We start from the raw sequence: 55,934 nt of genomic DNA on the forward strand, positions 1-55,934 counted from the left end.
TGTAAGAGATGTATGCAAGGCTGAATTGATCAGTTATCTTGAAACAATTCGTGATACTACAGAATGTGAAGCAACAAAAGTGTATTGTGAAACTGTTATTTATAGGAAGGTAAAAGGGAAATGAAAAAGATCACTAAACTAGGTAAATCCAGCAAATCTAAATTAACAATCGAGTATGAGAAAAAAGTTAAGTGGCTGCTGAAATGGTTATACAGATGAGGTGATATGACTTGAAAATGTTCATTGTGATAATCATCTGTATATTACTTGGAACACTTATGGGATGGTTTGCGACAAAAGAATAGGAGGTGCTGTATGAGAAAATCACCGAAACCTAAAGACATAATCACACCGGAAGTAAGAGATTTATCAGTTGGATTGGTATTTATTGAGTTAGCATTATTGATAACAGCTTTTGTTATTGGAATCTTAGTAGGGAGGATTTAGTTTGCATAAAAAAGAAGACGTGCTTAGATCAGCAAAGCAACAGTTAGATTTACATATTCATATTCTTGTAGAGGAATTGGGAATCAGAAAGGCAGAAGTTGAAATCGAGTTACTGCATCACATGAAGGAAAAATTGTATAAGCAGGAGGAGTTTTAATGAGTAATAATTATACCGTATTTGTAAGTACTTTTGGTATGGTAACATCATATGTAATCTATACCGATCGTGATTTACTGTTAGATTATAAGGATGCACTTCTCAATGAGCGAGGTTTTATTACTTGGGATAAAGGAATTATAAAATTGAAGGATGTAATCGGAATCACTAAAGATAATTAATTCAATATAGATCAGGGAATTTATTTGAATATGGTGAATATGGAGGTGAAATGATGGAAGTAGCTGTAAAATGCGATTTAAGTTTCTTCTACAATTTCAAAAACAAGGTTGCTTTGTTTGTTAACAAATTTGACGCAGGTGTAGACATTTTCATAAATAAGTTGATGTATCCATATGTTGATTTTGATATATCTGATCAACAGAGAGATCAAATATTGATTTTTAAAAACAAAAAGGATTTAGATGAGTTTCAAGTTGAGCTGGATATTATAAAAACCAATGAGGCAATTCAAGGTCAACTTAACATGACTGAAAGACATTTGTTGCTTGGGAAGTATCTAGGGTTTCCTCCAAAAGCGGTTGATTATTTTTCATATGGAAAGCACAGAATTAACGGACACGGTAGCCCAGTTAACATTGGGATTTATTATTACGGACTTGTATTTTCTTCATATCCTGAAACAATTGAAGAAGATATTAAATGGCTTGAGAATACTTACGGAAAACCTTTTGATAGGATGAATAATCTTTTCGAACAATTGAGGTTACATAGAATTTCTATATAAAACTTGTCTTTCATTAAGAATACATAAATTAAAATAGGCATAGGCAATCACACATTTCAATTCATAGCCAACACCACCACAACCATCACACCATATCATGTATTAACAAAAGCCGAAAGGGAGTTATTACATGAATACAAATACAATTAATAAAAATAAACAGATCAAAGTTGATTGCCTTACAAATGTTTGTCACTTTTGCTGGAATGAATCAGTAAAGAAAAACGGTAAACAAATCTGTGAAAATTGTAAAGTGGAGGTTGTGAGTTGGCATGAGGAAATCTAAATACATCTGTGAATATCATGACGAGTTGGGAATTGAGAAATATTATAAGCAGAATTATCTTAAAGAGTTTGATATCTGGGGAGCCAAGTATCCGGTAACACATAAGACATTTGTAAAAAGAATGATTCAAGGGTACCCGGTTGAATATAATGAAGCAGCAGTCAAAGTAGATTCACTTAAGGAGTTTATCAAGGATATAGACAGTTTAATTGATTTAGCGATTGATACGAATGATGAGGATTGGTTCATGGTTTTATCTGCAAAGAGAAATAAATTGATCAATGTCATAAGAAAAGAGGAAACTAAACAACCATTACCACATATACTCTAAGTATTACATTAGGGGAGTGATTGATGTGGGAATCAAAGAAGATATGCAGCAGTGGAAAAAGAGTAATCCGATTAAGTTGTTTAGGAGTCAGAATGGATTATCACAGTCAGATTTAGCTTCATTATTAGGTGTAGCGACATACACTATTCAACGTTGGGAAGAAGGATCGACTAAGCCATCTGGTGATAATGGTCAGAAACTGGAAAAGGTTATAGTTGGATTCAGTGATCAATGGGAAAAGTGGCAGAAAGATAAGCCGAGTTTATAGAGGTTTAGCAGCCTCTTCTACATAGGTGAAATTAATTTGAAAAATAATCAAATACTTGTTGACTTATTATAATAAATAAATTAATATAAGATTATACCAATAAACGAGGTGATCTTATTGAAATGAAGAAGTTAGCAATAGGAGCTAGAGTAAGCTGCAAGTCAGGTATGTATTCAGGTGAGGGAATTGTTCAAGTGATATTCTCAAATGAGATGTATGGTGTTTAGGTCTGGATGGATCAAGGAGATTCAGATGGACATAGGGTTAAGCGATTTAAGTTTAGTGAGGTTACTGTATTGTAGACCCAAATTGCGTAATAAAAGAGAGGTGAGCATTTTGAGAAAACAATCGCAAATGGGCGCAAGCAAGTATGAATTTAATCCTAATAAATTTGATGCGGATGTTGAAAGTAATCGTTTGCGTTATGAAGAAAATCACTCTTTTATAACCACAGAATTAACAAGATTACTTCAAAATAACCCATCTAGGCTAAGAGAAACATTTTCAATCATGCTGGATGTAATGCGTGACCTAAAAAGCAAACATGACTTGTAAAGGTGGTGAAAAAATGTACTCAAGCAGAGGGTTAGAAAACATTAGGAACAGTCTGAAATACTGGAATGTGTCGGATGAACAAAAGCAATGTGTTATTAACTTAATTGAAGAAGTTGAGGTATTGAGAAATGAAAATAACGAGTTGAGCCACTATAAACAAACTTCCGAATTTGTGCTCAATAAAGAAACCATAGAAATCATAAAAGACGAAATGGAAACAAAAGAAGATTAATGAACTATCCGAAAATGTAGTTCAGGAAATGAAATCCTAGTTTTATCGTGAATTTGAGCCTTAGAGCCACAAGGGTTTCAGAGGGGGGAAATCAGTAAAATAGCGTAAAATCCCCTTTTTTGTGACTTTTGATCAAAAATAACAGTTTTCCAGAAAAATAGGCTCTATAAACGTTGATATAATAGGCTTTTGAAAGTAATAATTTTGAATAAAATTGTCCTTTTATTCTGATTTGGAGGTGAAGAGTTGGGCAAGTTAACAGTGGGTGAGACTGCAGAAGTAATTCTATACAATAAGGAAACTGGAGAGAAAATATTTGAAACTACAATAAAGACCTCAAATATGAAAGTTGAGCATGATCCTTTCAAGAATAATAAATAAATAACTTAATAATGAAAAGAGGGAAAGGAAATGAAACTTAAACCGCAGTTTTATAAATTCCTCCTCAAGTGTTTTTTATTGATCCTAGCCTTATTCATAGCATTCAATACGATCCGAGGAGTTACACAACCAGAACAACCTATTCAAATCGTTAAGCAGCACAAACAGATTGCAGATGAGCATTATATAATTAGTGCAGAAATGGTTATGGGGAAGCTAACAAGTCGCAGTCAGTTGGTTAGTATGGAGCAATCAATCAGCAAGACATATATAGATGTTGATGATGGATTCACAGGTACAAGAGAAACAAAACTGTCTGTGGAAGCTACATATAAGTTAGGACTTGAAACAAAGGATATTGAAGTAAAACATATAGATTCAGAGAATGGTATCATCTATCTGAAGTTGCCTAAGCCAACAATGATTAGTTTGGAGATTCCATATGATCAAGTCGAATTTGAGAAAGAATCCGGTTGGCTTAGATTAGCAATGGATGAAGATGAAGAAAAGAAATTCTATAAGGCTGCAGTTAAGAATGTTGAGAATGAGATACTTAAGAATTCTGAGATTATGAGGCAGGCTGATTTACATAATAAAGATGTTGTAGAAGACATATTGAGACTGATACCAAATGTAAAATCGGTGGTATTTGAATAGGAGGTGGAAACTTGAAAGTATTATATTTTAATATCTCTAATGGTAAATGTATTCCTGCATTTACTTGCTTACCAGCGTATAGGGCGACAATTACATTTTCTAAAATACATAAGATCGAAACATGCTTTAACGTATCTAATATAGTACGAAAAGGATACGATTGGTTTCTTGAGGAAGTCAAGGAAGAGAATGATAGTTGGACTAAAAAACATCCTCACTTGATGGAAAGCCTTAAGGAATTGGCTTTAAGACAATCACTTAGACATCCATTTAAGTATTCAAACTTCAATGAAGAGAATCATCGTTTTCCGTTTGTATTAGTTTGGGATCGGAATAGGAAATACGGAGAGGCACACTTTGAATAAATTGATGATTTTAAAGTGAATCAAGGAGAGTGAATCCGGTGGAAGATCAATATTTAAATGCGACTAACTTAGATATTAAAGATGGCGACACAATTATTGTCCACTCTGATAGCATCACACAAGAAAATTTATATAAAATTTACGAAGGACTGAATAAGGACTTTAATAATATAAAGTTAATTAGGCTTAATTCATGCGATAAGATTGAGTCATTATCCGAGTTAGAAATGAATAGATTGGGCTGGTATAGGAATTCACAATAAAGCTGCACTTTTATCTGGACATGGAAAGGGAGAGTGTGTATGGATCATAAAGGTGAGTTAATTGAAGTTTATAATGGTAATAAATCGTTGTCTGTGTGGATGGTAAATGATAGAGTGATTGATACATTCCCCTCCACAAAAATAGCAATGAATGTGTTAGAGAGTGACGGTTGGGAGTACAGGTGGACTTCAGTAGATGGAGAGATTCATCACTTCAACAAATTAAATAAAATAAATTAACATTACCTATTGTAATATATAAAATAACTTGATATAATCATAAATGTAGTAAAGAAAACGTATTTCAAGGAGGTGAGGAAAATGCTACGAGCGAAATACAAAGAGCTTTTACTTCAAGATGTGAGGGAGGCAAATGATCTGAAAGAATTGAAAGCAGTTGTACTTAGATTAATTGATGGAATCCCAACCAATGAGGATACGGTTGAAGCTGTACGAAAATCATTAACAACATCTTCAATGAAATAAAGTTTTTATCGGAATATGAATTACATAAACTAATAATTTAAGAGGATATAAGAGGAGGAAATATTAATATGGCAGAACAAAACGTTTTAAGAGAAGCAGATAACAAGGTAACGGTTGAAGGATTACTATTAGAGGTTCGTCACAGTGAGTGGAGCAGCAAAGAAGGATTCAAGATCGAACTTGATATTGAAGTTGGAGAAAATGAAGTACATACTGTACACGGCATGACTAAATATAAGAAGAAAGATGGTTCAGAAAATGGAATTGCTAAAGGATTCCAAACTGTAATCAATGAATATAAATCAGTTGCTGATGTTGGTCGTGAAGAGGCTGACAAGGTACGAGTTAATCAAGGTCGAATTGACATCAATGAATACTACGGTCAAGACGAAAAACTAAAATCTTTCCCACAAATTAGCACAAACTTCGTTAATCGAGTGCAAGCTGGAGAAGAATATGATCCACGAGCAGAATTCGAAGTTGAAATCATGGTTAAAGCGACTAAACCAGAATTCAACAAGAACAGTGAAGAAACAGATCGTGCTGTGCTTGAAGGCTTTATCCCTGTCTTTGGTGGTAAAGTTATCCCATTCTCTTTTATAGTGGCTGAAGAGGGTGCTGAATACGTTCAAGATAACTACGAAAAAGGATCAACAGTATTTGTTTACGGTAAAATTGTAAACTTTAAAGAGAAAATCGTTAAGAAAACTGAGGCAGCGTTCGGTAAAGATAAAGAAACGATTACATACAATACTGTTCGTGAGTATGTTGTTACAGGCGGAGGAGAGCCATACGAAGAAGAAAATGCAAAAGCGTATGATCCTGAGTTGATTGGTAAAGCCTTAACTGAGCGTGAAACATATTTAGAAGAAATGAAAAATAAGGCTAAGAATAAGGACAACAAGAAAGAAGAGAAAAAAGGTGGATTTGGTGGTAAATCTTCTGGGGAAAAGAAATCAAAAATCAACACTGACAATTTGCCATTTTAATAAAATAAACCAATGTAATTATATAAGTGGAGAGGGTCACTCCTCTCCTAATATAAACAAACAGGGAGGAAATTAATTTATATGTCATTTGATATTTTTAATCCACAAGTTTCTGTAGTAGCTAAAGGTCTAGAAGGCAAGGTAATCACGATTTATGGAAGCAATAACTTAGGTAAAACTAAGCAAGCAACACGAATGAAAAAACCTTTCTATCTTGGATTTGAAAAAGGTATTCGTGCAATCAGTGGTATTCCTTTTTTGCCAATTAATAACTGGAGAGACTTTAAGAAAATCAATAAGCAGCTTACTGATCCTAAAACGTTAGATAAAGCAAAAGAACTTTATCAGACGATTATCTTTGATGAGGTGTATACATCAGCATTATATTGCCAAGATTTCCTTTGTAAAAAGCATGGAGTTGAAACAATTGGTGAGGGTAATGGAGGATTTGGACTTTGGAAAGAGTATGAAACTGAATTCTGGGCTGAAATTGATAAACTTCTAGGTACTGGTTACACACTTGTTTTCATTTCTCATGAAGAGGAAACTAAAGAAGGTAAGCGTATTCCTAAAGGTGATAAACGTTCAATCAAGCCAATTGTTGATAACTCTGATATTGTTGTATTCCTTACTAGCAACGGAGTAGATGATGACAATAATGTGGTTAAGTCTTCAGCATGGTTTGCTGAAACAGAAAACTTCTTCGCAAGATCACGCTTTGATTATATTGATACATATATTCAGGAGTTTACTGCAGAAAATCTTGAAAAAGCTATTGCAGAAGCAATTGAACGACAAGAAAAAGTAGAGGGTGTAGAAGCGGTATCCTATGAGGAACAGAAAGAACGCTTCAAGTCTGAAGAATTGGATTATGATGAACTAATGGATGAAATTAAAGAAATTGGTACTCAATTGGCAGAAGATGAACGATTAGAGGATCTTCAGGAAGTAGTTGAAAAACATCTTGGAGTTGGAAGGAAAGTTACTGACTGCAAGAAGAACCAAGTTCAAGTAATGAGTCTAATCTTAGATGATCTTAAAGACTTACTAAGTGAATAATAAATAACTAGATAAAGGGGAGTATTAATTTACTCTCCTTTTGTTTAAGAGAGGTGGTAATCTTGGCTAGATTAGTTAAGTGTCCTTATTGTGAGGATAAATTAGATAAGGATGAGGCTTATACATATAAAAAGAGGTATTACCATCAGGAGTGCTTTGATACATGGAAATTAGAAACTGAGCACAGGAACAGCCTTATTGAATACATAATGGAACTTTATAGTTTAGATGCTCCTACTGGAATGATGTTAAAGCAGATTAAGGACTTTAAAGAGCAATACAACTATCAATATAAAGGAATGGAATTAACCTTAAAATATTTTCATGAAACTATGGGTAAATCTGTACTTGAGGATAGTGGCATAGGCATTATCCCTTACTACTATGAGAAAGCAAAGAAGCACCATATTATGAAACTCAACGTTGAAAACAGTCTAGAGAATCATGAGGAGAAGGAATGTAAAACCATAGAGGTTCACTCTCCTAAATTTACATACAAGAAGAAAGTAGAGCAGATTGACATTAGCTCATTATAGAGAGGTGAAGAGATGAGTCTGATTGACAAAAGAGCAACACTACAAGTACTGGGTAACATAATGAAAAAACCATCACTTTTAGATGATCATAAGTATAAATTAAGTAAGGAAGATTTTTTTGCTGAAGGAGAATCTTCATTCTATGTAATTATCTTTGCTGCAATAAATAACTTGTTTGAGCAGGGTATTGAAGAAATTGATATTCCGATGATTGATACCTTCTTGAGCAATTATGATGTTCAATACAAAACATTTACTGATAATGATGGTTTGGAATATCTTCAAAATGCAATTGAAATTTCCCACATCAGAAATTTTGATTATAGTTACAATCGACTGAAAAAGTACAGTCTCTTACGAGAATATAAGCGTCATGGTTTTGACATCACTGAGATTTATGATGAGAGTATCATTGACCCTAAAGAAGCAGAGTCAATGATGGGTGAATTTGATCAGTTAACAATTGATAAGATGATTGAGCACTTCGACAAAAAACTAGTTGAAATTGCTAATCAATTCTCCAGCAGTGAAGAGACTAAGACAATCCATGCTTCTTCAAGTGCAAGAGAATTACTGAAAAAGTTTAAACAGTCACCCGATTATGGGATTTCCATGATAGGAAACTTACAAAATACCATTTTCAGGGGAGCAAAACTTAAATCTTTAGGACTAAGATCAGCCCCTTCTAACTTAGGTAAAACTCGTTTAGCATTGGCTGAAGCTGCAGACATGGCTATTGAAGAGATTTTCGATTTACATAAAGGTGAGTGGGTATCAAACAACAATAGTGAAAACGTGCTATTCATTAGTACAGAGATTGAGGGGGATGCCCTTCAAAGTACAATTTTAGCTTACATATCCGGTGTACCTGAAAGAACGATCAAAGACGGAGCTACCACTGAAGAAGAAGATGAGCGATTAGAGTATGCAGTTAAGATTCTTGAGCGAAGTAACTTCTGGATTGAATACATACCTGACTTTGATACTCAGTTAATTGAAAATAAAATTAAACAGCACATCATTGAAAATCAGGCTCAATACATCTACTTTGACTACCTTCATATTTCAATGAGCATCCTAGAGGAAATTGCAAACTCATCCAAGGGAATGAAACTAAGAGAAGATATGGTTCTTTTCATGTTTATGAATCGTTTAGACCAGATGAGAAAACGTTACAATGTTTACATTCAAACAGCCACACAGGTAAATGGAGAGTGGAAGCATATTGAAAACGCAGATTCAACTGTTCTTAGGGGATCAAAAGCAATTGCAGATAAAGCAACAAAAGGGATTATAGCATTAAGTCCATCTCAAAAGGATCTTGAGGCAATTGAACCAATTATGAAAAACATGTTTGGATGCAAAGAGCCAAACATTGTGTATCACATTTATAAAAACCGTGAGACAGAACATAAGGATTGTAAGCTTTGGTTATATGTTGACTTTGATACTATGCGACAAACTGAGCTTTTTCTAACAAAAAATAACTACGAATTAATCAGCATCGAACCAACAGAAATAAAATCTAAGAAACTTGACTTTTAAAGGGGTGAGTCCCCATAAGATACGATAAGGACAAACTCAAAGAGTCATTGACTCTAGAGGATATAAATCTACTACTACATAATTTAGGCAGCAATGAACCAAGAGAAGACAATCAAGGTAATCCAATGTTTCAAACTGTATGTCATGGTGGAGATAGCCACAAGCTCTACTATTATGAGAGGGACAAAGAGTTTCACTGTTATACATCTTGCTCTGAAAACATGGACATTTATGAACTTGTTGAAAGAGTAAAGAAAATTTCATTCTCTCAAGCAGTTCGATATGTGGCTAATACTACAGGTAAGACATTTGGGTTTGGTGCAGTCATTAAAGAGAACAATAGTGAACTAATTAATGACTGGGACTGGATCAATCGACTTAAGAAAAAAGAAAAAAAGATAATTGAGCTTCCAGAATACGATAGTAATGTGCTGGATAGGTTTATTCCTAGCTTACATGAGAGCTGGCTAGATGAGGGTATTTCTATTGAGACTGGAAAGAAATTTGGAATTGGGTATTATTTCAGAGAAGGTCATGAAGCAATAACCATTCCTCATTTTGATATCAATAATCGTTTGGTGGGTATCCGAAGACGGTCATTAATTGAAGAAGATCTCGAAAATGGTAAAAAGTATATGCCTATTACCATTGGAAATAAGAACTACAACCACCAGACGATGTTTAACCTTTTTGGAGTTAATAAAACTCAAGAGTCCATCAAGCGTTTAAAAAAGATATTTTTCTATGAGGGAGAAAAATCAGTATTTAAAACAGAAGACATTTACGGTGAAGATAATTTTAGTTGTGCTGTGTGCTCTTCGCAAATTACTGATTTTCATAGAGATATTGCTATATCGTTAGGCGTGGAAGAAGTGTTTATTGGCTTTGATAAATTTAGGGCTAAAAAGGAACATGAAACTGAAGAAATTTATCAAAAATTGATAGAGAAATACCAAGACAAATTATTGAAATTTGCACGTAAATTTACACCATATTGCCGTACATATATCCTCTGGGACGACTTTGAACTGCTTGACTACAAAGATAGCCCAGTAGACAAAGGTAAATCAATACTTGAGCAATTAATGAAGTGTAAATATGAGATAAAAACAAGTGGGGTGGAGCAATGAAGTACGAATTGATTGGTAAGAATGATTATTTGAATCCAATTGAGACAGTTTTAAGAAATCGAGGGATTGAAGACATTCAATCCTTTTTGTCTACCAGTGAAAAAGATGTGATTCATTGGAGTAAATTAAGGAATATTATAGAGGCTGCAGAATGCTTATTAGAACATATTAAGAAGGGCAGTAAGATATTTGTACAGTGCGATCCAGATGCCGATGGAACGACTTCGAGTGCAGCACTCATAAACTATTTAACTAAAGTATTTCCTGAAATAAATCTACAGTGGAGGATTCATGAAGGAAAGCAACATGGAATTATTGTTAAAGAAGTGCCTAATGATGTAGATTTAGTGTTAATTCCAGATGCAGGATCAAATCAGTATAAAGAACACAAAGAACTAAAAGATAAAGGTATGGACATTATTATATTAGACCACCATGAATGCGAAGAGGAATCTGAGGATGCTATTGTAGTAAATAATCAATTATCACCTGAGTATACAAACAAGGCTTTTTCAGGAGCTGGAGTAGTGTATAAATTTCTGCAAGCTATTGATGATAAAATAGAAATTAAACATGCTGATCATTATTTAGACTTAGTGGCTATTGGTTTGATTGGTGACATGATGGATTTACGATCTCTTGAGACAAGATACTATGTGCAAAAAGGATTAAAGCAAATCAATAATTCATTTCTTAATGCATTGTTTGATAAGCAATCATATTCAACTAAGGGAATAATCAATGTTATCAACTGCCAATTCTATATAGTCCCACTGATCAATGCATGTATTCGAACCGGAAATCTTGAGGAAAAACTTCAGATGATGAGAGCTTTCCTAGAATCAAAAGAGTTAATCTACAATACTCGTAAAAAAGAAAGTGAAGACATTCAAACCGCAACAGCAAGACTATTAACGAATGTGAAAGCAAGACAAGGTAGAATGAGGGATAAAGGTGTTGCAGCCATTGAAGAAAGGATTCAAGAAAAGAACTTATTGGATAATAAAATTCTTATTGTGAATGTATCAGACATTCTTGATAAAAACTTAACTGGTCTTGTGGCTAACAGTCTAACTAGACAGTATAAGCGACCTGCATTGCTTCTAAGGCAGAGAGATGATAAGCCAATATTGAATGGATCAATAAGAGGTTATGATAAAGGAGCAATTAAAAACTTAAAAGAGTTTCTATTAGAAACTGGTAAATTCGACTATGTTGAAGGACATTCTAATGCAGCAGGTTGTCAAATAAGTTTTGATAATATAGTCGAAGTGAATGACATGATCAATGATAAATTAAAAGAAGTTAAAATTGATGTTAATTCATATGAAGTTGACTTTATAGTTCCCGCCAAAAACTTAAAAAGTGGGTTATTAATAGAAATAAATAAACATAGGGATATTTGGGGTTACAAGGTTGAAGAGCCTGTAATTGCAATAAAAGATATTGAAGTGAATAAAGAAGACATACACCTTCTAGGCAGCAAGAAAAACACAATTAAATTTACATACAAAGGTATTGATTATATAAAATTCTTCAGTTCGGAAGAAACATATCAAAAAATAATCAGTGAAGGTGAAAGGTTAGTTATGAATGTTGTCGGAAGGGCAAGTGTTAATGAATATAACGGGGAAATTAAACCGCAAATTCTAGTTGAAGACTTTGTAGTAATTGAGACAAAGAAAAAAGAATTTATCTTTTAAGGGGTGGGGATTGTGGGCGTTAAAACTCACGGTATGACAGGTACAAGAATATATAAAATATGGGATGGTATGAGATATCGTTGCAATAAAGAAACAAGCCACGACTATCGCAATTATGGTGGAAGAGGGATTAGAGTTTGTGATGAGTGGAATAAAGACTTTACTGCATTCTATGATTGGGCAATGAATAACGGTTATAAAGAGAGTTTACAAATAGATCGAATTAATAATGATGGCAATTATGAACCAAACAACTGTAGATGGGCAACAGTGAAAGAACAAGGAAACAATAGAAGAACATGCACCTATCTAACAATAAATAATCAAACAAAAACCATCACTGAATGGGCTGAAGAGAAAAGAATTGACAGAGCAACGCTTTATAATAGATACTCAAATGGAATTGAGGGTGAGGATCTTTTTGCTCCGGTGCTTATCAGTAAGCCAGCAGAGAAACAGGTGGGTTTAGAAGGTCTAACATGGGACAAAGATAAGAAAAAATGGAGACTTAGGCTAAGAGTAAACAAAATACTAAAACATTTTGGCTACTTTGAAGACTTAGATAAAGCAATAGAAAAAAGAAAAGAAAAAGCCAAGGAATTAAATTTACATAAATATCTTTATTTATAATAAATAAACTGATATAATAGAATAAATAAAGATTGGAGGAGATAATCATTGTGTATAATTTCATGTCACAATCACACAGCTAAGGGAAGCAATTTAAGGTTACTTGACTGCACAAATGATGTAAAAGAGTTAATACATACTGCAGCAAAGATTGGCTATAAAGGGTTGGCTATAACTGATCATGAATCTATATCAGCCCACATTGAAGCAATCAAAAAGGCTAAAGATTTAAAGAAAAAAGGTGACATTCCTCAAGATTTCAAGTTGATCTTGGGGAATGAAATATACCTCATTGATTCATTAGAGGAGACTCGTGACAATTACAAGTCTGGCATTACAAAGTTTCCTCATTTTCTTTTAATCAGTAAAGATAAAAAAGGGCATGAGCAACTAAGGTATTTAAGTAGTAAGGCTTGGGAAAATTCCTTCCATACTGGACTTATGGAAAGAACTCCAACTATTAAAGAAACTTTAAAAGAAGTGGTTGTGAACGATCCAAACCACCTTATTGCAACTACTGCTTGTTTAGGTTCAGAAAGCTCAATTCATCTTTTGGCATTGAAGGATGCTGAGTTAGAAAACAATCAAGAATTAATCAATTATCATAAAGGTAAATTAATGGAGTTTATCCAATGGAATATTGATGTTTTTGGCAAAGATAATTTCTTTATTGAGTTGCAACCAGCTTTATCAGAAGAGCAGATATATGTTAATCAAAAACTTATCCCAATTGCAGATTACTTTGGTCTGAAAAGAATAATAAGCACTGACACTCACTACTTAAGACCAGAAGACAGAGTAGTACATAAGGCTTTTCTTAACTCAAAAGAGGGTGAAAGAGAAGTAGATGACTTTTATGAGGCATGTTTCCTTCAAACTGAAGAAGAAATATATGAACGAATGAACTATATAGATAGAGAAATAATTGATGATGCTATTCAAAACACATTGTTAATCGGTGAAATGGTTGAAGATTACACAATTGAACATGATCCTGTCATTCCTAAGATAGAATTACCTGAATTTGAAATTAGACATCTCTTTAAACCTGCTTATGATAAATATGCTTATATTAAGAAAATGGTTGATTCAGATAATGAGCAAGATAGATACATGGTCAAACTGCTTGAAGATGGGTTTGAAGAATATATCCCATTTAATGCCTTAAGTAAAGAAAAATTCCATCAGATACTTGGTCGTATCAACATGGAGTTAGAAGAGCTATGGGAAATCAGCGTTAACTTAAATCAAGCAATGACTTCATATTACATCACTGTTCAAGAAATCATCAACATAATTTGGAGTGATGATGAGTGTGGTGGAAACTCATTAGTTGGAAGTGGTCGTGGATCTGCTGCCGGATTTCTAATTAATTACTTACTAGGTATTACACAAGTAAATCCACTTGAATATGGCATTGAATTACCACATTGGAGACACCTGCATAGATCAAGACCGGACATTCCAGATATAGACGTAGATTCAGAAGGAAGTAAAAGACCTCAAATTATTAAAGCTTTAATTAGTCATTTCGGAAATAATCGAGTCTTGCAGGTTTGCACATTCGGAACTGAGAAAAGCAAATCGGCACTTCAGACAGCTTGTAGGGGATTGGGAATAGATAGTGATATTGCTCTATATTTAAGCGGAATGATACCGTTCGAACGTGGTCAAAACTGGACACTTACTGAATGCTTCTATGGAGATGAAGATGGTGAAAGAAAGCCAATTAAGGAGTTCATCAGAGAGGTTGAAAAATATCCTCACTTAAAAGAAACTGCTTTAAAAATTGAAGGTTTGGTCAACAAAAGAAGTATTCATGCCAGTGGAATAATCATCTTTAATGAAGATTACTATAAATCCAATGCGATGATGAAAGCCCCAAATGGAGATCCTATTACTCAATTTAATCTTGGGGATTGCGAAGCAGTCGGAAATGTTAAGTTTGATTTGTTGACAATTGAAGCTTTAGATAAAATTAGAGCTACCTTAGACATGTTAATAGAACATGATGAAATAAAATGGATTAAGAATTTACGTCAAACCTTTAATACTTATTTACACCCTGACAATATTGAAAAGACAAAATCAGATATCTATAAAATGTTAGGTAGTGGAGAAATTCTTGATTTATTTCAATTCTCTACTGAAATTGGTATGGAAACAACAAAGAAAGTTAAGCCAAGTAATCTATTGGAAACTGCTGCAGCAAACTCTCTTATGCGATTAATGTCTGATGGAGAAGAACAACCTATTGATGTATTTATTAAACATAAGAATGATATCTCGGTCTGGTATAAAGAGATGGGGCAATACGGTTTAAATAATAATGAGATTAAAGTTATGGAAGATCATTTACTAAAATTAAATGGAGTGGCAGATACACAGGAATGTGTTATGCAATTGTCAATGGATAAAAGAATTGCTGGTTTTGATGTTACTCTGGCAAATAAATTAAGAAAGGCAATTGCAAAACCCAAGGGAAAAGGAGCACTAGAAGAGATTCAGGAAAGCTTCTTTAAGCAGGGTAGGGACTTAGGAACTAGAGATGAGCTATTGAACTATGTGTGGAATGTACAGATTAAACGACAACTTGGATACGCATTTAGCGTATTACATACACTTGCTTACTCACTAGTAGCAATTCAAGAGCTTAATCTTAACTATAAATATAATCCTCTTTATTGGCAGACTGCTTGTCTATCAGTCAATGCAGGTAGCAATGAATTGGAAACCATTGAAGAAGATCATAAGAATAAGTCAACAAACTATGGAAAGATTGCTTATGCCATAGGGAACATTCGTCAGAGAGGAATCAAAGTTGACCTACCGGATGTGAATAAAGCTAAGTTTGGCTTCACTCCTGATTTACAAAATAACTCAATTGTTTTTGGCTTAAAGGGGATGAATGGAATAGGTGATGAAGTAGTCCATACAGTTATCTCCAAAAGACCATATGAGTCATTCGATCACTTCATTGATAAGATGTTTACGACTGGGCTAGTGAAGAAAGGACAAATCACACAATTAATAAAAGGTGGATGTTTTGATTCATTCGGAGACAGAAAAGAGATAATGAAGAAGTTTGCAGCACATCTCTTTGAACCTAAGAAACAACTAAACATGCAGAATATGAATATGTTAGTTAATGAAGGTTTAATTCCTGATGAATTTCATCTTTGTGAGAGAATGTTTAAATACAAAGCATACATTTCCAAATCAGTCTATAAAACAATTAAGTCACCTAAAGACAGATGGTTCAAATTAGATGATATTGCTTCGCCATTCTTTAACCAGCATTTTACCGAGAAATGTGTAGAGGATGTTTCTGATCAAGGAGAGCTAATCATCTCTGAGAAGAAATTTAAGAAAGAATATGATGCTCATATGGAAAGACTTAAGGAATGGATGAGCAAAGAAGAAACATTACAATATGTGAATGAGAAATTGTTTGAAAGAGAGTCACAAGCTTTCCTAGATGGGTCACTAAGTAAATGGGAAATGGATTCACTGTCCTTCTACTATCATGATCACGAGTTAGCCCACATGAATAAAGAAAAGTACGATGTATCTATCTTTAGTGAACTACCTGAAGATCCTGAAGTAGTTGATACATATATGTCCAGAGGGATCGAACGTAAAATATTCAAACTTTCCCGTATTGCTGGCACTGTACTAGATAGAGATAAGAATAAACATAAAGTTACGCTGCTTACAACAGATGGAGTTGTAACTGTAAAGTTCTATGGAGGAGCATTCAGTCATTACAATAAGCAATTATCCCGACCTACTAGCAATGGAAAGAAGGAAGTTGTAGAACCTTCTTGGTTTACACGAGGGAATAAACTACTTATCACCGGATTCAGACGAGGTAATCAATTTTCTCCAAGGAAATATAAGAATAGTATTTACCAACACACTGTCGCTTTGATTGAGGATATTGACGATCAAGGAAATCTCACCTTAAAAACAGAACGAGAAGAAATCTGAATAAAAGTGTGATTTCATTCCAAATTATGATTTGAAAACAGGAGTAAATGGAAGTAAAACGGAGAATAAAAGAGATTGAATCGTCACTCATTTACTAAACAATTTATATAAAATAAATTAATAAAAACTATTGACGTAGGTTGCGTCCTTCCATTATAATCAAGTTAAGATATAAATGAAGGGAGGCAACCTACACTACTTTAAAGGGAGGAAGCAAATGAAAAAGATTAAAAAGAAAGTCGCAGGAGTCATTGTAGTCAGCATGTTAGTTGGATCAAATGTTGTTTCACTTGCAGCTTACGACAGACAAATAGATAAAATAAGTGAATATAAACAGGTAAATAAGAATAGAATTAAACAGCTAGAAGAAAACAGTCGTTCATTAAGGGGTGAGGTGTTTGATAAGAATAATCAGATACATAAGCAGGTTGAAGAAATTAATGAATATAAAGTTGATATTCAGGACTTAAAAAAGAAGAATAATGATCTGAAGAAGAAACTAGAAGAAGCCAAGAAGTCTGTTGAATCACGACCCAGTAAGCCTACTCATCAAGTACAGGTGAGTAGGGGGAGTAAAAGTAACCAGAGGTCTTATCAAATGCAGATGACCAGTTACACTGCAAGTTGTGACGGATGTTCGGGGATCACTAGGGCAGGACACAATGCAACTAAGTCGATTTACTCTAATGGTATGAGGGTTATCGCAACAGATCCATCACTAATTCCAATGCACTCAATAGTTAGAGTTGATACAGTGAATGGCTCATTTCAAGCTGTGGCATTAGACACTGGTGGTGCAATCAAAGGAAATATAATCGACTTATTAGTTGGAAATAAGGCTAAGGCAAGAGAAAATGGAAGGCAATATGTGACCGTTACTGTTTTACGAGAAGGTGGACAGTAGACTCAAAAAGCGAAGGAGTGATAATGAATGTACAAGGTGAGACCGAGAAATTACGAATGTAAGAAATGTGGTAGACGCACCTATAAATACTATGAAAAATGTTTAAAGTGTGGCGAAAATAGCACATTAGAGAAACGAAAAGAGGAAATTTAGATACTGCACTATCCGACAAAACAGTGAAGGAGGAAAACAATGCAGGAAATCATGGTTGAACCAAAAGAATACAAATATAAAATTGGTGATCACGTTATCATCAATGAGAAGGTTAAGAAAGACTTACCTAATGATGTAGGTAGGACTGGATACATTGAAGCATATGCAGCAGTCTCGCCTAACTTTGATTATTATGTAGACTTGGGGTTAGAGACTAGAAAAGTAAAAGAATTAGAGATCAATTTAGTTAAAGTTCCTGATACATATAAAGTTGGAGACAAGGTGATCTACTTAATAAATAGTCAATTCTGCAAAGTTGATGAAACTTATGTAGGTAGCAAAGAAGTGAGATTGGTATTTGAAGATGAAACATCAGTAATTACACACATATCAAATATAAGAAAGGTGATTGAGAATGAAGAAGTTAAAGAAGATGCTCAAGTTAATTCACAACCAGAAAATGCTGTTAATCGCTTAGTCGATCTATTACTTACGAAATACAAGAATGAAGATGGTACATACACTTTACCGAGTGACGTTTTACATAAATTAATTGAATATGCTTTAGATGAGGTGAGTCAATGACATTAATTATTCTTGAAGGAAATGAAGCCAATTTCAAGACTACTGTAGCCAATAAGCTTAGTAAGTTAATTAGCTTTCCAGTAGTCAAAGGATCTACTTTTGAACATGCTCAATGCACCAATGAAGAATTATTTGAAAAATTTAAGGAGTTGTCTGAACTTGACAATACTATCCTCGACAGATTTATTTATTCCAATCGAGTTTATGCGACTCTATATAGAGACTTCGCTATTCTCACTGATGATCAAAGAAAAGAAATTGAAGAAAGAATTAAAGGAAAGGCGACTCTAATTTATCTATATGCAGATAATGAGGTAATCAAGCAAAGAATTGAGCAGCGTGGAGATGAATACGTTGAAACTGGAATGGTATCAGCAATTAATAATGAATACATAAAGACAATTCTTGAAGCTAATATTCAAAGGGTATCTTACAATACAGAAGAATGGAATAGTGATGAAATTGTAAGAGACATTGCAAAATGCTTTATCTGATGAAAGGTTGCTTTTATCTTGAATTAAGAAAGGAGAATTAAATGAAATCAACTATATTTATACCAGAGAAAATTAATGTGGGATTTCAAGAAAGAACTGACACCTATACAAAGAAGCTGGCATACGTAATCTACTTTGATGAAAAGGGAAAGCTCAGAAAAGAGGCTTCGTGGAATAGCTGGAGAAACAATAAAATCGACAATGAGATATTCGAAAACGTTCCAACTTCAGGCTTTGTGTTAAATAAGAAGGCAGGAGGCTACAGTACTGGATGGAATCACAGACAAACTTATGTGAGAGTCTATGATCCAAGAGGGTTTGAGTTTGAAATAGATGTCCCTAATCTTTTATATATCCTTGAAAACACAAATTCAATCAAAGGAAAGGGTTTAGAAGGTGAATTTGTTTATGGTTGGGATGGAAAGGAATTAGTACTTATTCCCACAGAATCACCTGACTATATAGAGATTTCAAAGTTTAATGAGAAAGTACACAATCAAGTTAAATTAAAAGGTAAGGATTTAAAATTGGGTGCTACTTATCTAACAAAAGATAATGTGCAATTAGTGTATTTAGGAAGATTTGATGAATGGGATTACGACTACATATATGAGGATGTCAAAAATCATCATTTTGGTGGTTACAGTAGAAAATGGACTGGCAAGACTCAATGGAAGACAAAGAAAAAAGCTTACTTCTTCTCTCGTCTTTCAGACAGTAGTATTACTACAGTTCAATCATTATCTAAGACTATTATTGATGTGATATCAGAGGATTGTGTTGATAATTACGCTGCGTTAATGGATAAATTAGAACACACATCTTCTTATTCACCTGTAGATGATAGTAAAGATGAATACGTTGACTTCACATTTGAAGAATTTAAAGCAAAAGCTGAGAATTCTTGGTGGGATGTAAGGTTTTATATTGATGGTAATGTAGAGAAAAAAGTACATTTTGATAAGAGAAGCGATTACACTCAGGGGATTTATGAAGAAGTAAAAGAGAGTTATGAGGATACTACTGGATGGAGAACAATTACTAGAACTAACACTCATAAGAAATACTTTGACTCACTTGAAGAAGTTTTTAACTTATATAAACCCAAGTATTTAAGAAAGTATCTAGCCAATGGAAAAATCTATAAGGAGGAAAAATAATATGTCAAATATCAATGATCAAAGAATCTTAGAATTAAGGAAACAAATCGCAACTAAGAAAGGAGAGTTAGGGAAGTCACTTAAATTCACACCAGTAACAAACTGCTCTGTTGAACTTGATGGTGAGAGATATAATATTCAAGTATTACAAAAAAATCAGTTAATTGCTTTAATGGTAAAACTAAATGCATATTTGATGTCAGCAAAGGTTCTTGATGTAGCAGATGTTTATGAAATGAGTGGATTCTCTCCATCTGATTGGATCACAGATATCCAATCTAGAGTAGAAATGCTGTCAAGAAAAGATGAAGAAAAGAAGTTGAAAGCAATGGAAGAGAAGTTATCTAAGTTGTTGTCAGATGGCAAGAAGGTCGAACTTGAGATTGATGAGATTGAATCGTTACTCAAAGGTAAATAAAACAACTCTTTCATAGGGAAAGGAGGGTGACATATGACTATTCCAGAGGTTAAAGATGAAGAGATTTTCATTAAAACTAATTCATTGACCAACATGATTAAAGGGAAGAAGTTAAGGAAGAGAATGCTTGATCACAATATTAGGATGGAAATCAAAAAAGTTTCTATTCCAATGTTCTTAGGATTTACTTCAGATAAAGTAGAACTCACTATACATCGACCTGCAGCTACCGATAAGACCCTTGTGAATGAGATTATTCACTTGGTAAGCACTGTAATCATGAGAAGACACGATGTAGGAATGTTCTATAACTATGTAGATACAGAATAAATATTTAAAATAAACTAATCTAAAGGAGAGATAAAATGTTATTTTTAACACTGTTTTTCATCTTTACATATGGGTACTTAGTAGTCAACGGAAAATTATTTCATGAGACATTAATTGAGAATACAAAATTCGAAATTAAAAAGGCAAGCAATCCTGAATTGAAACATCCACCTGAATTAGTAGGTAAACTTATTGTAATTACATTATATATGCTACTATTCATCGTATTAATAATTGTCTACCTAGTAAAAGCAATTAGCATAGACCCATACTTATACCCGACATTGACTATGATTGGTTTGTCATTCATCGGCAGTTTATTCACAAAAAAAGAAGATTTAACAGATGAAAAACAAGCACGTAAGAAGCTAACAAGGGTTGAACAAAAGTATACTCTTAAAGGCACTGTGTCAAATCTAGTCAGATTTACATACTTTGTCTACATGTTCTTAGTATTAGTAGAATTAATTTAATAAGGAGGACTCATATGAGGTCAGTTAAAGAAGAATTTACATCTGTTAGAAAATTAGTGTTACATATGCTTGAGCATTACCCAGAAACACGATCTAATGATAACTTATTATATCTCAAATGTGCCAAATATTTAGGAATGACATCACTTGACGAGATGGCAAACTCTGACTTGAGCATTGTAACGGTTCACAAAGAAAGGCAGAAAATACAGAATAAGATGAAACTCTTTCAGCCAACAGATGAAGTGAAAGCAAATAGGAAGCAGCGAGCTAAAGAAGTAAAAGAATACATGATCAGTTAGGAGGTGAGAATATGTCAGTACAAACAAACTCATTAGACCAATTAGTACATGATCTACTTGAACACAGTTTAATTATAAACGAATATAAGCAGCAAAATAAGATGATTGAAACAGATGAATACATAAAACTATTGGATGGATATTTGGAGTTAGCTAAAACTCATAGAGATCAAATCAATGGAATGCAAGAAATATTTTCTGAGGTTGATAAGTTAGGAGGGAGAAAATGAATATTCTAACTGAGTTGAACAAGATCAATAAAAGTATTGAGCGACTGTATAAATTAGCACCATTTACTGATGAGTACAGTGAAGATTATCAGGCATTAACAGAGAGAAAAGTGAAATTACTACATAGGAAAAATCAGTTGCTGGATAGCTTAGGATAAATAAATTAATGAAACACACATTTTATTCAAAACTTTAAAGATAAAGGGAGATTGATAAGTAATGTTAGACAACTTAATTGGGGCACAGATTCTAACCGTAAGAGAAGATTCGATTGAAGTAAAGTTAAATGACAAAGTTTATATTCTAGAAATTGATTCAGATGGTGGGGATTGCTGTGGATATGCTGACTTCACAACTAATTTACTCTATTCTGAGAATGATATCAGGAATCCAATTATAACCAACGTATCACTTGAAGATGGTGAGAGTGATTATGCGGATTCATCTGTAGTTACTTTTTACGGAGAATCAAAACCTCTTGCAACAATTGAAAGTGAAGCTGGTAGTGGCAGTGGGTGGCATTACGGTGCATTTGTATCATTAAGATGTAGGGCACTGGATATTGATGAAGATTTAGCTTCATGGTAATTAGACAATACATTAAATAAATTAAAATAAGGAAGGTTGATGAAGGATGAAAAAGAAACTTATGGTAACTATCATGGCTGCAGTAACAATTATTATGGCAGGGTGTACATCGGAGGCAGATACCGTATCACATAACTTATCAAAATCTGCAGACTCATTTGATGTTCAAAGGAAAGTAGTATTCTTCAATGGTATTACCGACAACTATCTGTTAACCATCGAAGGATTGTGCTCAATTGATGTGGATGATGCGAAAAAGATTTCTGTAACTTGTAAGGTTGGAGATGATCAATACAAAAAGCATTACCTTGGACTAAGTGATAATGTTAGTTATTTCGTGGAACAGACAGACGCAAAGTATGAAGATGCTTATCATTATAAAGTGTTATTCCGTCCAGAAACAATTGTTCCTGATATTGATCTTCAGACAAGTGGTGAGTAAAGCAAATAGAATATAAGATTAGTTTTATAAAGAAATGGAGGATGAAAAATATGCAAGAAAAGAAGTTAAATATTTTAGGATTTGAAGTTATGAAGTATGAAGAGGGATCTTTCTCAAACGGAAACAACTGGTGCATGTATTATCCGGGTGGCAGATTTAGAGCAAGTAAGTTTAGGTATATTGTTTTAGCAGCAATCAAGAAGAGATTCGGCTTTAAAGAGTGGTATAAATAAAATCAAGAATTCATTTGGAGAGATTACGATGGCAAAAGTATATAAAGTTTCTTTATATGTAACTGACTATAATGAGGAATATCAAAATGGTGAACATTTAAAGGTTAATCTACAGGAAAACCTTGATGATTTATGGGTAGGCACTAGTCACTTAGAGATTCAAGAATCTAAAGAGTTTGAATGGGATGATGAATTACCGATCAATAAAACTAAAGCAAGTAAAGAGGATTTTGAGAACTGTTTTAAATGAAATCTGGGTTGCATAAGGAGGTAATTATTTGAGTGGATTGAGATTAGCCATTTCACCAGTGACCGATAGAGTTTACGCAGGAAAGATGAATAAAGACGGAACGCTTCATCAAAGTAGTAAAACAGATGTTACAAATGACTTTATCGGATCGGTCATTGCTCGATGGAACGGATATCAAGAAACAATAACTGCTGGAGATAAAAAGTATTTAATAAGTGTCAAAGAAATAGACTAAAAATAACATTATAAAGAACAAAATATAAGTTATTTAGCACAAAAAGACTACTATAACGAACAAAATTCGCAATAAAATCGTTCTTTTATTGGAGGTGAAATCATGGAATTCAGGTTTATGAACGGAAGTAAGCTAGAAGCCCTGAAATCATCAACTACCACAAGGGGTAAAAGAGCTAATTTCATAAAGTGGCTAAAACCCTTGAAAATCAAGGAAAATGGTAAATCACGATAAAACCATGTTTTTATTAGAAATAAATTAATTATATTTTTCAAATTTAATATTTACAAAAATGGTTTGAAGTTGGTATAATAGTAGAAAAGGAGATGTTTTAAATGATCAAGGCAATTTTTTCAGAATTCAGTGAGGAATATGGATTGCCAGTCACATTAGGACTGAAAGAATTTGACACTGTTAATATTCAAGAGGCTCATAATAAAGCCAAAACGTATGCTGATATTTTGGAAGAAGTAAGAGGTAAAAGCGTTGAGTATATGTTGGAAAACAAGAACGGCATCATTGTTGCTCTTACCTAGCTGAAATATGCTAGGCTTATAAATATAAATAAATTAATGTAAAGAGGAGTGATTAATATAGGTATTAATGTACTTTCATTATTCGATGGTCAATCATGTGGAGCTGAAGCACTCAAGCGAACCACACATAAAGTAGATAACTATTTTGCAAGTGAGATAGAGGATTCTGCGATTAAGGTTGCATTAAGAAACCATCCTCACATAGATCCAATTGGAGATATAAATAACTTAACAGAGGAAAAATTAAAGAATTGCCCTAAGATAGATTTGATCCTATCGGGCAGCCCGTGCCAGGGCTTCTCAAGAAACGGTAAAGGATTAAACTTTGATGATCCACGAAGTAGTCTATTTTTCAAATTTATAGAGATTGTTAAGTGGGTTAGGGAAAACAATAACCCAGATGTAAAATTCCTGCTCGAAAATGTAGTCATGAAGAAAGAATGGGAAACTGTAATAGATAATTATACAGGGCAAAAAGCAATGTTAATTAATTCAGAATTACTATCTGCTCAGAAAAGACCTCGACTGTATTGGACTAACATTGAAGGGGTAGAGCAGCCACAAGACAAAGGAATTAAGCTCAAAGACATCTTAGAAGAAAATGTTTCGAGTGATTATGACGTTCCAGAGCAAATCTTAAAAAGCAAACCTGTTGAATTTTATGATAAAGATGGCAATCTGCTCTGGAGAAGAGAGCGTTTCATTGAGGTAGTAGGAGATCAAGCAATCGTCAGACAAGCGACTAAATTAGGATATCTAATTGCTGAAGATGGAGATAGTATTAACCTGTCACTTCCAAATTCTAAAACAAGAAGAGGGAGAGTCGGTAAGGGAAAAAGCAATACATTAGATACACAATGCAATCAAGCTGTTTTTATTGATGGAAGAGTAAGATACTTTACATTGACCGAGTTGGAAAGACTGCAGACATTGACTGATGGCTATACTAAAGGAATCAAAGATTCAGCAAGAAAGAAAGCCATTGGTAACGGTTGGACAGTTGATGTAATTGCTCACATATTGTCTTATATGAAATAAATTTACATAAAACTTCAATTTTAACTAGATTGATACATAAATAACTTTATATAATAGCAGCCCTCAGCCAAACGAATGACTATTTGAGGAGATGAAAGGAGTATGAATGTTGATTTCAAGTTTGAGTTAGGTGACGAAGTAAGCACTGAAAATACCGATAAAAAGGGGATTGTTAAAACTAGAAAGTTTGAAGAATCAATAAGAAATGGATCAGTTGTTCCAATGATTAGATACTATGTGGACTTTGGCATTCAAGCATTTAACTGGTTTGACGAAGATAAATTAACATTCGCAAATGATGGTGACATCAAAGTTTCACCTGAAACAGATAAGTTTCTCCTTGAAGGATTACTTAGGAATGAGATTGATCGCCATTTAAGTCACAGAGACTTCGATACTGTATCCAAATTAACTAAACAACTCAATGAATTACATAAAGGGAAGGTGTCTGAATGAACATGTTTAAACCGGATCAATCAACCATCAGTGAGAATAAAAAAGAACGTCTTAATGACTGTGTAGAGAAGTTAGATTCATCCTTTGGTCAACTGCTGGACACATTAGAGAATCACGACTTCGAGCCTGATCAATGGGAGAAAATTGATAAGCTCCTTACTACTTGTGACCTACAAATTGAAGATGTAAAAGAAGAAATAAAATATTCATAAATACGCTTGACTTATTAAGTTAAATAAATTAATATAAAGATACAGACGATGGAGTGATTGGGAGAGGTTACTTCCTCAAATAAAGTGAGGTGAATGTATGGAAGAAATTAAGCAATTGGTTATTGGAAGTTTACTCATGGGAGGGATCATCGGATTCTGCTTAGGGGTTCTAATTATGGGAGTACTATTCACACTTAGTCAGCAAAAATACTATTTACATAGAAAAGGTGATTCATATGAGTAAGGAAATGAAATTGAAAGTAATCGACATTAAGCTTCAGGCATATAGAAAAATTGTTCTTCAACTGGAGAATGAAATGGAAGAATTGTACAAAGAAAAAGATGAAGTAATGGAAGTTGAATAAGGTTATATAATTGCTGTATAATATCACTATACGAACAAGTATTCGGTGGTGATTATCATTCGTGCAAATATTACGGACGAAGAATTGAATATGATCAATGAAAAAATCTATCTTAAGACGGAAATTGAGGTCTTGAATAAAAAACTGATTTCATCTGAAAATATCAACCAAAAACACTTAGAATCAGTCATAAACATGAAGAATAATGAGTTAAAACAGGTAAATTCATTCTTAAACAAGCATCACATTTCAATGGGAGAGATTGAAAAAATTGATGATATGTTTATAAGGGTGTATTACTCAGTCAAAGTTGATGGAGGATTTAAAGAGGGGTTTCAGCAAATTTGGCGAGCTGCTTACCTTTTTAACTTAAAGAAGAGAATGAGTAAATATATAAATGTGAGGTGAAGATATGCTACTTCAATTAGATGAACACTACCGCATAGTAGCCAGTGATAAACTAAACTATTCACTTGAGAAATACGAAGAAACAATTGATTTAAAGTCAAAAGAGCGAACTGGTGAATTTAAGTGGAAGGTATTGGGACATTACGGATTCCAATTGAACCATGCATTAAAGCGATATGCTACTGAGAAGATTCGAGACATAGACAAAGCAACAGCGCATGAGTTAATCGACAGATTAAATGAATTAAGTAGACATATTGATAAAGTGGTAAAGAAAGAGAATATTATCTTCGTTCCTAAAGAGCGTAAGAAAGATGAATGATCGTTTCTGCGAAGTATGCAATGAATACATAAATCCAATGCAGGTACATATTCTTTGTCTGAAGGATGATAAAGAGTCGCATGAACTTGTTGGTCATAAAGAATGTATTGATGAACTAGAGATCAAAGTTAAGTCAATAAAGAATCTTAACAAAAAGAAAGTTAAGGAAATTTTAGAATTAATTTAAAAAACTACTTGTATTATATAAAATAATTTAATATAATCATAGTAATGACTTGGAAGGTGTGAGAACAATGTAGGGCATGGGAAACATCCTCATATCAGTATTTACCAATAAAAACACTAGAATAGGAGAATGAATGTTTATGTATAATCGCAAAAAGAATAATGGCTTTGGATCACGTACTATTTTTAGCAATACTCACGAAGTAAAGTATAACCCTAACAAAAAGTTTGCTGCAACTATGGAAGTTGATGGTGAGACTAAACTACTCACAACTGAAGGTACTGTTCGATCTCAAGTAGTTGCAGAATTCCATGCTATTGCTAAGTCAGTCGGTGCTAAGTTTGACGGTAAGATTTATCCTGTAAACAAATAATAATTTAATATTAAAGGGGATGGGGAAGTGAGTTATTATACTCGTAAAAGGTTTCTCGTTGAGGTTGTCAAGGTAGCTGATTCGGATGGATTCCTCCAGAATGAGGACACAGATTACTATCCAGTCAGTAACGGAGATGTAATACTGAAAGATGGAACAGGGAGATTATTTACGGTAACAGAAGATCATTTTAATGAAAATTACTTAGAAGTTGAGAAAGTGGAGAAGAAACCTTTGAGCAATTTTACTTACGAACAAATGGCTGCAGGATATCAAGCTATGGCTAATTTAGATCAGGAAGAGGATGCTGAATACATACAGAAGTTGAAGAATAACTTAAGTGATAAACCTTGTTAATATAAAATAAACTAATGTGAAAGAGGTAATAGAATGAAACTATACACTAAAACAGTTTGCCCAAAATGTATTGTAGTTAAAGCTCAACTAGAAGAAGAAGGAATTCAGTATGAAGCAGTGAATATTGATACTGATTCATCAGCAAAAGAACTGCTAGTGAACAAAGGCTTCATGGGTGTGCCTATTGCAGAACACGAAGGAGTATTCTACTCAACAGTACCTTCTATTCAGGAATTAATCCAGACACTAAAATGATTGCTTATTCATCAAGGACTGGAAATGTAAAGGACATTGTAAGAAGACTAGGCTTACCTTCTACTGAGATAAGTGAACGGTTGGAAATCAATCGTCCTTTTATTTTATTCACATATACCGATGGACTAGGAAACACTCCCGATACTGTATTAAAATTCATGAAGAGTGAAGGCAACAGTGAAAACATAAGAGGGGTAATTGCATCTGGTAATTTAAACTTTGGTTTATCCTTTTGTAAATGTGCAGATGAAATAAGTAAATTATACAGTGTTCCAATTATTAATAAGATTGATCTAAGAGGCTCTGAGTCTGACTTGGAGGTAATTAGGAATAAATACAGAAAATTAATTGAGGTGATGGATTAAGAATGAAAGAATATTTAAAACTCAACAATGAAGTCCTGAATACATACACGCTTACTGGTGAGGTAGACAGAGAAAAAGATAAAGAAGCAGCGAAGAAATACTTTTTAGATGAAATAAATAAGCAAACAGTGTTCTTTCACAACCTTAAGGAGAAATTGGATTACTTGGTTGAGGAAGATTACTATGAAGAAGACTTCTTAAAATTGTATGATTTCAATTTCATCAAGAAAGTATTCAAAATTGCATATAGTTATAAATTTAGATTTCCATCTTTTATGAGTGCTTTTAAGTTTTATAATAACTATGCACTTAAAACCAGAGATGGGAAGAATATTCTTGAGCGTTACGAGGATCGGATGGCAATCATTGCTCTCTATCTTGCTAACGGAGATAACGATTTAGCATTAAGATCCATTAAACATATGATGGAATCTTACCAAACTGCAACACCAACAACCTTAAACTGTGGTAAAAAGGCTCGTGGAGAATTTGTCTCCTGCTTTAAACTGATGGTCGATGATTCGATGAATAGTATTGCCCATAATATTGGAAACGCTCTGCAGCTATCTAAGTTGGGCGGTGGCGTGGGAATCTCCCTTATTGATTTACGTTGCTCAAGTGACCCGATTAAAGGTGTTGAGAATAGAGCTAGTGGAGTAATGCCTGTTGCAAAATTACTTGAAAACAGCTTCTCCTATGCAAACCAATTAGGGGCTAGAGCTGGAAGTGGTGTGGTATGGTTACATATTTTCCACGGTGATATCATTGACTTCTTATCAGCTAAAAAACCTAACGCAGATGACAAAATTAGATTAGCAACATTGTCTACTGGAATTGTTATTCCTGATATCTTTTTTGAATTAATGAAAGAAGATAAAGATATCTTTTTGTTTAGTCCATACGATATTCAAAAGAAGTATGGAAAACGAATGTCTGAGATTAATATGTCAGAAGTTTACTATGAGCTTTTAGATGATCCCAATGTTAGGAAACTGAAGAAAGTAAATGCACGTAAACTATACACTGAAGTAAAGAAGACTCAAATTGAATCAGGCTACCCATTTGAAATGTATGAGGATAATGTAAACAAAGCAAATCCATTGAATAAAATTGGAAAAGTAAAAATTTCCAATCTTTGCACGGAGGTGCTTCAGCTACAAGAAAACTCAATCATCAATGATTATGATGAGGTTGATCTCATTGGGCAAGACGTATCCTGTAACTTAGGATCATTGAATATTAGTGAGGCAGTAAAATCCAGCAACTTTGAAGAATTAATTAAGACATCTGTTGATCTATTAACTGCTGTTTCAGATATGACTAATATTTCAAATGTACCATCGGTTGCCAGAGGAAACAAGGAAATGCACTCAATCGGATTGGGAGTTATGAATACTCATGGTCACTTGATGGATAATGGAATGAAATACGGTGATAAAGATTCAATTAACTTTGTAGATGTTCTATTTGCAGCTATTAACTATCATTCTCTGAAAGCATCAAATGAAATTGCAAAGAAGAGGAAAGAGACATTTAAAGGTTTTGAAAATACTACATATGCAGATGGATCTTATTTTGATAATTATATTAATACTTCCATTGAACCGGAATCAAATAAGGTGTTAAAAGCATTAGGGAATATTGAGCCAATTACCAATGAACAGTGGCAACAACTGAAAGAGGACGTAGCCAAATATGGTCTATATCATTCCTATAGACTTTGTGTAGCTCCTACGGGCAGTATTTCATACGTGAGATCAGCAACAGCCTCTCTATCCCCAATCACAGAGAGAGTTGAGGTTCGTGATTATGGAGATAGTCGAACAATCTATCCAATGCCATTCTTAACGAAAGAAAATCATCAAGACTACGAGGAAGCATATGAGATGGATATGTTTAAAATGGTTGATTTGTACGCAACTGCACAGAAACATGTTGATCAAGGTCTTTCAATGACATTATATATTACTGATGAGTGGGATACTGAGCGACTAACAAGACTTTATTATTACGCTTGGTTAAAGGGTATAAAAACTACTTATTACGTAAGACAAAGAATGAGGAAATTGGAGGACTGTGTTGGATGCTCAATTTAAAACAATTTGAAGCCGTAAACTGGAATCGACCTACAAGTGACTTAGCAGATGTTTTTTGGAAGCAACAAACTAAACAATATTGGCTAGAAACAGAAGTACCAGTATCAAAAGACTTATTGAAATGGAAATCATTCGAACACCAAGATAAGTATAAAAAAGTATTGGGTGGCTTAACGCTGCTCGATACTATCCAAACAAATATTGGTATGAATGAGATTTCTAAGTTCACAGATGATCTTCAAGAAAAAGCAGTACTGAGTTTATTTGGTGCTATGGAAGCTATTCATGCTCGTAGTTACAGTTATATATTCACAACTTTATGTTCAAATCAGGAAATTGATGAAGTGTTCGAATGGGTAAAAGAAAACGAGTACCTTCAATACAAAGCAAAGAAAATCAGTGAGCAATATAAAGGAATAACTGATAAAGAATCACTATGGAAAGCAATGTTTTCCTCAGTACTATTAGAAAGTTTCTTATTTTATAGTGGATTCTTCTACCCATTGTATTTAGCTGGTCAAGGTATCTTGAAAAATAGTGCTGAAGTAATCAGTTTGATTTTAAGGGATTAATTAGTAGTCCTCCTTTAAAGCAATTTAAAGGTAATAAACCTCTTTAATTGTCTGGGAAGTCCCACTGGGATGATCAGCAGCGAAGTTTTGTGTGTGGTAGCACAAGGAGTGAAATATGGGAGCAAAATCTTATAAAGGTATTTATGTAATACATATTAACGGTAAACCCTATGTCGGTAAGGATTCTAATATTTTTCAATCAAATAGGCTAACTACCCATCTTAACTATCTCAGAAAAGGCACTCATTATAATAATGAGATGCAAACAGACTATGATGAATATGGTGAAAGTTCACTAATCTATTCAATACTTGCTTTTAGCATTGACTATAGCGAAGATGATTTAAGAATACTTGAACAAGAGTATGTGAAAAAGCTTAATTCATTTGAAGATGGGTATAATCAAACCCTTGGGGGAGTAGGGATGCTAGGTTATACATATCCACCGGAGATATTAGAAAAACGAAGTATTGCGTTGACTGGTGAAAACAATCCTGCTTCAAAATTGACAAATGCTGAATTCTTTCAGATAGTTGATCTCTTTAGAAAGGGATACACTAACGATGAAATAGCCGACTTATATAGTGTTCATCCCAGATATGTGTCATTAATTAGGCATAAAAAACGCTTTAAGCGACTTTGGGAAAGCATTAATTATACACCTGAGAAGTCAACTAAGGGGAAAGAGAAAAGAATGATTACATATAACGTTTATTCCGACATAATGACTATGATTGAAAATGGCTGCACAAATGCTGATATTGAAAGAAAGTACTCTCTTTCAGGAGGTACGGGGAGTAGAATTAGGCACGGTAAATTATACAGAGATTACTTTGAAGAATACAATAATGTTAAATAATCTAATACCACACACTTAAAACGTTCAACGACTATCGAAAGCACACTTAAAAGTGGAAGCGAGTAGAGTAGGTTATAAGCGATTGATAACCGAAATGGGAGGCATCTTACAAAGATGAAGATATAGTCTGATCTGCATGGTAACATGTAGCTGACCTTTGAGGTCGGGTAGAAATTAGCGATTTCTGCTGAACATAAATGGAATCATTACATGGGGTTGCAGTAGGGTACTTTGCTCAAAACTTATTCAAACAATTCCCTCAAGAAACTCAAGACAAGTTGAAGGTATGGGGCTATGAGTTCCTATACGATCTTTATCAAAATGAAGTTAAATACACTGAGGAAATTTACAGTGAACTTGGATTGTCTGCAGAAGTTAAAAAATATGTTAGATATAATGCCAACAAAGCATTGATGAATCTGGGACTAGATAAAATGTTTGATGATGAAGTAATTGATCCAATTGTTATGAATGGGATTAGAACAGACAGTGTTACTCATGATTTCTTCAGTCAAAAAGGAAATTCATATACTATTGCAAATGTAAAGGCGATTACTGACGATACATTTAAATTTTAAATTAAATAAACCAATATAAAAGGGAGAGATTACATGTCAAAAATGGACGAAATGATCATTGTAGCACCACGAAAAGAAGTATTAGATAACGAGAAATTAACGTTCCAAGGTATTTTAACTGATGATGCTAAGACTAAAGAAATCGTATCGAATATGGCTCGTACATACTCGGTTATGCGTAGGGGAGATGCTGAAGAGAATCCAAATTATAAGCAGCCTATTCCTTACGTTGCTATCCGTAGAGAGGGTGAGTTATTTACTTATACTCGCTTACAAGGTGGAGGAGAGAAGCGTCTACATAATCAAGTGTCTGCTGGTGTAGGTGGACATCTTAATGATGTTGAAGGCGAAGACTTCTATGGAGTAGTAGCAGATGGATTACAACGTGAATTAGAAGAAGAACTGTTTATCAATAAAGACAAACTATCACTTACAACAATTGGACTGATTAATGATGATGAAAATCCTGTAGGTAAAGTACATCTTGGTATGTTGGTAATTGGTGATTTGCCAGTTGATGAAGAAGTTTCTGTCCGTGAAACTGACCAACTTAAAGGTGAATGGATCAAGATTGATGATTTAAAGAAACCAGACGTGTATGATTCACTTGAGTCTTGGTCACAGTTTGTTGCTGATATTTTGGTAAAATAATAAACCGTAGCAGGAAGGGTGTCAATCACTCTTCCTCTTTACATAAAAGGGAGAGAAACTATGAATAAATCACCGGAAGAATTATTCAATGAGTACGATTACCTATGCAGAAACACTGTATATAAAATGTTTAAGAATCCAGATGCTTTAGCCAACCAAAGAAGAATGCAGAAAGAGGATCTAATCTCAATGGCTAGAGAAGGATTATGGAAAGCTTGTTTAAAGTGGCAGCCTGAAGGTGGAAGGACATTTAAGAATTTTGCAATCCATCACATCCGTTGGGAATTAAGTCAACGATTAGAGAAAGAATCAAGAATATTTAAATTCTCAGGCACAATTAAAACGGATAGAGATTTCAAATTAACTGCACAATTAGCAGTAGATAGTATGGATGCTCAGTTGAAAAATGATGAAGAGTCAAATACATATCATGATGTAATTGGAAATGGCTACAACTTAGAAGACGAAATAATGAATAATGATCTTGTTGAATACATAAAAGATACTGTTTCTCCCGAAGTAATGGATATGATCGTTTTACGTTCAGAAGGAAATACACTTGAAACAATAGCTAATAAGTATGGATTGAGTAGAGAAAGAATTAGGCAGAAAATTAAACAGGTAAGAAAGCATTTGAAGGATATTGATAAATGGGAGGTCGATGCTGTTTGATTAAAGCAGATAAATACTTTTTAGATAATCTAAGAAAAATTAAAGAAGAAGGTGTAACCGATCTTTCAGGAAAAGTTAGACCTAAATATAAAACAGATGGTGCTCCAGCCCATACTAAATACATAACTTTTGTTAATGAAGAGTACGACTTATCTAAAGGTGAGTTTCCTATTTCATCACTAAGACCAGTAGCATTCAAAATGGCAATTGGTGAGATGCTTGCTTTTTATCAGGATCAAACAAATGACTTATCAATCATGAAGGAAAAGTATAAACTTGGTTGGTGGGAAGATTGGGAAGTTGATAACTCTAATACAATCGGTATTAGATATGGTGAAACTATCAGGCGGTATGACCTACTCAATCAACTCCTTGATACATTGAACAATGATATGTTCAGCAGACGTAAAATCATTAACATGTGGCAAGAAAAGGACTTCATTGATGATTCTAAAGGGTTAAAACCTTGTTTCTATATGACTAATTGGGAAGTCAGAGTAATAGATGATGAGGTATATTTAGACCTTCATCTTACTTCTCGCAGCTCAGATTATTCGGTTGCTGGAGTAATTAACCGTACTCAATATGTTGCCTTACAGATGATGATTGCTAAACACTTTGGATTCAAACTGGGTAAATTCAGCGTCTTCACATCTAATCTTCACTATTACTTACGTCACGAGGATCAAGTTGAAGAGTTGTTAAGCCGTAAGCCATCCGGTAAACAACCATATATTAAGTTAAATGTTCCTGAGAAAACAAACTTCTACAATATTAAACTTAGTGATTTTGAGTTAGTTGATTTTGAGTGCGAGTACCCTCAGTTACAATTTGATTTAGGAGTGTGAATATGTCAATTATTCTCGTGGCAGCCATAGACCAGACCTTTGCAATTGGACATAAAGGAAAGTTATTAAGCAAACAATCAGAAGACTTAAAACACTTTAAGAAGCTGACTGAAAACCAATTTATTGTTATGGGGAGAAAAACTTATGAAAGTATCGGAAAGCCTCTTCCCAACCGTCATAATTTAGTCATATCCAGTAAAGCACATAAACTTGATTATGATCCTGAAGTTAGTTTATTTTCATCTGTATCTGAGGTTCTAGCTCATTATAATGACTATGCAGAGAAAAATATAGACCTCTACATAATAGGTGGAGGTACTATCTATGAGCAATTCTTACCGTTTGCTGATGAAATGTATTTAACCATCATTCAATACAAATTTAAGAAAGCTGATACATATTATCCTAAGTTCAATTTTGATGAGTGGAATGATAAATTAATTAAGGTTACCAAGCCCGATCAAAACAACGAATATGAGTGTTACTTTAAGCATTACACTCGTAAACAAGCAAACTAATATTATTTTAAATAAATTAATATTTATTGTTGACTTATATAAAATAAACTGATATTATTGAGTACAAGAGATGGAGAACAAATCCTGATCTTGTACTTATTTTAATTTAGGGGGAGTTATAAATGTGTTTAGCAAGTAAATTTATTAATAAGTTTGAAGATTTAATGCAGGACATTTCTGCAGAACATAAGCGACTAGGTAAAGAAGTTTCTAAATACGACACCTTAGTTTCTGATCATTACCATAAAATTGAGACAGAGAAATTCAACGCATGTGAAGGGTATTATTTAGCTAAACAGTTGCAAGAAACACTCCGGAAGAGAAGGTTAGTTAAAGATGAGTTCACAAAAATTAACTCTATGTATCAAATTATGACTGGGAATATTCAGGGGACATTAGAAAAATCTAAAACAAGTGTAGAAAGAGCAAAAAAGAAGGCAATGAAGTGGCAAAAAGATTGGGGTACATACGATTTAGATGAAATAAGTCATTGATATACTATATGTAGTGTTGAAAGTATGAAGTAAACACAATATATAGTAATAAATTTACAATGAAATCCCTCTTTTATTGAGAGGGGATAATTTAAGCAATTTAAAGGAGGTGATCACTTGCGAAACAACCGTGACATCTATGAAAAATTCTACAACATTAAATTTGAGAATGAAAGACATACATTTTCTGAGACTGAGAGTTATCGAGATAAGAAGTGTTTAGACGTTCGATTCCCATCAGGAGAAAATAAGCCAAGTGAAGTTACAATTAGTTATTTAGTAAAATAAATTAATACATAATGGTGATTAAATGAGAAAGTTAGATGGAGATAAGTTAGTTAGGGATATGGATGCACGGATGAAGAATCTGCTGCAGATGGTTGATAGAGACTTTGGTGGAAATACAAATAAGTTATATGACCAGTATTGGGAATTGAAATATTGGAAGGAGTCTATATTACGTTCAGATTACGATTCTGAGGAGGGTTGATAGTGGTCAGTCACTTACCTTATAAGAACAAACTGATCTATATGCTGCAGACTAAATTAGGGTTAGAATTACAGGAAGATTTACATAAAGATATTGATTATGCGTTACATGATTATGGTAGGGAATGCGTAAAGGTAATTGAGGATGAGAAGTTGTATTGGAGAGATAAAGCGATAGGGGTGTGAGTGGATATTATGGAAAACCAAGTTAAATTAACTGACGATGAATTGTGTACTATTCAAACAGCTTTAGAATTGAATATTAGAGGTGTAGAAAAGTATGCAGAAGTTAATGGATATTCTGCATTAGATTTTCAAACAAAGAGTGCTTACAATGAAATGCAAAAACTTTACAAAAGATTAAATGAAGAATATTTTTAAATTAAAACGAAACAAATGTCCATTTAAAAGGGGAATTTTATTTGGAGAAGGGGTTGGTTAGAAGTGTGGAAAGTTTCTGATTATAAATGCAGAGAAAGAGACAATGGATGTGAGGTACAGATTGAAGAATTTTTTCTTCTTAGTAATACAGAGTCAGCAGAAGTTAAATGGGTAAATGAGTATGAGTTTTTACAACTTAAAAGTTTGGGATTGTTATCGTGAAAGAGGAAGTTATCACACTGTCAATGAGATGGGTGCTCAAGAAAAAGATACCAAGGACAACTTTTTCAGTTAACGTTCAGAAAGAAAGTGACAAAGCTATTTGTGTAAACACGACTCAACTAGAATCATTTTTCTATGCTGGGTGGCTACCTAAAAAGGAACTGATGAAGAGAATTCAAAAATAGATAATTCTAAATGAGGAGTGATCAAATGAAAACAGCATATGACTTGATGGATAGGTTTTATCAATTAGATCAATACTTAGTGGCTTTAAATTCAGCAAAGAGTTCATTAAGTACATATAATGAAGAATTTGGTGAAGGTAATCCAGAAGTGGGAATATTGGATCGACTATCTGTGGAGATATTAGAAGAAAGAGATGAGTTGGAAAAGAAGCTAAAGTCGATTGAAATATGAGGAGGAAACAAATGTACAAAAGTAATAGCGAATCAAACGACTTATTCATAGTCGCTAATGTGGATGAACAAGGTAATGTGATTAACTTTCCAATGGGTGGAGGTAGCAGCACAAAACCTTCTGTAAAAGCTCACATATCTCAAAAAAGTGCTGAAAGATCACGAAAATTCTTTCCTAACTCAAAAGTTGTAAAAGTTACTGGTTTTAAAGTAGTAAATGATTAATAGTAAAAAGTTTGTGAATTTCAAGACACTATAAACGTTGATTTAATAAGATTTCTAAAATTTATTCACAATCTTTTTTACGATGAAATACCAATTTTATTGTAAATAAACTAATGTAAAGGAGTGGTTAGTTGAGTAAGGAACTTAAACTCACACTAAATGAGATTCCTCCCTCTGTAAATCACTATATGGGATATAGAGGAGTCAGGAAAGGTAAAGGTTGCATGGTAATGGCATACACTAAACCTGAATCTAAACAGTTTCAGAAGTCATTTGAGAAGTATGCTAAGGAGCAGGTTAAACTTCAGAATTGGGACATAGAGAACACACGACATATTCATCATTACATGGATTGTATATTCTACTTTGATCGCACTGATAAGGACTCACAGAACTATTTTAAAGTGATGTGTGATGTTCTTAATGGTATAGCTTACATAGATGATAAAACCATTTTAACTCGTACTCATGAACAATACTATGATTCTAACAATCCACGTATTGAAATTGTCATTAGACCAGTTGAGTACAGAGGAATATTTAAATCAGAAATACATATGGATCAGTTTGAAGAAAAGTGCAAGGAATGTAAAAGGTTTAGTAGGAATTGCTCGATACTGAAAAAGGCTAAAGAAGGTCGAATTCAGGAAGAAATTAATGAGGATTATGAATGTGAGAAATTTAATCCGGTTAAGAAATAACACTTTTAATTGTTATAGGACAATCAGCAAGCTACATAGATAATTACTAAAAGGAGATGAATCAGATGGAAGGGACATTCTTTAACCGTAATGAAATTCCAGATACAATGACCCCAACGCATGTTCAAAAGGTATTGGGAATTGGTCGAAGACAGACATATGAAATGGTAGCTAATGATCCACCGTTTCATGTAGTCAAAGTGGGTAAACTTTATAAGATTTCAAAAAGGGCATTCTTTAATTGGTTTGATGGAGAGCAGGATTAATATCTTGCTCTTTTTTATTTGCAGTGATAATATTCAAATATCAGAAGTGACATACTAATAGTCCAGTGGTAGGTTTTTGGTAGGAATCACTCTTGGAACGGTAGGATATTGAAGGATATTAACCTACCACTAAAGATAATACCTTATCAAATACACCTACTAAAAAGCCTATTGAATAGGGCTTTAAAGGACATTAAAGTAAACTTCTGAATAATAATAATCGAATAGGTTTCCTTCGGGGCAGGGTGAAATTCCCTACCGGCGGTGATGAGCAGCATGCTCTCAGTCCGTGACCCGGCTGATCAAGGTCAGACGGTGGATTTGGTGTAATTCCAAAGCCGACAGTGAAAGTCTGGATGGGAGAAGGAACGGCAGTATTTTCTGATTAATTAGTAAAGGGCTCTCAGCAGAAATGGAGTATTCTGAAAATTATCATAAAATACGTTTATTTGTCATGCCAATCTCCCCAAGTAAATTTCGCTTGGGGTTTTTATTTTTATAAAGAGAGGAGGATGAAACGTTGAAACATCATGATTATATGGAACTGGCACTGAATATGGCCAAAGCCACTCAGGGACAAACAGCTCCGAATCCGGCAGTGGGTGCTGTTGTCGTGAACAATGGAGCCATTGTTGGCTTAGGCGCCCATTTAAAAGCAGGAGAAGGACATGCGGAGGTCCATGCCCTTAAAGCAGCTGGTGAAAAGGCGAAAGGAGCAGACATCTATGTCACTCTGGAACCCTGTGCTCACTATGGAAAGACACCGCCTTGTTCACAGCTCATTATTTCAAGTGGAATAAAAAGGGTATTCATTGCAAGCACAGATCCGAATCCATTGGTATCCGGTAAAGGGATAGAACAACTGCGTAACGCCGGAATACAAGTGCATGTTGGAGAGTGTCAGGCTGAAGCTTTGAAACTCAACAAGCATTTCTTTCATTTTATGAAATATAAAACACCATATGTAACGTTAAAAACTGCCGTCACTTTAGACGGTAAAACGGCTGCTCCTTCTGGAGACAGTAAATGGATCACTTCTGAAGAATCAAGGCTCGATGTCCACTATGATCGTCACCGGCATGACGCGATATTAGTTGGAGTCAACACCATTATCCGCGATAACCCGCACCTTACCACCCGTTTGCCCCAAGGTGGAAAAAACCCCATTCGAATTATTTTAGATAATCAATTAAGAACACCGTTAGAATCCAACGTTGTGAAAGATAACGGAAGTAAAACCATCATCATTACAAGTGAATCAGTAAAAGAAGAGGACAAAATTCCTTTCAGGGAAGCAGGATGTGAATTCATTACCCTGCCGTCAAGCCGCATCGATCTTCATCAAGTATTGAAGGAATTAGGGACAAGATCGATCCAATCGGTCTATGTAGAAGGCGGCTCAGCTGTTCATGGTTCCTTTCTTGAAGAAAATGTTTTTCAGGAACTCGTCATGTATATGGCACCTAAGCTTATAGGCGGAAAAAATGCTTTCACCAGCTTTGGAGGAAGCGGAGTATCTTCCATTACAGAAGGATTGGATATGAACATTGTTTCTATTGATTCTATTGGAGAAGATATCAAAATAGTGGCTGTCCCTAAGAAACAATCCAGAATGAAAGAAGGTTGATGAATTGTTTACGGGAATCATAGAGGAAATCGGTAAAATAGACCAAATAAAAAAATCAGCAGCATCAATGATACTTACCATTGCTGCGAAACAAATTCTAAAAGATGTCCATATCGGAGACAGCATAAGTGTGAACGGAGTATGTTTGACGGTAAAGTCCTTTACGGAAAATCAATTTCAAGTCGATGTGATGCCGGAAACATTTGAAGCGACAACCCTTAGGGACTTATCGGCAGGTTCACGTGTCAATCTGGAAAGAGCGATGGCTGCCGGCGGCCGATTTGGCGGACACTTTGTAAATGGTCATGTCGATGCAACAGGGACAGTAAAGAGACTCCAACAAGTCGAAAATGCTGTTTATGTTGAAATTTCAATTCCAACAGAACTTTCTCCTTATTTTATCATGAAAGGGTCCGTTGCGATTGATGGCACTTCTTTAACTGTATTTGGATTAAGTGATGATTCCATCACCGTTTCACTCATTCCACAAACGAGGGGAGATACGATTCTGGGTCAAAAGAAGACAGGGGACATGGTCAATGTGGAATGTGACGTCATGGCCAAATATTTCCATAGGTTTTACGAACAGGCACAGCGAACGAAAAGCAGCTCAAGTAATATCAGCTATGATTTTTTGAATCAACACGGTTTCGCTGACTAATGGAGGAGGAATTGAAGGTGTTTCATACGATCGAAGAAGCAATAGAAGACCTATATAACGGCAAGGTTGTCATCGTAGTCGATGATGAAAATCGTGAGAATGAGGGTGACTTTGTAGCTCTTGCCGAAAAAGCCACGCCCGAAGTCATAAATTTTATGGCTAAAGAAGGAAGAGGCTTGATTTGCGCTCCGATAACAGAGGAATTATCCAATCGATTAAAGCTTGCACCGATGACTGATGAAAATACAGATCCTCATGGAACGGCATTCACCATCAGTATCGATCACCGTTCATCCACGACAGGGATCAGTGCATTCGAACGGTCGGCCACCATCCAAGAGTTATTGAATCATTCGTCCCTTCCGGAAGACTTTAAACGTCCAGGACATGTATTCCCGCTTGTTGCGAAAAAGGGCGGTGTACTGAAAAGGGCAGGCCATACAGAAGCGGCCGTAGATCTCGCTGCTCTGGCAGGTGGAAAGCAGGCTGGTGTCATTTGTGAAATCATGAATGAAGACGGCACGATGGCAAGAGTACCTGAATTAATGAAGATTGCTGAGAAATGGGATTTGAAAATCATCACGATCGAAGATTTGATTCGCTACCGCCGGAAAAAAGAAAAGCTTGTTACGAGAGAAGTCGAAATCGAACTGCCAACTGAGTTCGGTCAATTCAAGGCAGTTGCATACACAGAAAACCTTACCGGCAAAGAACATATCGCCCTCGTTAAAGGGGAGTGGAAAGAAGATGAGGAAGTCCTCGTCAGAGTGCATTCAGAGTGCCTGACCGGAGATGTCTTCGGTTCAAACCGCTGCGACTGTGGTCCTCAGCTTGCCACTGCCCTTGTACAGATAGAAGAGGCGGGACAAGGGGTATTGTTATACATGCGGCAAGAGGGTAGAGGCATCGGCCTGATCAATAAGTTGAAAGCCTACAAGCTTCAAGAAGAAGGTCTTGATACAGTCGAGGCAAATCATAAACTTGGGTTTGGAGCGGATTTACGGGAATACGGCATTGGCGCACAAATACTGAGAGACCTGAATATCAAACGAATAAGATTACTAACCAATAATCCGCGTAAAATTGCAGGTATCAATGGATATGGTTTGGAGATAGTGGACCGAGTAAGCATCCAAGTACCGTCAAAGTTGGAAAACGAGAAGTACTTAAGAACGAAGCATTCAAAGCTGGGTCATTTATTGAAGTTCTAGTAACAGGTGCAAACATCTATAAAAACGATCAATTGGAGGAATGAAAGATGAAAACAATCTATGAAGGTAATTTAGTTGGAACAGGACTGAAAGTAGCGATCGTCGTATCACGTTTTAATGAATTCATCACATCCAAGCTGCTTGGAGGAGCAGAAGATGCTCTTAAAAGACATGGCATCGATGAAGGTGACATCTCAGTCACCTGGGTACCGGGAGCATTTGAAATCCCGATGATTGCTAAAAAGCTTGCTCGTTCAGGCAAGTACGATGCCGTCATCACTCTTGGAACGGTCATCCGCGGGGCCACTGCACACTTTGAATATGTAAGCGGAGAAGTAGCTAAAGGGGTGGCGGGTCTTGCATTGCAGGAAGACATCCCGGTCATCTTTGGTGTCCTGACCACTGATACAATCGAACAGGCAATCGAGCGTGCAGGCACGAAAGCAGGAAACAAAGGATGGGAAGCAGCAGTCTCGGCGATTGAAATGGCGAATCTTGTGCGCGAAATAGATAAGTAAGAATCTATAGCTAATGATATTAGTGAGCCGGTCCCGTTATGGGGTCGGCTTTACTTTTCAATGGAGTGTGGGACGGATCTTGGACATGTCTCTTAGCAGATAATAAATGATATACGCTGTGAAAAAGCAATATGATTGCAGCACTCTGAGTATTGTTGGGAGTGGCTTAATTAGAATTATTCTAGGAAGATCATATATTTCTAAAATGGAACGTATTTTTAAAAATAGGATCATAAAATCTGGAAAAGGATCGTATTTTTTCAAAACGGATCATAAATCCTGAAAATGGATCATATTTCCCTTTTCATCTTACTATAACAGGGTCTTGTCCAGCTGGTTGTATCCAGCAGCGGGGTACTATCCATGAAAACAGTAAGCCTATATACATTTGAACGGGAAAAAGCGCGCTTTTATTCAATAATCGCACAAATTCGAGACAGAGGTTCTTGCCGCAGCGTGGAGATTACTTAATACTTTTCTCCTCAAATCTTACCGAATTCGCCGTATTCCCATCATTCTCCCCATTCAAGCATTACCGAATAAATGCTGTCATCTGACATGTGCGCCTAATCATATTTATACCTGCGACCGATCCAAACTTCTCATAATTCTTATTGGCAAACCCCCACCTTTTTGCTACAATAATATCTTGTGGCTCACCCTTTTGGGATTGAGCGGGTAGGGAGAGGGCAGTTTTATAGGAAGATTATATGAAGGAACGTAAAGGTATTTTTCAGTTAAAGGATCATGGTACCTCGTTCAAGCAGGAGATAATGGCCGGAGCGATCGGTTATTTTACGATTGTGTACATTATCGCAGTGAATGCACTCATTCTTTCTGAAGCTGGAATTCCATTTGAAGGAGCAGTCATGGCAACCATACTGGCTTCTTTTGTTGGATGTTTGGTCATGGCCTTCTGGGCGAATGCACCAATTCTTCTGGTTCCGGGAATGGGTATTAATGCGATGTTTACTTTTACTTTGGTGAAGTCTTCAGGTTTGACGTGGCAGGAAGCTTTAGCTGTTGTAGTTATTTCCGGGATACTGTTCATGATTATTGCATTTACGAAGCTTTCTAAAGTATTATCTGAAGCCATCCCGAAGACATTGAAAGAGGCAATCACAGTCGGTCTCGGAATGTTTTTAATGTTTATCGGTCTTGAAAAAGGCGGTCTCATCCAACGTGGGGACTCAGCTCTCATTACGATCGGTGACTTCGGGGAATTGAAGGTTCTGGCTACGGTGCTGACTTTCTTGGTTACGATTTTCCTTTTTATCCGCAACGTAAAAGGTCAATTTTTATGGAGTATCGCTTTTGGAACATTATTAGGGTTTATCTTTGGAATTGAGCCTTCCATTTCCGGCAGCACGTTTCACTGGAGTGAATACGGTCAGGTATTTGGACAAATTTCCTTTGATGCCATATTAAAAATTCCATTCTGGATTGCTGTATTTTCCGTAACGATGGTGCTTGTATTTGAGAACATCGGCCTGATCCATGGACATGTGGACATGATCGAACAGCCTCACAAGTACCCAAAAGCCTTTCAAGCAAATGCTTTTTCCGCGTTCACATCGGGATTCTTCGGAACAAGTCCGACTGTATCGACGGTTGAAAGTGCAGCAGCTATGACAGCTGGGGGAAGAACAGGTCTTACCTCGCTTACGACCGGGGTTTTATTCCTTGGATCTGTTTTATTCATTCCGTATTTAAAGTGGATTCCGGATCATGCAATCGCTCCGATTCTCATCATCATCGGAGGATTAATGATACAAAATATCCGTCACATGGATCTTAGAGACCTGACGGAAGCATTTCCGGCCATCTTTATCATTGCGATGATTCCGTTTACTTATAGCATTGCAGACGGTATAGCAATCGGGTTCATCATGTATCCGATCTTGAAAATGGCTACTGGTAAAGCAAGGGAAGTATCCATTCCGCTTTACATCATCGCCGGATTATTCTTAATGAACTTCTTTGTTCATTCGATACATTGATCTATACTCTGAAAAAGGAGGCGACACTAATGTCGCCTCCTTTTTTTATTCTATCGCTCTGTTCAAGTTACCTGTTTTATCAACTTTCTGTATGGTGACAATATACCTCTAAATCAACCTTTATTATACATATTTTGTAGACTTTCCACATATTTCTTGATACTATTAAGGAAAAATATATCAAAATAACCACTTTTAATACATATATTGGTTACGTGTAGGATTAAGGTAGGGGTGGACGCGATGGAAGTATTTGTGGCAAGGCAGCCGATTTTTGATGTGAATGAGGAAAAGGCAGCCTACGAGCTTCTATACAGACAAAATCAACTGAATATGTTTCCTGATATAGATGGAGACACAGCGACAGCAGATGTCATCATTAATAGTTTTCTAAATATAGGGATCGATTCACTATCCTCTGGAAAACCTTGTTTCATTAATTTCACAGAAAACCTTCTGAAGTTAAGGGTTCCTACTTATTTTAATCCAAGGGAAATCGTGGTTGAAATTCTGGAGTCGGTAGAGCCAAGCAGGAGTGTGGTGGACATCTGTCTGGAACTGAAAAAACTCGGGTATAAGATTGCATTGGACGATTTTATTTTCAATGAATCGAATCCATTTTGTAAAGAGCTTATGAGGGCAGCCGATTTTGTTAAGGTTGATTTCCAGGCCACAACTGAGGAAATGAGAAGAAATATAGAAATATTATCCAATTCCTTAGGATATAAGATGATTGCTGAAAAAGTAGAAACCGAGGTTCAGTATCAGGAGGCAAGGCAGAAAGGATACCATTATTTCCAAGGATATTTTTTCAGCAGACCGAAGATAATCGCGTCTCATGATGTGCCGGTTTATTTTCATTCTTACTATTCAATCATTCAAAGCCTTGAAATGTCAGAGCCCAGCATCGATGTGATCAGCGGATTGATCGAGCAGGATCTCTCTCTTTCTTATAAACTCTTAAAGCTCATTAATTCCCCGGCATACCGGCCTAAGCATAAAATCCATTCTATCCGCCAAGCGATCGTGTTACTCGGATTAATGGAAATCAAAAGATGGATTTATGTGCTGGCGGTAAGGGAGCAGGTAGCACACAGAAGAAAACTTGAAAATGAAGTGATTACATTATGTCTCACGAGAGCCAAAATGTGTGAGCTTGCAGCAAAGAAAGTAAAAGGCACCGTTAACACATCAAGCTATTTTCTGGCCGGTATGTTCTCCTTGATGGATACGATCCTATCCGTTCCAATGATGAAGATACTTGAAGAATTACCGTTGAATGATGAAATTTGTGATGCATTAATCGGTAAATCCAATGAGTTGAAGGATATGCTGGAATTGGTCATTTCGATTGAGAAGGCCGATTGGGTGGACCTTGATAAGAAAGTGAGTTCGTTAAATTTGACTGAGCAGGATATCTCAGAAAGTTATCAACAAGCCTGTCAATGGGCAGAGGAGCTGCTTACACAGGAACTTACCCATTGAACGGATTACCAAACAGGTTTATAAGAACCGGGCTTTAAGAATTTCCTTTGTGGTTTGATATAACGTTTCAATTCCATCAGCAAGAGACGCTGGACTTTCCTTGAGGTGACTTGTTTCGCAATATCTGCAGGATAAGGATAAATGCCAATCGAATTAAATCGAACTCTGAACAGGCCTTCTTGTAGAAGGTCTTTCTTTTCGTCCAATATCCTGCAAAAGACATGTACATCGCGTGAGTTGTATTCATCATCGGTTTCGCTGACTTCCCTCACTTGAAACCGGAATAGTAATTCATCCATTTATTCCCCTCCTCACTCATTCTTCTAACCCGACACATTGTATGTAAAGTGTAACTGTTTTTGCAAGTAATTTCAGTAAAAACATGCGTCAAAGAACACATCCGGGATGCAATGTAGTAAACTGATAAAGAGTGATGACAGCACATTGCCAAATGAAATCGAATATGGCAAGCTTATGATAAAATTAGTTTCTGTTAGACGAGGATAAAAATGATACTTTTACTGATGCTGCAGAAATCACCTGCGGTATCATTCATACTAAAATCATAAATAATAGTCTGATAGATTGAAAGTAACGGAGGGCTTCTTGATGAAACTAAATCTAATTAAATGCCACGGCTCGGGAAATGACTTTTTACTGATCGATGAAATATCGAATCGATATACGTTTACAGAAGAAGCAAGACAAAATCTTGCTATATCGTTATGCGACAGGCAAAAAGGTTTAGGGGCGGATGGCATATTATTTGTCCTGGAAAGCAAGCGCTGTGATGCAGCGATGAGGGTTTTTAACTCGGATGGTTCTGAAGCTTCCATGTGTGGAAATGGTCTCAGATGTGTTGGACGGTATGTGTGTGAATTATTGGATAAAGAAGGTATCATCATTGAAACGATGAAAGCTGATTTGAGAGTTGCTTCAGCACCTGCCATCTATGATGATATCCCGACTTATAATGTAGAAATTTCCCCTGTGTATTTTGAACTTGATAAAGTACCGATGAATATGGATTATTCTCGAGTAATAGACCAAAAGATCCCTGAAATATCGGATCGTTTGCAGTTTACGGTTTTAGCGGTTCCAAATCCCCATTTGATCAGTATTGTGGATGCAGACACGATCATTTCCAATGAACAGAAGATGATCTCAGAAGCGGTCAATGGACCGAATAACCTCTTTCCGGATGGAGTGAATGTAAGTTTTGTGCACTTGTTAGGAAAAGGTTCCATCTATGTCCGTACATTTGAAAGAGGTGTCGGATTCACGAATGCGTGCGGTACTGCGATGTCAGCATCCAGTCTGGTCACATGTCTGCTTGGGGAGAATGGATTAGGTGATGAGATCGATGTATACAACAATGGAGGAAAGGTTCGGGTGGTGGTGAACCGTAAAGAAACAGGCGAGTACTTTATGGAATTGATCGGAAATGCTACCTATATGTTCGAAGCCGAGCTGGATCTATCTTTGTCACACCCTGAAGTATTCGAAGTGATATCCGAAACGGAATTCAATGAAGAAGCTGCATATGGGCTGCTTCAGACACATGCCAAGAAAGTTGTCGACAGTAAGATATTTACAAATGCGTAAAAGAATGAGCCTGGACGCCTCCGTCCAGGCTCATTTTCTGGTATTCCCTTTAAGAAAACCGATAACTTCTTGAAAAGGCTGATGCTCCTTTACCCGGTCAAATTGACGGAATGGACACCCGAGTTTTGTAAAACGGCTTAATACTTCGTGCATTGTAAACTGCTCGGGACTTAGTTCTTCGTTTACTTCATTCCACCATAGCGGGGCAGCAACAAGAGCTTTGTCGTTCCCTCTTACTGAATAGGGGGCAATAATCGTTTTTCCTTCTCCGTGCTGAATGTAATCTACATAGAGCCGGCCCTTTCTATTCTTTTTCATCCGCTCAATCGTGAAGTCATCCGGATAGTTGGATACAAGGTAATGAGCAATGAATTCCGTGAATACACCTGTGTCTTTCCAAGAATATCCCGATGGAAGCGGGATATAGATTTGCAGGCCTTTGTTTCCCGACGTTTTAACGAAGCTCTTTAATTTCAAACCTTCAAATAACTCCTTCATGATAAGGGCTGCCTTGACCGCCAAAGGAAATTGTTCCCGGCTGGGCGGATCCAAATCAAACACGATTTCATTTACGTCCTGCTGAACCGCTTTCTGAAAAGGTATATGAAATTCCAGTGCTAATTGGTTTCCTAGCCACATCAGACTCTCCAATTCATTGCAAACTATATATTCGATCCCGCCAAGTACATGCGTTTCGATAAACTCGGGCGCATAATCGGGAACGTTCTTCTGATAAAAAGACTCACCAAACATACCGTGGGGAAAACGGATGCAAGTCAAAGGACGATTGTATAGGAAAGGCATCATTGCAACTGATATTTTGCGAAGGTATCTGATATAATCCAATTTTGTAAGTTGGGGTGCTTCCCATAAAGTTTTTTCAGGGTGAGTGATTTCCACGCTTTGAGGCAAACTGGCTTCATCCTGGAGGAATTGTTCCAGTGTGCATTCCTCAGGACGGGAAGCGAACTTAAATTGGTGAAAATGCGGCTCCCTTAATTGTTCTTCATACCAGTTTAAGTATAATACCTCCACACAAATTGCCGGTTCAATAAAATAATGGCTTCCTTCTTTTCGGGAATGATTTTTTTTGATGATTTCTTTTAACGTTCTCTTTTCACTTGGAGAAATGCCAAAATGGAATAATCCGATCTTTTTTATTTTTTCACCATCAAAAACCCCGATATGAAAATAATCGTTATTTACATCGACGGAAGTGATAAAACACAGACTTATTTTCCAATTCTTGATTTTCAGCCAGGAGGAACTCCTTTTCCCTTCTTCCCACTTACTTTCTGAAAGCTTCGCAACAACACCTTCACCTTCTTCACTTGTCACTCTACTCCACACCTTATTCCATTCAGTAAAGAAAGGAATCATTTGAATGACAGCAGGATCGGCCGGGTCCGGTTTCAATGGGATCTCAAGTGCGGAGAACATTTTCTCCAATTCCTTTTTACGCTTAGTATATGGTTGATTGCTCCATCGTTCATTCCCGCTTTGTATCAGGTCGAATGCCAAAAACTTCACAGGTCTTAAAGAAGATAATTCGTTCATTTTCTGTTTGTTTTTCATCCTTCCACGGATTTGAAGTTCGAAAAATTCACTGCTGAATGATGAACGCAGGATAACAATCTCACCATCCAGCACCAGGGGAAGGGGGGGAGAAGCGAGTTTCAGGAGTTCCTTTATATATTCTTCAATCTCGGGAAAATGGTTTAAAAGATTCTTGTTGTTTCTGCTGGTTAATGATATTTCTTCAGAAGAATCAATCTTTAAAATCCCTCTGAAACCATCATATTTTACTTCGTAGTTCCATTTTCCATTAAGGGGAGCTTCCTCTGTAAGTGTGGGCAGCATCGGTTTCATTTATATCACCTTGGCTATTTTTATTTAGTGTAGCCTCGTTCAAGTTCAATTATTTCCAAATGTTTTTGCGCATGAAGCGTAATAAGTAATTAAAAGATAAAGCTAACAGGATTTAGTATACAAAAAGGAGGGTATTGTAATGCATACCATATGGAAAGGTTCCATAAGTTTCGGATTGGTAAATATCCCAATCAAACTGCATTCCGCTACTGAAGATCGTGATATAAAGCTTCGTTCTCTGCATAAAGAATGCCACACGCCAATCAAATATGAAAAAGTCTGCCCGGTCTGCGATAAAGAAATTGATCATAACGACATAGTCAAAGGATACGAGGTTACGAAAGGGAAATTTGTGGTATTGGAAGAAGATGAGCTGAACCAAATTAAAGAAGCTAATGCAGAAAAAACGGTTGAGATTTTAGATTTTATTAAAATCGATGAAATCGATCCGATCTTTTATGACAGAAGTTATTTTGTCTCACCGAATGATGGAGGGAAAAAAGCTTATTCTCTTCTGCGAAAAGCTTTAGTGACTTCGGGGAAGGTAGGGATCGCAAAAATTACGATGAGATCTAAAGAACAATTATCTGTAGTAAGGGTATATGAAAATACATTAGTGATGGAAACGATTCACTATCCTGATGAAGTACGGACTTCTAGGGATGTACCGAATGTACCCGAGAACGATGAAATTTCGGAAAAAGAGTTGGAAACGGCCACGATGCTCATTGAACAATTGACATCAGAATTCCAGCCGGAAAATTATCATGATGAATACCGAGAGCGACTCAGTCAGTTGATTGAATCCAAGCAAACAGGGGAGAAGATCGTAACTGCTAAAGAAAAGGCTCCGAAAGAAAATGTAACGGACCTAATGGCAGCCCTTCAGGCTTCAATTGATTCGACAAAGCCGGAAAAGGCGGAAAAGCCGGATAAGAAGAAGACCGCAAAAAAGAAACCGGCTAAAAAGAAAACAACTACAAAGAAAAAAGCACAATAAATCAATAAAAGGGAAGGAGATACACGTTGGAGGAAAGACATGTAAAAAAGGCCGTATTTTTCATCATTTCTTTAATCTGTTTAGGTATCTTCACATGGGGATTTGTTTCAATCCTGGAAGAGTGGAAAGAGAATGAAATTGCGGGCTTTGATAATGGAGTTTTCAATGTTGTTCACGGGTTTATTTCTCCTAAGCTGACAACATTGATGACTTCCATTACCTTTATGGGTGGAGTGAAATGGCTGAGTATCTGCACGATTGGGATAGTCATCGTATTAATATTTATGAAAAAATATCCTCTCGCTTTATTTTTGAGTTTGACAGTCGGCCTGGGGGCAGGTTTTAATTGGCTGTTGAAATGGATATTCAAACGGGACAGGCCCGATATTGAAGCCCTGATCGAGCAGGGGGGATACAGCTTTCCGAGCGGTCACTCGATGGGTTCCTTTATCTTTTACGGCGCTATGGCATTTATGCTATTTCGTGCGTTGGACAGGGCAGTGTACAAGTGGCTGAGCGTACTCGGTTTATCTGTGCTGATATTTTTAATCGGAATCAGCAGGGTATATCTGGGTGTTCATTATCCGAGTGATATCGTCGGGGGATTTACAGCCGGCGGAGGCTGGCTTACGCTTAGCATCGCAGTGTATATCTATTTCTACAAACGAAGTGATTGGAAATATATCGATGAATGAAAAAACCTGAAACGGGAAGTGCCGTTTCAGGTTTTTTTGAAAATAAATTGCTTTGAGGCATTTTAAAATAAATTAAATATATATGGACCAAAGGAAGTGACGTACAAAAGGATGTATACGCCCATAAAGTAAAATACTCCTCCAAATGTTCCCCAGTCAGGATTTCTTCCAACCTTCCAGATCAGAGCGGTCAGCAGAGTGATGACCATTATTCCAACATACCCGCTCCCTGTAAACGTAAGGTAATCGGGAGCAATAAAGTAAAAGTATCCATTCATGGCTTTATTCATAAATGTAAGTGGCATGATCAGGAATATGAGTATTGAAGCGTATTCCACCCAGTTAATGCCTTCTTTTTCAAAAATATTTGGTTTGAACATATACAGAAGGATGAGCAGAAATAATGAAGGCAGCACCCAATAGAACGACGTCAAGATGGTGACAACACTGCTGAATATCATCATTATACTGTTGTTGACAGCTTCTTTTACGTTCCGTTTGTTGAGTTCAACACTTGCTGAAATCACTTCTGGATCCTGAGAAGCACCGAACAGTTCATACGTATCTCCATCATAGTCCAGCCAAGCGATACTGTTTTGGGTCAACTGTAAAGGAAGATATGAATAATGCTTGGTTGTTCCAAAAGGTTTAGCCTTTAAACTGGACGCATCCTCTAAAGGTGCCAAGTATACGCTCACTGCGTTATGGTCACTAACTTTATGGCCTTCAGAGGTGAATAGGATAGAATTCTTTCCATCAATATTCACCAACTTTGGAGAACGTGGTCCCTGTAGCATCTCACCTGAATACGTATTAAGAAACTTAAGACCTTCAGGTTTCAGGGTGTCGGTTCCGATTTTGTCTAAAGAGGTTTCGAGCTTCATGATTTTATAGCTTAAAACGCCTTGAGCTCTCATTTCTTCATTATAAAGGACTGTCAGAGTATTGTTTTCTACTCCATAGGTCAATCCGTCAATATGATGATTCGTTGAGATGTTGACCGTTGCAAAAGGATCTCCTACTATTTTCTCATTTTCATCCATATAATGTAGAACAGCAGAATTATTATTAAGTTGTTCCTGAACAATCGCACTGCCGTTATTTCCTTGATAAACGTCCATTATGTTTTTAGAAAACAAATGAACGCTTCTGCTTGATAAATCAGCTGGGTTCAATGTGAACAACTCATTGTCCACCCAGTAATATATTTTATCGCTAGATGTACTAAGCCCGGCAGCATTCTCTGAAATGACGATGTCCTTATTGTTTTCAGTTGCAACCAATTGTCCTGATTTCATTTGTATAAAGACAGATCCGTCAGACCAGAAAGGGTGGCCCCGAGTTATTTTAGTATTCTGGACAGAATCTTGCGTTATGTTGAATTGATCATCAAATGCCAACTGCCGCACTTTTCCTTTATCCGTTAAGAAAAGGCTGCCGTTGTTGAAAAATGCCTGAGGGCGTTCTTCAGAAGTGAATCCCAACGGAACCGAACGGCTCCATTCTGGCTGAGGCTGTTTCTTGACCTCCAGTAATTGGTGGATAAATAGTGCACCCAAAAGCAGTAAGATGATCATCAAAGGCACACCGAATGACTTTAGTTTTTCTTTCACCAAAATCCCCTCAATCTTTCTATATCTATATTTTGATTTCAATTTAGAATTTTACCACAATTCAATTATTTTGGCACCAAATATTTCCTTTCATGAAGGTATGTTTGTTTATTTGTTGGAAGGGGTCAGGTTTCATAATTCATGAAGGTAAGGGAGTGAATCAATATGCTTTCACCCGAAAGAATGATGGATTTCCAATTGTTTTCAGGCGAACATCTTCTGACATTGCTATTGTTTGTTTTGCTGGCTGCAGGGGTCTTATGGTGCTTCACCAAATTTACAGACGTTAAATGGCTGGGAACTATACTTGTCGGTATTTTATGTATTTCTGAATTCAGCTATCAGATTTGGATGGCAGCGAATGGGCTCTGGGCAATCCAGACAGCGCTGCCCCTTCAACTATGCAGCATCAGTACATTTATTGGCATCTATTTATATTTCAAACGTGACAGCAGGTTGTTTTACCTCTTTCTGTATATAGGTTTTATTCCTCCCATCTTGGCACTTATCACTCCCGACAATCCTTATTCTTTTCCACATTTTCGATATATTAAATATTTCATTCATCATATGGCAATTCCATTAATGGTCCTGTACTTATTTTATTTTGATTACTATCCTCTTCGTAAAAGATCCATTCTCTATGGTCTTGGCATGTTGAATTGTTTAGCCGTTCCCATTTTCATCCTGAACAAATTAATCGGGTCTAACTATTTCTTTCTGGCCGGGCCGCCTGAAGGAAACACACCATTATTATGGTTCGGTGAGGGTATCATTTATATTATTAATTTAGAAATAGCTGCGGTAATCGTCTTTTCATTGAATTACCTGTTGTTTAGAATGCTTGCCCGAACAAGAAGAAATCAAGAAACTTCAAGCCTTATGAGTCATAAAACAATTCAATCTTAAAAAGATATCTTTTTTTGTTGACAAAACCTAATATAAGAATTACAATGATATTGAAAATCATTCTCAATGAAATTACAAGAGTTTCCCCCTCTTTCTTTTTATATTGGAGAATGGTTCATGATTACCCCCCTTTAATAAATCGTAGAGACAATCCCGGAGCGCAAAGCTTCGGGATTGTCTTTTTTTCTTCTGAAAATAGGGAAGTTATTGCAATTCGCTGCCTACTGTCGTAAATTGTAAAAGAATGTGCACATCGGAATGATAAAGGAGGGAGATGAGAGTGAATGAAAAAGAAGATAAACGGTTTCATATCGCTCACCGCGAAGCTTTAATCGGAGTTGGCCTTGTTGTGATAAATTTTTTATGGTGGTACGGCTTTGCGTTTGGACTTGGCGATGGCCCCGTCACAGATTATGACTGGATCATGGGAATGCCTGCGTGGTTTTTCTACAGCTGCATTGCAGGTTTTCTGCTGATGGTTGTTTTAGTGGTGTTGGTTGTAAGATATTTGCTTACAGATATTCCTTTTGATGGAGATGAGGGTGAATATCGTGAATAGTATGGCATTGATTCCTATGATCGTCTTTTTAATTATTATTTTTATTGTTGGAGTCTATTCATCAAGGAAAATCGGGAAAGCAGATTCTTTCGTACAGGATTACTTCCTGGGAAGCAGGCAGCTTGGCGGTTTCATTCTGGCTATGACCATGATTGCTACATATGGAAGTGCGAGCAGTTTCATTGGTGGACCCGGTGCAGCTTATTCATTTGGCTTATCCTGGGTACTTCTTGCAATGTCCCAAGTGGTAACCGGATACTTTGTCCTTCTTGTACTCGGGAAAAAGTTTGCGATCATGTCTCGGAAATATAATGCTGTTACGTTGGTCGATTACTTGCAAGGACGTTATCAAAATCATTACATAACAATCCTTTCCGCTGTAAGCATCATTATTTTCCTGTTTTCTGCGATGATTGCGCAATGGGTCGGGGGAGCTAGATTAATAGAATCTTTAACGGGTCTCTCTTATAAGAGTGCGTTATTTCTATTTGCCATTTCAGTGCTTGTATATGTCATCATCGGCGGATTCAGGGCTGTGGCCGTCACTGATGCAATACAAGGGGTCGTGATGCTTGGTGGTACGATCATCTTATTGATTGCTACGATCATTGCAGGAGGCGGCATGGAAAATATCATGATGGATCTAAAAGCGGAAAACCCCAATCTTTTAAGTCCGAATGGTGCAAATGGGGAGTTGAGTGCAAGATATATTTCTTCCTTTTGGATCCTGGTAGGGGTAGGGGTCATAGGTCTCCCACAAGTAGCTGTAAGGGCCATGAGCTATAAAAACTCTCGCTCCCTGCACCGAGCCCTGGTCATCGGGACGATTGTAGTCGGCTCGATTATGCTCGGGATGCATCTAATCGGGGTTCTGGCACGTGCGGTGATGCCCGGAGTGGAGGTTGCCGATAAAGTCATGCCTCTGCTTGCCTTGGAAGTACTGCCTCCGTGGCTGGCAGGGATCGTACTTGCCGCCCCAATGGCAGCCATAATGTCAACGGTCGATTCGCTGTTATTGATTGTCTCATCTGCCATCGTGAAAGATCTTTATATGAATTTTGTAAACAAAGAGGCAGAGGAAAAAACGGTTAAAAAGATGAGCTTCCTTGTGACATCCATTACAGGGATTGCTGTATTCCTGATGGCATTAAGTCCGCCAGAGCTCATCATCTGGCTGAATCTATTTTCATTCGGAGGCTTGGAAGCAGTGTTCATCTGGCCTATTGTACTAGGTTTATACTGGAAGACTGGAAATGCCTATGGAGCGCTGGCCTCCATGCTATCAGGATTGATTTCATACATTATATTTCACAGTTTCCTGCCAAACTATCTGGATATGCACACCGTCGTATTCCCGATACTCATATCCTTCTTCATGTATATAACAGTTTCGCTGCTCACAAAGAGAAAATTATTATATTAGAGTTTGGAGGAGATTCCTTAGTTGGAATCTCCCTTTATTTATTTAAAGGAAAATGATAAAAGAAGATAGAATTCTAAAGAAGGGGTGAGGAAAATGAGTTGGAAGCTGACAAAATATAACGATATCAATAGCTTTTACAGCCGTGTGTATCCGTTTCTTCTAACGAAGGAAGCTGAAAATAATTTACCACTGGGGCTGTTGAATAATATCAAGACCGGTGACAGGTATAAAGACCCTCTTCTCATTAGCGTGGAGGGTGAAGGTTCCCAGGTTAAGGGTGCTTTCATCATGACACCGCCGCATCATTTGGTGGCAGTTCTTGAAATGGATGACAAAGATTAC

The 55,934-nt window shown here is 36.0% G+C and carries 81 protein-coding genes and 1 riboswitch (2 of these 82 only partly in view); of the genes, 78 read left to right on the forward strand and 3 right to left on the reverse strand.

Going from position 1 to position 55,934, the window contains the following annotated elements; all coding sequences use genetic code 11:
• The 71 genes from ACXAFV_RS13745 to ACXAFV_RS14095 form a co-directional block, all read left to right on the forward strand.
• Positions 1-124, forward strand: the 3' portion of a protein-coding gene (locus tag ACXAFV_RS13745) for a hypothetical protein (RefSeq protein WP_475127261.1). Its footprint begins 20 nt before the window's first position; only the last 124 of its 144 coding nucleotides appear in the window; its start codon lies beyond the left edge, outside the window; the stop codon is at positions 122-124.
• Between the two features lie 191 nt (positions 125-315).
• Positions 316-447, forward strand: a complete 132-nt coding sequence (locus ACXAFV_RS13750) for a hypothetical protein (protein ID WP_475127262.1) — start codon at positions 316-318, stop codon at positions 445-447.
• Between the two features lies 1 nt (position 448).
• The gene (locus ACXAFV_RS13755) at positions 449-604 is read left to right on the forward strand and encodes a hypothetical protein (RefSeq protein ID WP_475127263.1); all 156 of its coding nucleotides are present in this window, start codon (positions 449-451) and stop codon (positions 602-604) included.
• Complete coding sequence (locus tag ACXAFV_RS13760; RefSeq protein WP_475127265.1) at positions 604-786, forward strand: hypothetical protein; 183 nt, start codon at positions 604-606, stop codon at positions 784-786. Before ACXAFV_RS13755 ends, ACXAFV_RS13760 begins: the two co-directional genes overlap by 1 nt.
• A gap of 53 nt (positions 787-839) precedes the next feature.
• Positions 840-1,352, forward strand: a complete 513-nt coding sequence (locus ACXAFV_RS13765; RefSeq protein ID WP_475127266.1) for a hypothetical protein — start codon at positions 840-842, stop codon at positions 1,350-1,352.
• Between the two features lie 272 nt (positions 1,353-1,624).
• A complete protein-coding gene (locus tag ACXAFV_RS13770) occupies positions 1,625-1,969 on the forward strand; it encodes an IDEAL domain-containing protein (RefSeq protein ID WP_475127267.1) in 345 nt (114 codons plus the stop codon).
• Between the two features lie 25 nt (positions 1,970-1,994).
• A complete protein-coding gene (locus ACXAFV_RS13775) occupies positions 1,995-2,237 on the forward strand; it encodes a helix-turn-helix domain-containing protein (RefSeq protein WP_475127269.1) in 243 nt (80 codons plus the stop codon).
• A 336-nt stretch (positions 2,238-2,573) separates the two neighbouring features.
• Entirely contained in the window at positions 2,574-2,792 is a 219-nt protein-coding gene (locus tag ACXAFV_RS13780; protein WP_475127271.1) for a hypothetical protein, read from the forward strand.
• Between the two features lie 13 nt (positions 2,793-2,805).
• The gene (locus tag ACXAFV_RS13785; RefSeq protein ID WP_475127273.1) at positions 2,806-3,024 is read left to right on the forward strand and encodes a hypothetical protein; all 219 of its coding nucleotides are present in this window, start codon (positions 2,806-2,808) and stop codon (positions 3,022-3,024) included.
• A gap of 246 nt (positions 3,025-3,270) precedes the next feature.
• Entirely contained in the window at positions 3,271-3,405 is a 135-nt protein-coding gene (locus ACXAFV_RS13790) for a hypothetical protein (protein ID WP_475127275.1), read from the forward strand.
• 30 nt (positions 3,406-3,435) lie between these two features.
• Positions 3,436-4,062 carry a DUF4230 domain-containing protein gene (locus tag ACXAFV_RS13795; protein ID WP_475127276.1) on the forward strand — a complete coding sequence of 209 codons (627 nt, stop codon included), beginning with the start codon at positions 3,436-3,438 and terminating at the stop codon, positions 4,060-4,062.
• Between the two features lie 11 nt (positions 4,063-4,073).
• Positions 4,074-4,427 (forward strand): hypothetical protein, encoded by a 354-nt coding sequence (locus tag ACXAFV_RS13800; RefSeq protein ID WP_475127277.1) that lies wholly within the window; start codon positions 4,074-4,076, stop codon positions 4,425-4,427.
• 38 nt (positions 4,428-4,465) lie between these two features.
• Positions 4,466-4,690 (forward strand): hypothetical protein, encoded by a 225-nt coding sequence (locus tag ACXAFV_RS13805; RefSeq protein ID WP_475127279.1) that lies wholly within the window; start codon positions 4,466-4,468, stop codon positions 4,688-4,690.
• A gap of 39 nt (positions 4,691-4,729) precedes the next feature.
• Entirely contained in the window at positions 4,730-4,930 is a 201-nt protein-coding gene (locus ACXAFV_RS13810; protein ID WP_475127280.1) for a hypothetical protein, read from the forward strand.
• Between the two features lie 81 nt (positions 4,931-5,011).
• A complete protein-coding gene (locus ACXAFV_RS13815; RefSeq protein ID WP_475127282.1) occupies positions 5,012-5,176 on the forward strand; it encodes a hypothetical protein in 165 nt (54 codons plus the stop codon).
• 68 nt (positions 5,177-5,244) lie between these two features.
• Positions 5,245-6,165, forward strand: coding sequence for a hypothetical protein (locus ACXAFV_RS13820; protein ID WP_475127283.1), 921 nt, complete (start codon positions 5,245-5,247; stop codon positions 6,163-6,165).
• 81 nt (positions 6,166-6,246) lie between these two features.
• On the forward strand, positions 6,247-7,224 hold the full coding sequence (locus tag ACXAFV_RS13825; protein WP_475127284.1) for an ATP-binding protein: 978 nt from the start codon (positions 6,247-6,249) through the stop codon (positions 7,222-7,224).
• A gap of 62 nt (positions 7,225-7,286) precedes the next feature.
• Complete coding sequence (locus tag ACXAFV_RS13830; RefSeq protein WP_475127286.1) at positions 7,287-7,760, forward strand: hypothetical protein; 474 nt, start codon at positions 7,287-7,289, stop codon at positions 7,758-7,760.
• Between the two features lie 12 nt (positions 7,761-7,772).
• Positions 7,773-9,305, forward strand: coding sequence for a DnaB-like helicase C-terminal domain-containing protein (locus tag ACXAFV_RS13835; protein WP_475127287.1), 1,533 nt, complete (start codon positions 7,773-7,775; stop codon positions 9,303-9,305).
• Between the two features lie 47 nt (positions 9,306-9,352).
• On the forward strand, positions 9,353-10,435 hold the full coding sequence (locus tag ACXAFV_RS13840; protein WP_475127288.1) for a hypothetical protein: 1,083 nt from the start codon (positions 9,353-9,355) through the stop codon (positions 10,433-10,435).
• Positions 10,432-12,138 (forward strand): DHH family phosphoesterase, encoded by a 1,707-nt coding sequence (locus tag ACXAFV_RS13845; RefSeq protein ID WP_475127290.1) that lies wholly within the window; start codon positions 10,432-10,434, stop codon positions 12,136-12,138. Before ACXAFV_RS13840 ends, ACXAFV_RS13845 begins: the two co-directional genes overlap by 4 nt.
• Positions 12,139-12,150: 12 nt before the next feature.
• Positions 12,151-12,768 carry a hypothetical protein gene (locus ACXAFV_RS13850; protein WP_475127291.1) on the forward strand — a complete coding sequence of 206 codons (618 nt, stop codon included), beginning with the start codon at positions 12,151-12,153 and terminating at the stop codon, positions 12,766-12,768.
• 54 nt (positions 12,769-12,822) lie between these two features.
• On the forward strand, positions 12,823-16,758 hold the full coding sequence (locus ACXAFV_RS13855; protein WP_475127922.1) for a PHP domain-containing protein: 3,936 nt from the start codon (positions 12,823-12,825) through the stop codon (positions 16,756-16,758).
• 217 nt (positions 16,759-16,975) lie between these two features.
• Positions 16,976-17,662: a 3D domain-containing protein gene (locus ACXAFV_RS13860; RefSeq protein WP_475127293.1), complete on the forward strand. Its 687-nt coding sequence runs from the start codon at positions 16,976-16,978 to the stop codon at positions 17,660-17,662.
• Positions 17,663-17,854: 192 nt separating this feature from the next.
• On the forward strand, positions 17,855-18,400 hold the full coding sequence (locus tag ACXAFV_RS13865; RefSeq protein ID WP_475127294.1) for a hypothetical protein: 546 nt from the start codon (positions 17,855-17,857) through the stop codon (positions 18,398-18,400).
• The gene (locus ACXAFV_RS13870) at positions 18,397-18,894 is read left to right on the forward strand and encodes a hypothetical protein (RefSeq protein WP_475127296.1); all 498 of its coding nucleotides are present in this window, start codon (positions 18,397-18,399) and stop codon (positions 18,892-18,894) included. Before ACXAFV_RS13865 ends, ACXAFV_RS13870 begins: the two co-directional genes overlap by 4 nt.
• Positions 18,895-18,935: 41 nt before the next feature.
• Positions 18,936-20,054 (forward strand): hypothetical protein, encoded by a 1,119-nt coding sequence (locus ACXAFV_RS13875; protein WP_475127298.1) that lies wholly within the window; start codon positions 18,936-18,938, stop codon positions 20,052-20,054.
• Between the two features lies 1 nt (position 20,055).
• The gene (locus ACXAFV_RS13880) at positions 20,056-20,472 is read left to right on the forward strand and encodes a hypothetical protein (RefSeq protein ID WP_475127299.1); all 417 of its coding nucleotides are present in this window, start codon (positions 20,056-20,058) and stop codon (positions 20,470-20,472) included.
• A 33-nt stretch (positions 20,473-20,505) separates the two neighbouring features.
• Complete coding sequence (locus ACXAFV_RS13885) at positions 20,506-20,802, forward strand: hypothetical protein (RefSeq protein ID WP_475127300.1); 297 nt, start codon at positions 20,506-20,508, stop codon at positions 20,800-20,802.
• 35 nt (positions 20,803-20,837) lie between these two features.
• A complete protein-coding gene (locus ACXAFV_RS13890) occupies positions 20,838-21,275 on the forward strand; it encodes a hypothetical protein (RefSeq protein WP_475127301.1) in 438 nt (145 codons plus the stop codon).
• 14 nt (positions 21,276-21,289) lie between these two features.
• The gene (locus tag ACXAFV_RS13895) at positions 21,290-21,577 is read left to right on the forward strand and encodes a hypothetical protein (RefSeq protein WP_475127302.1); all 288 of its coding nucleotides are present in this window, start codon (positions 21,290-21,292) and stop codon (positions 21,575-21,577) included.
• Between the two features lie 11 nt (positions 21,578-21,588).
• Positions 21,589-21,807 carry a hypothetical protein gene (locus ACXAFV_RS13900; protein ID WP_475127304.1) on the forward strand — a complete coding sequence of 73 codons (219 nt, stop codon included), beginning with the start codon at positions 21,589-21,591 and terminating at the stop codon, positions 21,805-21,807.
• Complete coding sequence (locus tag ACXAFV_RS13905) at positions 21,804-21,965, forward strand: hypothetical protein (protein ID WP_475127306.1); 162 nt, start codon at positions 21,804-21,806, stop codon at positions 21,963-21,965. The genes ACXAFV_RS13900 and ACXAFV_RS13905 overlap by 4 nt, the downstream gene beginning before the upstream one ends.
• 61 nt (positions 21,966-22,026) lie before the next feature.
• Entirely contained in the window at positions 22,027-22,395 is a 369-nt protein-coding gene (locus tag ACXAFV_RS13910; protein WP_475127308.1) for a DUF7448 domain-containing protein, read from the forward strand.
• 46 nt (positions 22,396-22,441) lie between these two features.
• Positions 22,442-22,837: a beta-sandwich lipoprotein gene (locus tag ACXAFV_RS13915; protein ID WP_475127309.1), complete on the forward strand. Its 396-nt coding sequence runs from the start codon at positions 22,442-22,444 to the stop codon at positions 22,835-22,837.
• Positions 22,838-22,887: 50 nt separating this feature from the next.
• Positions 22,888-23,070: a hypothetical protein gene (locus ACXAFV_RS13920; protein ID WP_475127311.1), complete on the forward strand. Its 183-nt coding sequence runs from the start codon at positions 22,888-22,890 to the stop codon at positions 23,068-23,070.
• Positions 23,071-23,098: 28 nt separating this feature from the next.
• Positions 23,099-23,320: a hypothetical protein gene (locus tag ACXAFV_RS13925; protein WP_475127313.1), complete on the forward strand. Its 222-nt coding sequence runs from the start codon at positions 23,099-23,101 to the stop codon at positions 23,318-23,320.
• Between the two features lie 28 nt (positions 23,321-23,348).
• A complete protein-coding gene (locus ACXAFV_RS13930) occupies positions 23,349-23,555 on the forward strand; it encodes a DUF7446 family protein (RefSeq protein ID WP_475127314.1) in 207 nt (68 codons plus the stop codon).
• Between the two features lie 335 nt (positions 23,556-23,890).
• Positions 23,891-24,091, forward strand: coding sequence for a hypothetical protein (locus ACXAFV_RS13935; protein ID WP_475127316.1), 201 nt, complete (start codon positions 23,891-23,893; stop codon positions 24,089-24,091).
• 48 nt (positions 24,092-24,139) lie between these two features.
• On the forward strand, positions 24,140-25,129 hold the full coding sequence (locus ACXAFV_RS13940) for a DNA cytosine methyltransferase (RefSeq protein WP_475127317.1): 990 nt from the start codon (positions 24,140-24,142) through the stop codon (positions 25,127-25,129).
• A gap of 102 nt (positions 25,130-25,231) precedes the next feature.
• Positions 25,232-25,585: a hypothetical protein gene (locus ACXAFV_RS13945; RefSeq protein WP_475127319.1), complete on the forward strand. Its 354-nt coding sequence runs from the start codon at positions 25,232-25,234 to the stop codon at positions 25,583-25,585.
• A complete protein-coding gene (locus tag ACXAFV_RS13950) occupies positions 25,582-25,797 on the forward strand; it encodes a hypothetical protein (RefSeq protein ID WP_475127321.1) in 216 nt (71 codons plus the stop codon). The genes ACXAFV_RS13945 and ACXAFV_RS13950 overlap by 4 nt, the downstream gene beginning before the upstream one ends.
• Before the next feature lie 97 nt (positions 25,798-25,894).
• Entirely contained in the window at positions 25,895-26,041 is a 147-nt protein-coding gene (locus tag ACXAFV_RS13955) for a hypothetical protein (RefSeq protein WP_475127322.1), read from the forward strand.
• Complete coding sequence (locus ACXAFV_RS13960) at positions 26,034-26,162, forward strand: hypothetical protein (RefSeq protein ID WP_475127323.1); 129 nt, start codon at positions 26,034-26,036, stop codon at positions 26,160-26,162. The genes ACXAFV_RS13955 and ACXAFV_RS13960 overlap by 8 nt, the downstream gene beginning before the upstream one ends.
• Positions 26,163-26,210: 48 nt before the next feature.
• On the forward strand, positions 26,211-26,570 hold the full coding sequence (locus ACXAFV_RS13965; RefSeq protein WP_475127325.1) for a YhjD family protein: 360 nt from the start codon (positions 26,211-26,213) through the stop codon (positions 26,568-26,570).
• A 4-nt stretch (positions 26,571-26,574) separates the two neighbouring features.
• On the forward strand, positions 26,575-26,892 hold the full coding sequence (locus tag ACXAFV_RS13970; RefSeq protein ID WP_475127327.1) for a hypothetical protein: 318 nt from the start codon (positions 26,575-26,577) through the stop codon (positions 26,890-26,892).
• A gap of 326 nt (positions 26,893-27,218) precedes the next feature.
• The gene (locus ACXAFV_RS13975; protein WP_475127328.1) at positions 27,219-27,452 is read left to right on the forward strand and encodes a hypothetical protein; all 234 of its coding nucleotides are present in this window, start codon (positions 27,219-27,221) and stop codon (positions 27,450-27,452) included.
• A 27-nt stretch (positions 27,453-27,479) separates the two neighbouring features.
• On the forward strand, positions 27,480-27,809 hold the full coding sequence (locus ACXAFV_RS13980; RefSeq protein WP_475127330.1) for a hypothetical protein: 330 nt from the start codon (positions 27,480-27,482) through the stop codon (positions 27,807-27,809).
• A 33-nt stretch (positions 27,810-27,842) separates the two neighbouring features.
• On the forward strand, positions 27,843-28,064 hold the full coding sequence (locus ACXAFV_RS13985; RefSeq protein WP_475127331.1) for a glutaredoxin family protein: 222 nt from the start codon (positions 27,843-27,845) through the stop codon (positions 28,062-28,064).
• On the forward strand, positions 28,061-28,429 hold the full coding sequence (gene nrdI / locus ACXAFV_RS13990) for a class Ib ribonucleoside-diphosphate reductase assembly flavoprotein NrdI (RefSeq protein WP_475127333.1): 369 nt from the start codon (positions 28,061-28,063) through the stop codon (positions 28,427-28,429). The genes ACXAFV_RS13985 and nrdI overlap by 4 nt, the downstream gene beginning before the upstream one ends.
• Positions 28,430-28,431: 2 nt before the next feature.
• Positions 28,432-30,525, forward strand: coding sequence for a class 1b ribonucleoside-diphosphate reductase subunit alpha (gene nrdE, locus ACXAFV_RS13995; protein WP_475127334.1), 2,094 nt, complete (start codon positions 28,432-28,434; stop codon positions 30,523-30,525).
• Entirely contained in the window at positions 30,513-31,097 is a 585-nt protein-coding gene (locus ACXAFV_RS14000; protein ID WP_475127335.1) for a ribonucleotide-diphosphate reductase subunit beta, read from the forward strand. Before nrdE ends, ACXAFV_RS14000 begins: the two co-directional genes overlap by 13 nt.
• Positions 31,098-31,212: 115 nt before the next feature.
• Positions 31,213-31,956, forward strand: a complete 744-nt coding sequence (locus ACXAFV_RS14005) for a nuclease (RefSeq protein WP_475127337.1) — start codon at positions 31,213-31,215, stop codon at positions 31,954-31,956.
• A 197-nt stretch (positions 31,957-32,153) separates the two neighbouring features.
• On the forward strand, positions 32,154-32,534 hold the full coding sequence (locus tag ACXAFV_RS14010; RefSeq protein ID WP_475127339.1) for a ribonucleotide-diphosphate reductase subunit beta: 381 nt from the start codon (positions 32,154-32,156) through the stop codon (positions 32,532-32,534).
• Positions 32,535-32,567: 33 nt separating this feature from the next.
• On the forward strand, positions 32,568-33,185 hold the full coding sequence (locus ACXAFV_RS14015; protein ID WP_475127341.1) for a hypothetical protein: 618 nt from the start codon (positions 32,568-32,570) through the stop codon (positions 33,183-33,185).
• 60 nt (positions 33,186-33,245) lie between these two features.
• Positions 33,246-33,857 (forward strand): sigma-70 family RNA polymerase sigma factor, encoded by a 612-nt coding sequence (locus tag ACXAFV_RS14020; RefSeq protein ID WP_475127343.1) that lies wholly within the window; start codon positions 33,246-33,248, stop codon positions 33,855-33,857.
• A complete protein-coding gene (locus tag ACXAFV_RS14025) occupies positions 33,854-34,705 on the forward strand; it encodes a thymidylate synthase (protein ID WP_475127345.1) in 852 nt (283 codons plus the stop codon). Before ACXAFV_RS14020 ends, ACXAFV_RS14025 begins: the two co-directional genes overlap by 4 nt.
• A gap of 2 nt (positions 34,706-34,707) precedes the next feature.
• Positions 34,708-35,223 carry a dihydrofolate reductase gene (locus ACXAFV_RS14030; RefSeq protein ID WP_475127347.1) on the forward strand — a complete coding sequence of 172 codons (516 nt, stop codon included), beginning with the start codon at positions 34,708-34,710 and terminating at the stop codon, positions 35,221-35,223.
• A gap of 122 nt (positions 35,224-35,345) precedes the next feature.
• Positions 35,346-35,717, forward strand: a complete 372-nt coding sequence (locus tag ACXAFV_RS14035) for a hypothetical protein (protein WP_475127349.1) — start codon at positions 35,346-35,348, stop codon at positions 35,715-35,717.
• Positions 35,718-36,209: 492 nt separating this feature from the next.
• Complete coding sequence (locus ACXAFV_RS14040; RefSeq protein WP_475127351.1) at positions 36,210-36,392, forward strand: hypothetical protein; 183 nt, start codon at positions 36,210-36,212, stop codon at positions 36,390-36,392.
• On the forward strand, positions 36,393-36,587 hold the full coding sequence (locus ACXAFV_RS14045; RefSeq protein ID WP_475127352.1) for a hypothetical protein: 195 nt from the start codon (positions 36,393-36,395) through the stop codon (positions 36,585-36,587).
• 432 nt (positions 36,588-37,019) lie between these two features.
• Positions 37,020-37,226, forward strand: coding sequence for a hypothetical protein (locus ACXAFV_RS14050; protein WP_475127353.1), 207 nt, complete (start codon positions 37,020-37,022; stop codon positions 37,224-37,226).
• Between the two features lie 11 nt (positions 37,227-37,237).
• A complete protein-coding gene (locus tag ACXAFV_RS14055) occupies positions 37,238-37,450 on the forward strand; it encodes a hypothetical protein (protein ID WP_475127354.1) in 213 nt (70 codons plus the stop codon).
• Between the two features lie 131 nt (positions 37,451-37,581).
• Positions 37,582-38,151, forward strand: a complete 570-nt coding sequence (locus tag ACXAFV_RS14060) for a RusA family crossover junction endodeoxyribonuclease (protein WP_475127355.1) — start codon at positions 37,582-37,584, stop codon at positions 38,149-38,151.
• Between the two features lie 65 nt (positions 38,152-38,216).
• Positions 38,217-38,417 (forward strand): MerR family transcriptional regulator, encoded by a 201-nt coding sequence (locus ACXAFV_RS14065; RefSeq protein ID WP_475127356.1) that lies wholly within the window; start codon positions 38,217-38,219, stop codon positions 38,415-38,417.
• A 227-nt stretch (positions 38,418-38,644) separates the two neighbouring features.
• Positions 38,645-38,789: riboswitch (FMN riboswitch) on the forward strand.
• A gap of 148 nt (positions 38,790-38,937) precedes the next feature.
• The gene (ribD, locus tag ACXAFV_RS14070) at positions 38,938-40,044 is read left to right on the forward strand and encodes a bifunctional diaminohydroxyphosphoribosylaminopyrimidine deaminase/5-amino-6-(5-phosphoribosylamino)uracil reductase RibD (RefSeq protein WP_475127358.1); all 1,107 of its coding nucleotides are present in this window, start codon (positions 38,938-38,940) and stop codon (positions 40,042-40,044) included.
• Positions 40,045-40,048: 4 nt separating this feature from the next.
• A complete protein-coding gene (gene ribE, locus ACXAFV_RS14075) occupies positions 40,049-40,705 on the forward strand; it encodes a riboflavin synthase (RefSeq protein WP_475127359.1) in 657 nt (218 codons plus the stop codon).
• Positions 40,706-40,722: 17 nt separating this feature from the next.
• Positions 40,723-41,916 (forward strand): bifunctional 3,4-dihydroxy-2-butanone-4-phosphate synthase/GTP cyclohydrolase II, encoded by a 1,194-nt coding sequence (locus ACXAFV_RS14080; RefSeq protein ID WP_475127361.1) that lies wholly within the window; start codon positions 40,723-40,725, stop codon positions 41,914-41,916.
• 47 nt (positions 41,917-41,963) lie between these two features.
• Complete coding sequence (gene ribH, locus ACXAFV_RS14085) at positions 41,964-42,434, forward strand: 6,7-dimethyl-8-ribityllumazine synthase (RefSeq protein ID WP_475127362.1); 471 nt, start codon at positions 41,964-41,966, stop codon at positions 42,432-42,434.
• Between the two features lie 710 nt (positions 42,435-43,144).
• Complete coding sequence (locus ACXAFV_RS14090) at positions 43,145-44,434, forward strand: NCS2 family permease (protein ID WP_475127364.1); 1,290 nt, start codon at positions 43,145-43,147, stop codon at positions 44,432-44,434.
• A gap of 243 nt (positions 44,435-44,677) precedes the next feature.
• On the forward strand, positions 44,678-45,919 hold the full coding sequence (locus ACXAFV_RS14095) for an EAL and HDOD domain-containing protein (RefSeq protein WP_475127365.1): 1,242 nt from the start codon (positions 44,678-44,680) through the stop codon (positions 45,917-45,919).
• Positions 45,920-45,924: 5 nt separating this feature from the next.
• Here the strand turns inward: ACXAFV_RS14095 and ACXAFV_RS14100 are convergent, their stop codons facing one another.
• A complete protein-coding gene (locus ACXAFV_RS14100) occupies positions 45,925-46,218 on the reverse strand; it encodes a hypothetical protein (protein ID WP_475127366.1) in 294 nt (97 codons plus the stop codon).
• A gap of 310 nt (positions 46,219-46,528) precedes the next feature.
• Here ACXAFV_RS14100 and dapF point away from each other — a divergent pair, with 310 nt between their 5' ends.
• Positions 46,529-47,524 (forward strand): diaminopimelate epimerase, encoded by a 996-nt coding sequence (dapF, locus tag ACXAFV_RS14105; RefSeq protein WP_475127368.1) that lies wholly within the window; start codon positions 46,529-46,531, stop codon positions 47,522-47,524.
• Between the two features lie 30 nt (positions 47,525-47,554).
• Here dapF and ACXAFV_RS14110 read toward each other — a convergent pair whose 3' ends face one another.
• Positions 47,555-49,393: a DNA ligase D gene (locus tag ACXAFV_RS14110; RefSeq protein ID WP_475127370.1), complete on the reverse strand. Its 1,839-nt coding sequence runs from the start codon at positions 49,391-49,393 to the stop codon at positions 47,555-47,557.
• Positions 49,394-49,532: 139 nt separating this feature from the next.
• On the opposite strand from ACXAFV_RS14110, the gene ku reads away from it, so the two are divergent.
• Positions 49,533-50,393: a non-homologous end joining protein Ku gene (gene ku, locus ACXAFV_RS14115; protein WP_475127372.1), complete on the forward strand. Its 861-nt coding sequence runs from the start codon at positions 49,533-49,535 to the stop codon at positions 50,391-50,393.
• A 26-nt stretch (positions 50,394-50,419) separates the two neighbouring features.
• The gene (locus ACXAFV_RS14120; RefSeq protein WP_475127373.1) at positions 50,420-51,088 is read left to right on the forward strand and encodes a phosphatase PAP2 family protein; all 669 of its coding nucleotides are present in this window, start codon (positions 50,420-50,422) and stop codon (positions 51,086-51,088) included.
• Positions 51,089-51,150: 62 nt separating this feature from the next.
• On the opposite strand, the gene ACXAFV_RS14125 is transcribed toward ACXAFV_RS14120, so the two are convergent.
• Positions 51,151-52,701, reverse strand: coding sequence for a hypothetical protein (locus ACXAFV_RS14125; RefSeq protein ID WP_475127374.1), 1,551 nt, complete (start codon positions 52,699-52,701; stop codon positions 51,151-51,153).
• Between the two features lie 165 nt (positions 52,702-52,866).
• Here ACXAFV_RS14125 and ACXAFV_RS14130 point away from each other — a divergent pair, with 165 nt between their 5' ends.
• The 4 genes from ACXAFV_RS14130 to ACXAFV_RS14145 form a co-directional block, all read left to right on the forward strand.
• On the forward strand, positions 52,867-53,610 hold the full coding sequence (locus ACXAFV_RS14130; RefSeq protein ID WP_475127376.1) for a YwaF family protein: 744 nt from the start codon (positions 52,867-52,869) through the stop codon (positions 53,608-53,610).
• 280 nt (positions 53,611-53,890) lie between these two features.
• A complete protein-coding gene (locus tag ACXAFV_RS14135) occupies positions 53,891-54,169 on the forward strand; it encodes a YhdT family protein (RefSeq protein ID WP_475127377.1) in 279 nt (92 codons plus the stop codon).
• Positions 54,162-55,592, forward strand: a complete 1,431-nt coding sequence (panF, locus tag ACXAFV_RS14140; RefSeq protein ID WP_475127924.1) for a sodium/pantothenate symporter — start codon at positions 54,162-54,164, stop codon at positions 55,590-55,592. The genes ACXAFV_RS14135 and panF overlap by 8 nt, the downstream gene beginning before the upstream one ends.
• Positions 55,593-55,685: 93 nt before the next feature.
• On the forward strand, positions 55,686-55,934 hold the 5' portion of the coding sequence (locus ACXAFV_RS14145) for a GNAT family N-acetyltransferase (protein WP_475127378.1). It continues 612 nt past the right edge of the window; only the first 249 of its 861 coding nucleotides appear in the window; the start codon lies at positions 55,686-55,688; its stop codon lies beyond the right edge, outside the window.

This window comes from Rossellomorea sp. ABR4_012 (assembly GCF_056159545.1).

What these genes read in the sequence shown, in the direction of transcription:
- ACXAFV_RS13860 (WP_475127293.1), top strand. Translation starts at nt 16,976, where the DNA reads ATGAAAAAGATTAAAAAGAAAGTCGCAGGAGTCATTGTAGTCAGCATG.
- ACXAFV_RS13815 (WP_475127282.1), top strand. Translation starts at nt 5,012, where the DNA reads ATGCTACGAGCGAAATACAAAGAGCTTTTACTTCAAGATGTGAGGGAG.
- ACXAFV_RS13970 (WP_475127327.1), top strand. Translation starts at nt 26,575, where the DNA reads ATGCTACTTCAATTAGATGAACACTACCGCATAGTAGCCAGTGATAAA.
- ACXAFV_RS13985 (WP_475127331.1), top strand. Translation starts at nt 27,843, where the DNA reads ATGAAACTATACACTAAAACAGTTTGCCCAAAATGTATTGTAGTTAAA.
- ACXAFV_RS13880 (WP_475127299.1), top strand. Translation starts at nt 20,056, where the DNA reads ATGTCAAATATCAATGATCAAAGAATCTTAGAATTAAGGAAACAAATC.
- ACXAFV_RS14100 (WP_475127366.1), bottom strand. Translation starts at nt 46,218, where the DNA reads ATGGATGAATTACTATTCCGGTTTCAAGTGAGGGAAGTCAGCGAAACC.
- ACXAFV_RS14030 (WP_475127347.1), top strand. Translation starts at nt 34,708, where the DNA reads ATGTCAATTATTCTCGTGGCAGCCATAGACCAGACCTTTGCAATTGGA.
- ACXAFV_RS13845 (WP_475127290.1), top strand. Translation starts at nt 10,432, where the DNA reads ATGAAGTACGAATTGATTGGTAAGAATGATTATTTGAATCCAATTGAG.
- ACXAFV_RS13750 (WP_475127262.1), top strand. Translation starts at nt 316, where the DNA reads ATGAGAAAATCACCGAAACCTAAAGACATAATCACACCGGAAGTAAGA.
- ACXAFV_RS14065 (WP_475127356.1), top strand. Translation starts at nt 38,217, where the DNA reads ATGGAAGGGACATTCTTTAACCGTAATGAAATTCCAGATACAATGACC.
- ACXAFV_RS13925 (WP_475127313.1), top strand. Translation starts at nt 23,099, where the DNA reads ATGGCAAAAGTATATAAAGTTTCTTTATATGTAACTGACTATAATGAG.
- ACXAFV_RS14130 (WP_475127376.1), top strand. Translation starts at nt 52,867, where the DNA reads ATGCTTTCACCCGAAAGAATGATGGATTTCCAATTGTTTTCAGGCGAA.
- ACXAFV_RS13910 (WP_475127308.1), top strand. Translation starts at nt 22,027, where the DNA reads ATGTTAGACAACTTAATTGGGGCACAGATTCTAACCGTAAGAGAAGAT.
- nrdI (WP_475127333.1), top strand. Translation starts at nt 28,061, where the DNA reads ATGATTGCTTATTCATCAAGGACTGGAAATGTAAAGGACATTGTAAGA.
- ACXAFV_RS13835 (WP_475127287.1), top strand. Translation starts at nt 7,773, where the DNA reads ATGAGTCTGATTGACAAAAGAGCAACACTACAAGTACTGGGTAACATA.
- ACXAFV_RS13760 (WP_475127265.1), top strand. Translation starts at nt 604, where the DNA reads ATGAGTAATAATTATACCGTATTTGTAAGTACTTTTGGTATGGTAACA.
- ACXAFV_RS14015 (WP_475127341.1), top strand. Translation starts at nt 32,568, where the DNA reads ATGTCAAAAATGGACGAAATGATCATTGTAGCACCACGAAAAGAAGTA.
- ACXAFV_RS13785 (WP_475127273.1), top strand. Translation starts at nt 2,806, where the DNA reads ATGTACTCAAGCAGAGGGTTAGAAAACATTAGGAACAGTCTGAAATAC.
- ACXAFV_RS13905 (WP_475127306.1), top strand. Translation starts at nt 21,804, where the DNA reads ATGAATATTCTAACTGAGTTGAACAAGATCAATAAAAGTATTGAGCGA.
- ACXAFV_RS13975 (WP_475127328.1), top strand. Translation starts at nt 27,219, where the DNA reads ATGTATAATCGCAAAAAGAATAATGGCTTTGGATCACGTACTATTTTT.
- ACXAFV_RS14095 (WP_475127365.1), top strand. Translation starts at nt 44,678, where the DNA reads ATGGAAGTATTTGTGGCAAGGCAGCCGATTTTTGATGTGAATGAGGAA.
- ACXAFV_RS13895 (WP_475127302.1), top strand. Translation starts at nt 21,290, where the DNA reads ATGAGGTCAGTTAAAGAAGAATTTACATCTGTTAGAAAATTAGTGTTA.
- ACXAFV_RS13955 (WP_475127322.1), top strand. Translation starts at nt 25,895, where the DNA reads ATGGAAGAAATTAAGCAATTGGTTATTGGAAGTTTACTCATGGGAGGG.
- ACXAFV_RS13810 (WP_475127280.1), top strand. Translation starts at nt 4,730, where the DNA reads ATGGATCATAAAGGTGAGTTAATTGAAGTTTATAATGGTAATAAATCG.
- ACXAFV_RS13960 (WP_475127323.1), top strand. Translation starts at nt 26,034, where the DNA reads ATGAGTAAGGAAATGAAATTGAAAGTAATCGACATTAAGCTTCAGGCA.
- ACXAFV_RS14035 (WP_475127349.1), top strand. Translation starts at nt 35,346, where the DNA reads ATGTGTTTAGCAAGTAAATTTATTAATAAGTTTGAAGATTTAATGCAG.
- ACXAFV_RS14055 (WP_475127354.1), top strand. Translation starts at nt 37,238, where the DNA reads ATGTACAAAAGTAATAGCGAATCAAACGACTTATTCATAGTCGCTAAT.
- ACXAFV_RS13945 (WP_475127319.1), top strand. Translation starts at nt 25,232, where the DNA reads ATGAATGTTGATTTCAAGTTTGAGTTAGGTGACGAAGTAAGCACTGAA.
- ACXAFV_RS13915 (WP_475127309.1), top strand. Translation starts at nt 22,442, where the DNA reads ATGAAAAAGAAACTTATGGTAACTATCATGGCTGCAGTAACAATTATT.
- ACXAFV_RS13770 (WP_475127267.1), top strand. Translation starts at nt 1,625, where the DNA reads ATGAGGAAATCTAAATACATCTGTGAATATCATGACGAGTTGGGAATT.
- ACXAFV_RS13875 (WP_475127298.1), top strand. Translation starts at nt 18,936, where the DNA reads ATGAAATCAACTATATTTATACCAGAGAAAATTAATGTGGGATTTCAA.
- ACXAFV_RS14020 (WP_475127343.1), top strand. Translation starts at nt 33,246, where the DNA reads ATGAATAAATCACCGGAAGAATTATTCAATGAGTACGATTACCTATGC.
- ACXAFV_RS13820 (WP_475127283.1), top strand. Translation starts at nt 5,245, where the DNA reads ATGGCAGAACAAAACGTTTTAAGAGAAGCAGATAACAAGGTAACGGTT.
- ACXAFV_RS14000 (WP_475127335.1), top strand. Translation starts at nt 30,513, where the DNA reads ATGCTCAATTTAAAACAATTTGAAGCCGTAAACTGGAATCGACCTACA.
- ku (WP_475127372.1), top strand. Translation starts at nt 49,533, where the DNA reads ATGCATACCATATGGAAAGGTTCCATAAGTTTCGGATTGGTAAATATC.
- ACXAFV_RS13865 (WP_475127294.1), top strand. Translation starts at nt 17,855, where the DNA reads ATGCAGGAAATCATGGTTGAACCAAAAGAATACAAATATAAAATTGGT.
- ACXAFV_RS13795 (WP_475127276.1), top strand. Translation starts at nt 3,436, where the DNA reads ATGAAACTTAAACCGCAGTTTTATAAATTCCTCCTCAAGTGTTTTTTA.
- ACXAFV_RS13900 (WP_475127304.1), top strand. Translation starts at nt 21,589, where the DNA reads ATGTCAGTACAAACAAACTCATTAGACCAATTAGTACATGATCTACTT.
- ACXAFV_RS13825 (WP_475127284.1), top strand. Translation starts at nt 6,247, where the DNA reads ATGTCATTTGATATTTTTAATCCACAAGTTTCTGTAGTAGCTAAAGGT.
- ACXAFV_RS14010 (WP_475127339.1), top strand. Translation starts at nt 32,154, where the DNA reads ATGGAATCATTACATGGGGTTGCAGTAGGGTACTTTGCTCAAAACTTA.
- ACXAFV_RS13890 (WP_475127301.1), top strand. Translation starts at nt 20,838, where the DNA reads ATGTTATTTTTAACACTGTTTTTCATCTTTACATATGGGTACTTAGTA.
- ACXAFV_RS13870 (WP_475127296.1), top strand. Translation starts at nt 18,397, where the DNA reads ATGACATTAATTATTCTTGAAGGAAATGAAGCCAATTTCAAGACTACT.
- ACXAFV_RS13920 (WP_475127311.1), top strand. Translation starts at nt 22,888, where the DNA reads ATGCAAGAAAAGAAGTTAAATATTTTAGGATTTGAAGTTATGAAGTAT.
- ribH (WP_475127362.1), top strand. Translation starts at nt 41,964, where the DNA reads ATGAAAACAATCTATGAAGGTAATTTAGTTGGAACAGGACTGAAAGTA.
- nrdE (WP_475127334.1), top strand. Translation starts at nt 28,432, where the DNA reads ATGAAAGAATATTTAAAACTCAACAATGAAGTCCTGAATACATACACG.
- ACXAFV_RS14005 (WP_475127337.1), top strand. Translation starts at nt 31,213, where the DNA reads ATGGGAGCAAAATCTTATAAAGGTATTTATGTAATACATATTAACGGT.
- ACXAFV_RS13885 (WP_475127300.1), top strand. Translation starts at nt 20,506, where the DNA reads ATGACTATTCCAGAGGTTAAAGATGAAGAGATTTTCATTAAAACTAAT.
- ACXAFV_RS13765 (WP_475127266.1), top strand. Translation starts at nt 840, where the DNA reads ATGGAAGTAGCTGTAAAATGCGATTTAAGTTTCTTCTACAATTTCAAA.
- ACXAFV_RS14110 (WP_475127370.1), bottom strand. Translation starts at nt 49,393, where the DNA reads ATGAAACCGATGCTGCCCACACTTACAGAGGAAGCTCCCCTTAATGGA.
- dapF (WP_475127368.1), top strand. Translation starts at nt 46,529, where the DNA reads ATGAAACTAAATCTAATTAAATGCCACGGCTCGGGAAATGACTTTTTA.
- ACXAFV_RS13935 (WP_475127316.1), top strand. Translation starts at nt 23,891, where the DNA reads ATGATCAAGGCAATTTTTTCAGAATTCAGTGAGGAATATGGATTGCCA.
- ACXAFV_RS14050 (WP_475127353.1), top strand. Translation starts at nt 37,020, where the DNA reads ATGAAAACAGCATATGACTTGATGGATAGGTTTTATCAATTAGATCAA.
- ACXAFV_RS13950 (WP_475127321.1), top strand. Translation starts at nt 25,582, where the DNA reads ATGAACATGTTTAAACCGGATCAATCAACCATCAGTGAGAATAAAAAA.
- ACXAFV_RS14090 (WP_475127364.1), top strand. Translation starts at nt 43,145, where the DNA reads ATGAAGGAACGTAAAGGTATTTTTCAGTTAAAGGATCATGGTACCTCG.